The organism is Symbiopectobacterium sp. RP (assembly GCF_050472005.1).
GTDB lineage: Bacteria > Pseudomonadota > Gammaproteobacteria > Enterobacterales > Enterobacteriaceae > Symbiopectobacterium.
The window spans coordinates 1,023,571-1,075,950 of the sequence record NZ_JBGOGS010000001.1 but is presented as its reverse complement, the minus strand read 5'-3'; the positions used below and the strand labels follow the sequence as shown (position 1 = coordinate 1,075,950).

Annotated in this window: 68 protein-coding genes, 1 other RNA gene and 10 pseudogenes (1 of these 79 only partly in view); 39 read left to right on the top strand and 40 right to left on the bottom strand. The window is 50.8% G+C overall.

Translation table 11 applies throughout. The annotated features are described in order from the left end of the window. Positions 1–58: 58 nt before the first annotated feature. Positions 59–202 (bottom strand): annotated as a pseudogene (locus ACD630_RS07035) (IS481 family transposase); the annotation flags it as partial. Positions 203–207: 5 nt separating this feature from the next. Between ACD630_RS07035 and ACD630_RS07030 the strand changes: the two are divergent. After that, positions 208–455, top strand: a pseudogene (locus tag ACD630_RS07030) (aromatic amino acid transporter AroP); the annotation flags it as partial. Positions 456–498: 43 nt separating this feature from the next. Here ACD630_RS07030 and alr read toward each other — a convergent pair. Then, entirely contained in the window at positions 499–1,578 is a 1,080-nt protein-coding gene (gene alr / locus ACD630_RS07025) for an alanine racemase (RefSeq protein ID WP_430358577.1), read from the bottom strand. A 38-nt stretch (positions 1,579–1,616) separates the two neighbouring features. Further along, positions 1,617–3,023, bottom strand: coding sequence for a replicative DNA helicase (dnaB, locus tag ACD630_RS07020; RefSeq protein ID WP_430358576.1), 1,407 nt, complete (start codon positions 3,021–3,023; stop codon positions 1,617–1,619). 116 nt (positions 3,024–3,139) lie between these two features. On the opposite strand from dnaB, the gene ACD630_RS07015 reads away from it, so the two are divergent. After that, positions 3,140–4,129, top strand: coding sequence for a quinone oxidoreductase (locus ACD630_RS07015; protein ID WP_430358575.1), 990 nt, complete (start codon positions 3,140–3,142; stop codon positions 4,127–4,129). Positions 4,130–4,146: 17 nt separating this feature from the next. Here ACD630_RS07015 and ACD630_RS07010 read toward each other — a convergent pair whose 3' ends face one another. Then, positions 4,147–4,638, bottom strand: a complete 492-nt coding sequence (locus tag ACD630_RS07010; protein WP_430358574.1) for a hypothetical protein — start codon at positions 4,636–4,638, stop codon at positions 4,147–4,149. A 138-nt stretch (positions 4,639–4,776) separates the two neighbouring features. Next, positions 4,777–5,475 (bottom strand): hypothetical protein, encoded by a 699-nt coding sequence (locus ACD630_RS07005; protein WP_430358573.1) that lies wholly within the window; start codon positions 5,473–5,475, stop codon positions 4,777–4,779. A gap of 126 nt (positions 5,476–5,601) precedes the next feature. On the opposite strand from ACD630_RS07005, the gene ACD630_RS07000 reads away from it, so the two are divergent. Continuing rightward, a complete protein-coding gene (locus ACD630_RS07000; RefSeq protein WP_430358572.1) occupies positions 5,602–5,790 on the top strand; it encodes a hypothetical protein in 189 nt (62 codons plus the stop codon). A 188-nt stretch (positions 5,791–5,978) separates the two neighbouring features. Here the strand turns inward: ACD630_RS07000 and ACD630_RS06995 are convergent, their stop codons facing one another. From ACD630_RS06995 to ACD630_RS06965, 7 genes and pseudogenes are all read right to left on the bottom strand, one after another. Then, a complete protein-coding gene (locus ACD630_RS06995; RefSeq protein WP_430358571.1) occupies positions 5,979–6,362 on the bottom strand; it encodes a DUF3757 domain-containing protein in 384 nt (127 codons plus the stop codon). A gap of 325 nt (positions 6,363–6,687) precedes the next feature. Continuing rightward, positions 6,688–7,440: pseudogene (locus tag ACD630_RS06990) on the bottom strand (IS110 family transposase); the annotation flags it as partial. A gap of 23 nt (positions 7,441–7,463) precedes the next feature. Continuing rightward, positions 7,464–7,895, bottom strand: coding sequence for a transposase (locus ACD630_RS06985; RefSeq protein WP_430359937.1), 432 nt, complete (start codon positions 7,893–7,895; stop codon positions 7,464–7,466). A gap of 54 nt (positions 7,896–7,949) precedes the next feature. Further along, positions 7,950–8,285, bottom strand: coding sequence for an IS630 transposase-related protein (locus ACD630_RS06980; protein ID WP_430358570.1), 336 nt, complete (start codon positions 8,283–8,285; stop codon positions 7,950–7,952). 15 nt (positions 8,286–8,300) lie between these two features. After that, positions 8,301–8,573 (bottom strand): annotated as a pseudogene (locus ACD630_RS06975) (IS110 family transposase); the annotation flags it as partial. A gap of 56 nt (positions 8,574–8,629) precedes the next feature. Further along, the gene (locus ACD630_RS06970; protein WP_430359936.1) at positions 8,630–9,061 is read right to left on the bottom strand and encodes a transposase; all 432 of its coding nucleotides are present in this window, start codon (positions 9,059–9,061) and stop codon (positions 8,630–8,632) included. A gap of 24 nt (positions 9,062–9,085) precedes the next feature. Continuing rightward, positions 9,086–9,451 (bottom strand): IS630 transposase-related protein, encoded by a 366-nt coding sequence (locus ACD630_RS06965; RefSeq protein ID WP_430358569.1) that lies wholly within the window; start codon positions 9,449–9,451, stop codon positions 9,086–9,088. Between the two features lie 276 nt (positions 9,452–9,727). Here ACD630_RS06965 and ACD630_RS06960 point away from each other — a divergent pair, with 276 nt between their 5' ends. Further along, positions 9,728–10,456 (top strand): hypothetical protein, encoded by a 729-nt coding sequence (locus ACD630_RS06960; RefSeq protein ID WP_430358568.1) that lies wholly within the window; start codon positions 9,728–9,730, stop codon positions 10,454–10,456. A 140-nt stretch (positions 10,457–10,596) separates the two neighbouring features. Here the strand turns inward: ACD630_RS06960 and ACD630_RS06955 are convergent, their stop codons facing one another. Continuing rightward, a complete protein-coding gene (locus ACD630_RS06955; protein ID WP_430358567.1) occupies positions 10,597–11,637 on the bottom strand; it encodes an IS481 family transposase in 1,041 nt (346 codons plus the stop codon). A 75-nt stretch (positions 11,638–11,712) separates the two neighbouring features. On the opposite strand from ACD630_RS06955, the gene ACD630_RS06950 reads away from it, so the two are divergent. The 4 genes from ACD630_RS06950 (at position 11,713) to ACD630_RS06935 (ending at position 13,133) form a co-directional block, all read left to right on the top strand. Then, complete coding sequence (locus tag ACD630_RS06950; RefSeq protein ID WP_430358566.1) at positions 11,713–11,910, top strand: hypothetical protein; 198 nt, start codon at positions 11,713–11,715, stop codon at positions 11,908–11,910. 28 nt (positions 11,911–11,938) lie between these two features. After that, a complete protein-coding gene (locus ACD630_RS06945; RefSeq protein ID WP_430358565.1) occupies positions 11,939–12,406 on the top strand; it encodes an IS630 transposase-related protein in 468 nt (155 codons plus the stop codon). Continuing rightward, a complete protein-coding gene (locus ACD630_RS06940; RefSeq protein ID WP_430359935.1) occupies positions 12,289–12,825 on the top strand; it encodes an IS630 family transposase in 537 nt (178 codons plus the stop codon). The genes ACD630_RS06945 and ACD630_RS06940 overlap by 118 nt, the downstream gene beginning before the upstream one ends. Before the next feature lie 77 nt (positions 12,826–12,902). Continuing rightward, a complete protein-coding gene (locus ACD630_RS06935) occupies positions 12,903–13,133 on the top strand; it encodes a hypothetical protein (protein ID WP_430358564.1) in 231 nt (76 codons plus the stop codon). Between the two features lie 83 nt (positions 13,134–13,216). On the opposite strand, the gene sspB is transcribed toward ACD630_RS06935, so the two are convergent. The 5 genes from sspB to zapE all read right to left on the bottom strand — a co-directional run bounded on the left by sspB (position 13,217) and on the right by zapE (position 16,955). Continuing rightward, positions 13,217–13,714, bottom strand: coding sequence for a ClpXP protease specificity-enhancing factor (gene sspB, locus ACD630_RS06930; RefSeq protein ID WP_430358563.1), 498 nt, complete (start codon positions 13,712–13,714; stop codon positions 13,217–13,219). 6 nt (positions 13,715–13,720) lie between these two features. Continuing rightward, complete coding sequence (gene sspA, locus ACD630_RS06925) at positions 13,721–14,362, bottom strand: stringent starvation protein SspA (RefSeq protein WP_430358562.1); 642 nt, start codon at positions 14,360–14,362, stop codon at positions 13,721–13,723. A gap of 353 nt (positions 14,363–14,715) precedes the next feature. Next, entirely contained in the window at positions 14,716–15,108 is a 393-nt protein-coding gene (gene rpsI, locus ACD630_RS06920; protein ID WP_430358561.1) for a 30S ribosomal protein S9, read from the bottom strand. Between the two features lie 15 nt (positions 15,109–15,123). Further along, positions 15,124–15,552 (bottom strand): 50S ribosomal protein L13, encoded by a 429-nt coding sequence (gene rplM, locus ACD630_RS06915; RefSeq protein ID WP_430358560.1) that lies wholly within the window; start codon positions 15,550–15,552, stop codon positions 15,124–15,126. A 251-nt stretch (positions 15,553–15,803) separates the two neighbouring features. Then, a complete protein-coding gene (zapE, locus tag ACD630_RS06910; RefSeq protein WP_430359934.1) occupies positions 15,804–16,955 on the bottom strand; it encodes a cell division protein ZapE in 1,152 nt (383 codons plus the stop codon). 243 nt (positions 16,956–17,198) lie between these two features. On the opposite strand from zapE, the gene zapG reads away from it, so the two are divergent. From zapG to degS, 3 genes are all read left to right on the top strand, one after another. Further along, on the top strand, positions 17,199–17,603 hold the full coding sequence (gene zapG, locus ACD630_RS06905) for a Z-ring associated protein ZapG (RefSeq protein WP_264625236.1): 405 nt from the start codon (positions 17,199–17,201) through the stop codon (positions 17,601–17,603). A 230-nt stretch (positions 17,604–17,833) separates the two neighbouring features. After that, positions 17,834–19,204 carry a serine endoprotease DegQ gene (gene degQ, locus ACD630_RS06900; protein WP_430358559.1) on the top strand — a complete coding sequence of 457 codons (1,371 nt, stop codon included), beginning with the start codon at positions 17,834–17,836 and terminating at the stop codon, positions 19,202–19,204. Positions 19,205–19,307: 103 nt separating this feature from the next. Further along, positions 19,308–20,402: an outer membrane-stress sensor serine endopeptidase DegS gene (gene degS / locus ACD630_RS06895; RefSeq protein ID WP_430358558.1), complete on the top strand. Its 1,095-nt coding sequence runs from the start codon at positions 19,308–19,310 to the stop codon at positions 20,400–20,402. A gap of 46 nt (positions 20,403–20,448) precedes the next feature. On the opposite strand, the gene murA is transcribed toward degS, so the two are convergent. Both murA and ibaG read right to left on the bottom strand, forming a co-directional pair. Beyond that, positions 20,449–21,714, bottom strand: coding sequence for a UDP-N-acetylglucosamine 1-carboxyvinyltransferase (gene murA, locus ACD630_RS06890; RefSeq protein WP_430358557.1), 1,266 nt, complete (start codon positions 21,712–21,714; stop codon positions 20,449–20,451). A gap of 51 nt (positions 21,715–21,765) precedes the next feature. Continuing rightward, entirely contained in the window at positions 21,766–22,020 is a 255-nt protein-coding gene (gene ibaG, locus ACD630_RS06885) for a BolA family iron metabolism protein IbaG (protein ID WP_430358556.1), read from the bottom strand. A 170-nt stretch (positions 22,021–22,190) separates the two neighbouring features. Between ibaG and ACD630_RS06880 the strand changes: the two genes are divergently transcribed. Genes ACD630_RS06880 through ACD630_RS06870 form a run of 3 tightly spaced genes read left to right on the top strand, consistent with a single transcriptional unit; the run spans position 22,191 to position 23,115 of the window. Beyond that, positions 22,191–22,556, top strand: a complete 366-nt coding sequence (locus tag ACD630_RS06880) for an IS630 transposase-related protein (protein WP_430358555.1) — start codon at positions 22,191–22,193, stop codon at positions 22,554–22,556. Next, the gene (locus ACD630_RS06875; protein WP_430358554.1) at positions 22,553–22,882 is read left to right on the top strand and encodes an IS630 family transposase; all 330 of its coding nucleotides are present in this window, start codon (positions 22,553–22,555) and stop codon (positions 22,880–22,882) included. The genes ACD630_RS06880 and ACD630_RS06875 overlap by 4 nt, the downstream gene beginning before the upstream one ends. Before the next feature lie 41 nt (positions 22,883–22,923). After that, positions 22,924–23,115 (top strand): hypothetical protein, encoded by a 192-nt coding sequence (locus ACD630_RS06870; RefSeq protein WP_430358553.1) that lies wholly within the window; start codon positions 22,924–22,926, stop codon positions 23,113–23,115. Positions 23,116–23,139: 24 nt separating this feature from the next. Here the strand turns inward: ACD630_RS06870 and mlaB are convergent, their stop codons facing one another. From mlaB to mlaF, 5 genes are read right to left on the bottom strand one after another with little or no spacing between them, the layout of a single operon-like run. Beyond that, on the bottom strand, positions 23,140–23,433 hold the full coding sequence (gene mlaB / locus ACD630_RS06865; protein ID WP_430358552.1) for a lipid asymmetry maintenance protein MlaB: 294 nt from the start codon (positions 23,431–23,433) through the stop codon (positions 23,140–23,142). Next, positions 23,426–24,058 (bottom strand): phospholipid-binding protein MlaC, encoded by a 633-nt coding sequence (gene mlaC, locus ACD630_RS06860; RefSeq protein WP_430358551.1) that lies wholly within the window; start codon positions 24,056–24,058, stop codon positions 23,426–23,428. Before mlaC ends, mlaB begins: the two co-directional genes overlap by 8 nt. Positions 24,059–24,074: 16 nt before the next feature. Beyond that, positions 24,075–24,641, bottom strand: coding sequence for an outer membrane lipid asymmetry maintenance protein MlaD (gene mlaD / locus ACD630_RS06855; RefSeq protein ID WP_430358550.1), 567 nt, complete (start codon positions 24,639–24,641; stop codon positions 24,075–24,077). Between the two features lie 4 nt (positions 24,642–24,645). Beyond that, positions 24,646–25,428, bottom strand: a complete 783-nt coding sequence (gene mlaE, locus ACD630_RS06850) for a lipid asymmetry maintenance ABC transporter permease subunit MlaE (RefSeq protein ID WP_430358549.1) — start codon at positions 25,426–25,428, stop codon at positions 24,646–24,648. A 7-nt stretch (positions 25,429–25,435) separates the two neighbouring features. Beyond that, on the bottom strand, positions 25,436–26,248 hold the full coding sequence (mlaF, locus tag ACD630_RS06845) for a phospholipid ABC transporter ATP-binding protein MlaF (protein WP_430358548.1): 813 nt from the start codon (positions 26,246–26,248) through the stop codon (positions 25,436–25,438). A 308-nt stretch (positions 26,249–26,556) separates the two neighbouring features. On the opposite strand from mlaF, the pseudogene ACD630_RS06840 reads away from it, so the two are divergent. From ACD630_RS06840 to ACD630_RS06790, 11 genes and pseudogenes are all read left to right on the top strand, one after another. Next, positions 26,557–27,538: pseudogene (locus tag ACD630_RS06840) on the top strand (calcium/sodium antiporter). 51 nt (positions 27,539–27,589) lie between these two features. After that, positions 27,590–28,576, top strand: a complete 987-nt coding sequence (gene kdsD / locus ACD630_RS06835; RefSeq protein ID WP_430358547.1) for an arabinose-5-phosphate isomerase KdsD — start codon at positions 27,590–27,592, stop codon at positions 28,574–28,576. 66 nt (positions 28,577–28,642) lie between these two features. Further along, positions 28,643–29,209, top strand: coding sequence for a 3-deoxy-manno-octulosonate-8-phosphatase KdsC (gene kdsC, locus ACD630_RS06830; protein WP_430359933.1), 567 nt, complete (start codon positions 28,643–28,645; stop codon positions 29,207–29,209). Positions 29,210–29,371: 162 nt separating this feature from the next. Then, positions 29,372–29,938, top strand: coding sequence for an LPS export ABC transporter periplasmic protein LptC (lptC, locus tag ACD630_RS06825; protein ID WP_430358546.1), 567 nt, complete (start codon positions 29,372–29,374; stop codon positions 29,936–29,938). Continuing rightward, a complete protein-coding gene (lptA, locus tag ACD630_RS06820; protein WP_430358545.1) occupies positions 29,919–30,497 on the top strand; it encodes a lipopolysaccharide ABC transporter substrate-binding protein LptA in 579 nt (192 codons plus the stop codon). The genes lptC and lptA overlap by 20 nt, the downstream gene beginning before the upstream one ends. Positions 30,498–30,500: 3 nt before the next feature. Continuing rightward, the gene (gene lptB, locus ACD630_RS06815) at positions 30,501–31,226 is read left to right on the top strand and encodes an LPS export ABC transporter ATP-binding protein (RefSeq protein ID WP_430358544.1); all 726 of its coding nucleotides are present in this window, start codon (positions 30,501–30,503) and stop codon (positions 31,224–31,226) included. 52 nt (positions 31,227–31,278) lie between these two features. Beyond that, positions 31,279–32,712 carry an RNA polymerase factor sigma-54 gene (gene rpoN, locus ACD630_RS06810; RefSeq protein ID WP_430358543.1) on the top strand — a complete coding sequence of 478 codons (1,434 nt, stop codon included), beginning with the start codon at positions 31,279–31,281 and terminating at the stop codon, positions 32,710–32,712. A gap of 23 nt (positions 32,713–32,735) precedes the next feature. Further along, positions 32,736–33,023, top strand: a complete 288-nt coding sequence (gene hpf, locus ACD630_RS06805; protein WP_430358542.1) for a ribosome hibernation promoting factor — start codon at positions 32,736–32,738, stop codon at positions 33,021–33,023. Positions 33,024–33,113: 90 nt separating this feature from the next. After that, positions 33,114–33,587, top strand: coding sequence for a PTS IIA-like nitrogen regulatory protein PtsN (gene ptsN / locus ACD630_RS06800; RefSeq protein WP_430358541.1), 474 nt, complete (start codon positions 33,114–33,116; stop codon positions 33,585–33,587). 115 nt (positions 33,588–33,702) lie between these two features. Beyond that, positions 33,703–34,554: an RNase adapter RapZ gene (rapZ, locus tag ACD630_RS06795; RefSeq protein ID WP_430358540.1), complete on the top strand. Its 852-nt coding sequence runs from the start codon at positions 33,703–33,705 to the stop codon at positions 34,552–34,554. A gap of 22 nt (positions 34,555–34,576) precedes the next feature. Further along, a complete protein-coding gene (locus ACD630_RS06790) occupies positions 34,577–34,765 on the top strand; it encodes an HPr family phosphocarrier protein (RefSeq protein WP_430359932.1) in 189 nt (62 codons plus the stop codon). Positions 34,766–34,959: 194 nt separating this feature from the next. Here ACD630_RS06790 and ACD630_RS06785 read toward each other — a convergent pair whose 3' ends face one another. Together ACD630_RS06785 and ACD630_RS06780 are read right to left on the bottom strand one after the other, a co-directional pair. Next, the gene (locus tag ACD630_RS06785; protein WP_430359931.1) at positions 34,960–35,481 is read right to left on the bottom strand and encodes an IS630 family transposase; all 522 of its coding nucleotides are present in this window, start codon (positions 35,479–35,481) and stop codon (positions 34,960–34,962) included. Next, entirely contained in the window at positions 35,405–35,770 is a 366-nt protein-coding gene (locus ACD630_RS06780; RefSeq protein WP_430358539.1) for an IS630 transposase-related protein, read from the bottom strand. The genes ACD630_RS06785 and ACD630_RS06780 overlap by 77 nt, the downstream gene beginning before the upstream one ends. 30 nt (positions 35,771–35,800) lie before the next feature. Here ACD630_RS06780 and ACD630_RS06775 point away from each other — a divergent pair. The 3 genes and pseudogenes from ACD630_RS06775 to ACD630_RS06765 form a co-directional block, all read left to right on the top strand. Next, a pseudogene (locus tag ACD630_RS06775) lies at positions 35,801–36,544 on the top strand (integrase core domain-containing protein); the annotation flags it as partial. Positions 36,545–36,602: 58 nt separating this feature from the next. Further along, the gene (locus tag ACD630_RS06770; RefSeq protein WP_430359930.1) at positions 36,603–36,851 is read left to right on the top strand and encodes an IS630 transposase-related protein; all 249 of its coding nucleotides are present in this window, start codon (positions 36,603–36,605) and stop codon (positions 36,849–36,851) included. Then, positions 36,775–37,308, top strand: a complete 534-nt coding sequence (locus tag ACD630_RS06765) for an IS630 family transposase (RefSeq protein WP_430359929.1) — start codon at positions 36,775–36,777, stop codon at positions 37,306–37,308. Before ACD630_RS06770 ends, ACD630_RS06765 begins: the two co-directional genes overlap by 77 nt. Positions 37,309–37,362: 54 nt before the next feature. Here the strand turns inward: ACD630_RS06765 and mtnN are convergent, their stop codons facing one another. After that, positions 37,363–38,064, bottom strand: coding sequence for a 5'-methylthioadenosine/S-adenosylhomocysteine nucleosidase (gene mtnN / locus ACD630_RS06760; RefSeq protein WP_430358538.1), 702 nt, complete (start codon positions 38,062–38,064; stop codon positions 37,363–37,365). Between the two features lie 117 nt (positions 38,065–38,181). Here mtnN and dgt point away from each other — a divergent pair, with 117 nt between their 5' ends. Both dgt and ACD630_RS06750 read left to right on the top strand, forming a co-directional pair. Then, complete coding sequence (gene dgt, locus ACD630_RS06755; protein WP_430358537.1) at positions 38,182–39,699, top strand: dGTPase; 1,518 nt, start codon at positions 38,182–38,184, stop codon at positions 39,697–39,699. Between the two features lie 28 nt (positions 39,700–39,727). Continuing rightward, entirely contained in the window at positions 39,728–40,255 is a 528-nt protein-coding gene (locus ACD630_RS06750) for an IS630 transposase-related protein (protein ID WP_430358536.1), read from the top strand. A 22-nt stretch (positions 40,256–40,277) separates the two neighbouring features. Here ACD630_RS06750 and ACD630_RS06745 read toward each other — a convergent pair. Continuing rightward, a pseudogene (locus ACD630_RS06745) lies at positions 40,278–40,574 on the bottom strand (transposase); the annotation flags it as partial. On the opposite strand from ACD630_RS06745, the pseudogene ACD630_RS06740 reads away from it, so the two are divergent. Further along, a pseudogene (locus ACD630_RS06740) lies at positions 40,567–41,303 on the top strand (integrase core domain-containing protein); the annotation flags it as partial. The pseudogenes ACD630_RS06745 and ACD630_RS06740 overlap by 8 nt on opposite strands. Here the strand turns inward: ACD630_RS06740 and ACD630_RS06735 are convergent. After that, positions 41,253–41,903, bottom strand: a complete 651-nt coding sequence (locus tag ACD630_RS06735; protein ID WP_430358535.1) for an IS630 transposase-related protein — start codon at positions 41,901–41,903, stop codon at positions 41,253–41,255. The pseudogene ACD630_RS06740 and the gene ACD630_RS06735 overlap by 51 nt on opposite strands. A 133-nt stretch (positions 41,904–42,036) precedes the next feature. Here ACD630_RS06735 and ACD630_RS06730 point away from each other — a divergent pair, with 133 nt between their 5' ends. Then, positions 42,037–42,219: a hypothetical protein gene (locus tag ACD630_RS06730; RefSeq protein ID WP_430358534.1), complete on the top strand. Its 183-nt coding sequence runs from the start codon at positions 42,037–42,039 to the stop codon at positions 42,217–42,219. 133 nt (positions 42,220–42,352) lie between these two features. On the opposite strand, the gene ssrA is transcribed toward ACD630_RS06730, so the two are convergent. Together ssrA and smpB are read right to left on the bottom strand one after the other, a co-directional pair. Continuing rightward, positions 42,353–42,715, bottom strand: a transfer-messenger RNA (tmRNA) gene (gene ssrA / locus ACD630_RS06725). A 45-nt stretch (positions 42,716–42,760) separates the two neighbouring features. After that, complete coding sequence (gene smpB / locus ACD630_RS06720; protein WP_430358533.1) at positions 42,761–43,243, bottom strand: SsrA-binding protein SmpB; 483 nt, start codon at positions 43,241–43,243, stop codon at positions 42,761–42,763. A 155-nt stretch (positions 43,244–43,398) separates the two neighbouring features. On the opposite strand from smpB, the gene ACD630_RS06715 reads away from it, so the two are divergent. Both ACD630_RS06715 and ACD630_RS06710 read left to right on the top strand, forming a co-directional pair. Next, positions 43,399–43,833: a type II toxin-antitoxin system RatA family toxin gene (locus ACD630_RS06715; RefSeq protein ID WP_430358532.1), complete on the top strand. Its 435-nt coding sequence runs from the start codon at positions 43,399–43,401 to the stop codon at positions 43,831–43,833. After that, complete coding sequence (locus tag ACD630_RS06710) at positions 43,826–44,110, top strand: RnfH family protein (RefSeq protein ID WP_430358531.1); 285 nt, start codon at positions 43,826–43,828, stop codon at positions 44,108–44,110. The genes ACD630_RS06715 and ACD630_RS06710 overlap by 8 nt, the downstream gene beginning before the upstream one ends. 47 nt (positions 44,111–44,157) lie before the next feature. Here the strand turns inward: ACD630_RS06710 and bamE are convergent, their stop codons facing one another. The 3 genes from bamE to nadK form a co-directional block, all read right to left on the bottom strand. Beyond that, positions 44,158–44,493: an outer membrane protein assembly factor BamE gene (gene bamE / locus ACD630_RS06705; protein ID WP_430358530.1), complete on the bottom strand. Its 336-nt coding sequence runs from the start codon at positions 44,491–44,493 to the stop codon at positions 44,158–44,160. A 184-nt stretch (positions 44,494–44,677) separates the two neighbouring features. Beyond that, entirely contained in the window at positions 44,678–46,339 is a 1,662-nt protein-coding gene (recN, locus tag ACD630_RS06700; protein ID WP_430358529.1) for a DNA repair protein RecN, read from the bottom strand. Positions 46,340–46,426: 87 nt separating this feature from the next. Beyond that, positions 46,427–47,305, bottom strand: a complete 879-nt coding sequence (gene nadK, locus ACD630_RS06695; protein WP_430358528.1) for an NAD(+) kinase — start codon at positions 47,303–47,305, stop codon at positions 46,427–46,429. A gap of 130 nt (positions 47,306–47,435) precedes the next feature. On the opposite strand from nadK, the gene grpE reads away from it, so the two are divergent. After that, the gene (gene grpE, locus ACD630_RS06690; protein WP_430359928.1) at positions 47,436–48,023 is read left to right on the top strand and encodes a nucleotide exchange factor GrpE; all 588 of its coding nucleotides are present in this window, start codon (positions 47,436–47,438) and stop codon (positions 48,021–48,023) included. Positions 48,024–48,264: 241 nt separating this feature from the next. Further along, entirely contained in the window at positions 48,265–48,792 is a 528-nt protein-coding gene (locus ACD630_RS06685) for an IS630 transposase-related protein (RefSeq protein WP_430358527.1), read from the top strand. A 22-nt stretch (positions 48,793–48,814) separates the two neighbouring features. Here the strand turns inward: ACD630_RS06685 and ACD630_RS06680 are convergent. The 3 genes and pseudogenes from ACD630_RS06680 to ACD630_RS06670 form a co-directional block, all read right to left on the bottom strand. Continuing rightward, positions 48,815–49,453: pseudogene (locus ACD630_RS06680) on the bottom strand (IS256 family transposase); the annotation flags it as partial. Positions 49,454–49,476: 23 nt separating this feature from the next. Further along, complete coding sequence (locus tag ACD630_RS06675) at positions 49,477–50,172, bottom strand: IS630 family transposase (protein WP_430359927.1); 696 nt, start codon at positions 50,170–50,172, stop codon at positions 49,477–49,479. Between the two features lie 95 nt (positions 50,173–50,267). Continuing rightward, a complete protein-coding gene (locus ACD630_RS06670) occupies positions 50,268–50,399 on the bottom strand; it encodes an IS630 transposase-related protein (RefSeq protein WP_430358526.1) in 132 nt (43 codons plus the stop codon). Positions 50,400–50,780: 381 nt separating this feature from the next. Here ACD630_RS06670 and ACD630_RS06665 point away from each other — a divergent pair, with 381 nt between their 5' ends. Further along, entirely contained in the window at positions 50,781–51,383 is a 603-nt protein-coding gene (locus ACD630_RS06665) for a hypothetical protein (protein ID WP_430358525.1), read from the top strand. Here the strand turns inward: ACD630_RS06665 and ACD630_RS06660 are convergent. After that, the gene (locus ACD630_RS06660; protein WP_430358524.1) at positions 51,332–51,454 is read right to left on the bottom strand and encodes a hypothetical protein; all 123 of its coding nucleotides are present in this window, start codon (positions 51,452–51,454) and stop codon (positions 51,332–51,334) included. The two genes, ACD630_RS06665 and ACD630_RS06660, sit on opposite strands and share 52 nt — an antisense overlap. A gap of 167 nt (positions 51,455–51,621) precedes the next feature. On the opposite strand from ACD630_RS06660, the gene ACD630_RS06655 reads away from it, so the two are divergent. Further along, positions 51,622–51,876: a hypothetical protein gene (locus ACD630_RS06655; RefSeq protein ID WP_430358523.1), complete on the top strand. Its 255-nt coding sequence runs from the start codon at positions 51,622–51,624 to the stop codon at positions 51,874–51,876. A gap of 63 nt (positions 51,877–51,939) precedes the next feature. Further along, positions 51,940–52,170: a hypothetical protein gene (locus ACD630_RS06650; RefSeq protein WP_430358522.1), complete on the top strand. Its 231-nt coding sequence runs from the start codon at positions 51,940–51,942 to the stop codon at positions 52,168–52,170. A 127-nt stretch (positions 52,171–52,297) separates the two neighbouring features. Here the strand turns inward: ACD630_RS06650 and ACD630_RS06645 are convergent. Continuing rightward, positions 52,298–52,380: pseudogene (locus ACD630_RS06645) on the bottom strand (PstS family phosphate ABC transporter substrate-binding protein); it runs 845 nt beyond the window's last position.

Below are 52,380 nucleotides of genomic sequence, written 5' to 3'. Positions count from 1 at the left end.
TGTACTAGCTCAGACCTGATCTGACAGTTACCGATTATTTATACAGGTGTCTGTCAGATTACATCTGGTTCAGATTCTTTTCTGCCCAGATCCGTTTTCCATCGAGTAAAGTGGCCATCGGCGTACGCCCGCAGCACATTTTTCCCTGATGAGTTCGCTCATTATTGTAATGCCACAACCAGTTGTCCAGATCTACCTGCAGGCTATACACACCTCAAGTTCCGCCATGCGATGCAAGCGACCGCCAAGAAACGCGTTTTAAAAGCTGGGTCTATCCGCTGACCAACGTGATTTGCCTGCTGTTTCTGGCGGGTATTCTGGTGATCATGGCGATGACGCCCGGTATCCAGATCTCGGTATGGCTGATTCCCGTGTGGCTGGTGGCAATGGTTGTGGCTTATCGGGTGAAGAACCGTAACCGCACCCCGACAGATATCGCGGTCAGTGATGTGTAATTGATTAGGAAAGGTGTACCCTGTTGTACGCCTTTCTTACGCATTAATCGTCGAGGTACTCCAGCGCCAGGCGCTGTGTCACACGGGTAATTAGTTCGTAAGCGCTGATCTTGGTGTGTGCAGCGATCCGCTCGACGGGCAGCGCCTCTCCCCACAATATCACTTCATCGCCCACCTGCTCCTGTGCATCGGGTCCCAAATCGACCGTCAACATATCCATCGATACGCGTCCCACCAACGGCACCTCGCGGCCATTGACCAGTACTGGTGTACCCAACGGCGCTGAGCGCGGATAGCCATCGCCATAGCCCATTGCTACCACGCCGAGCAGGGTATCGCGCTCGCTGGTCCAGATACAGCCGTAACCCTCGGCTTCACCCGCTTTGTGCTCACGCACCGCGATCAGGTGCGAAGTGAGCGTCATGGCGGGTTGCAGTCCAAAATGCGTGGCGGTTTCAGTGGCCAGTGGTGATACGCCGTAGAGAATAATCCCCGGCCGTACCTGATTACGGTGTGCCTGTGGCCACAGCAGAATGCCGCCGGAAGCAGCGATAGATTGCGCGCCGGGCTTCCCTTCGACAAAAGCATCAAAGCAGGCAATCTGTTTCAGGGTGGTATTGAACTCTGGCTCATCGGCGCGGCAAAAATGGCTCATGATATTCACCGGTTGCACCACATTGCGGCACTGGGTCAGCCGTTGATAAAACGCTTCCGCTTTATCGGGACGCACACCCAAACGGTGCATGCCCGTATCCAGCTTCATCCACACGGTAAGAGGGGGCGACAAATCGGCCTGCTCCAAGGCTTCCAGCTGCTCGACGCTGTGCACCGCGGTTTCCAATTGATGCTGTGCCAGTAAGGGAAGGTCGTCGGCAGAGAAAAACCCTTCCAGCAGCAGGATGGGTTTGGTGATGCCCGCTTGGCGCAGTGCCAACGCCTCCGAGAGTCGGGCGACGCCGAAGCAGTCGGCATCCTGAAGGGTGGTGGCGCATTCCACGGCACCGTGGCCGTATGCATTGGCCTTGACGACGGCGAGCAGCCGACTGTTAGGCGCTAACTGGCGCACGTGCTGCATATTGTGACGCAATGCGCGGCAACTGATGACGGCGGTTGCCGTTTTCATTTCTACTGTCCTTAGCGCTGCCCGCTCAGGTGCGCTATTTATTCATCATCGTATTGTGGACCGGCGTAATTATCAAAACGCGACCACTGCCCGTTGAAGGTCAACCGAACGGTACCGATAGGGCCGTTACGCTGTTTCCCTAAGATAATCTCAGCGATGCCTTTCAAATCGCTGTTTTCATGATAAACCTCATCACGATAGATAAACATAATCAGGTCAGCATCCTGCTCGATAGATCCGGATTCACGCAGGTCGGAGTTGACCGGGCGTTTGTCCGCTCGCTGCTCCAGACTACGGTTAAGCTGAGAGAGTGCGACCACAGGCACTTGCAATTCTTTTGCCAATGCCTTGAGAGAACGGGAAATTTCGGCGATCTCAAGGGTTCGGTTATCCGAAAGGGCGGGCACCCGCATCAGTTGCAGGTAGTCGATCATGATCAGGCTGAGGCCATCATGCTCGCGGAAAACGCGGCGCGCACGGGCGCGCACTTCCGTGGGCGTCAGGCCGGAAGAGTCATCGATATACATGTTCTTCTTCTCCAGCAGGATGCCCATGGTGCTGGAGATGCGCGCCCAGTCCTCGTCATCCAACTGCCCGGTACGGATACGGGTTTGATCCACGCGCGACAACGAGGCCAGCATACGCATCATGATCTGTTCGCCGGGCATTTCCAGGCTGAAGATCAGCACCGGCTTTTCTTGCATCATGGCGGCGTTTTCGCACAGGTTCATGGCGAACGTGGTTTTCCCCATTGAGGGGCGCGCCGCAACGATGATCAAATCCGATTTTTGCAGTCCGGCGGTTTTTTTATCCAGATCCTGATAGCCGCTGGAAACGCCGGTTACCCCGTCGTGCGGACGTTGATACAACTGCTCGATGCGTGAGACGGTATCTTCCAGAATGCGATCGATACTTTTTGGGCCTTCATCCTTGCTGGCACGGCTTTCCGCGATCTGAAACACGCGTGACTCCGCCAGATCCAGCAGATCTTCACTGCTGCGGCCCTGTGGATCGTAGCCTGCATCAGCGATTTCATGGGCTACAGCGATCATCTCACGCACCACCGCCCGTTCGCGCACGATATCGGCATAGGCACTGATGTTGGCGGCGCTGGGGGTGTTCTTCGCCAGTTCTGCCAGATAAGCAAAACCGCCGACCATGTCCAGTTCGCCTTTTTGCTCCAGCGACTCGGACAGGGTGATGAGATCGATGGGCTTGTTCAATTCCAACAGGCGCTGCATTTCGCTGAAAATCAGACGGTGGGCGCGGTTGTAGAAATCGTTAGCGACGACGCGTTCTGCGACGTTATCCCAGCGCTCGTTGTCGAGCATCAAGCCGCCCAGAACCGACTGTTCCGCTTCCAGCGAGTGGGGCGGAAGCTTTAACCCTTCCACCTGTCGGTCGCGGGGCTGTTTCGATGGGGGAGCGGTGCGCTTTTCTGCCATGGGATTACGTTCTTTATTGGTTGATTTGTCATTCCATAAGGAGGCATTGTATACGAAACTGACGTGATAAAAACGCGCCCGTGTGTTTATCGCACCGTACTGCATCAGGAGAAAACATGGCGAAACGCATTCAATTCAGCACCCACGGCGGCCCTGAGGTGCTGGAGTACGTTGATTTTACCCCGCGTGAACCGGCTGCGGGTGAAGTACAAATTGAAAACCGTGTTGTTGGGATCAACTTTATCGATACCTACGTGCGCAGTGGGCTTTATCCGGTACAGACCTTCCCGTCTGGGCTGGGCACTGAAGCGGCGGGAGTGGTGGCGAAAGTCGGCGCGGGCGTAAGTGGTTTTCAGGTCGGCGATCGCGTGGTGTACGCGCAAGCGGGGCTGGGCGCTTACAGTGTGGTGCACAACGTGGTGGCGGATCGCGTAGCGCATCTGCCAGAGGCCATCAGCTTTGAGCAGGGTGCGGCATCGTTCCTGAAAGGGCTGACGGTATACTACCTGCTGCGTGAAACCTATGAGATCAAATCCGGTGAGACATTCCTGTTCTACGCGGCCGCCGGTGGCGTTGGCCTGATCGCCTGCCAGTGGGCCAAGGCGCTGGGTGCGAAACTTATTGGTACGGTCGGGTCAGATGACAAGGCGGCGCTGGCGCGCCAGGCAGGTGCTTGGGCGACCATCAACTATCGCAGTGAGAACATCGCGCAGCGGGTATTGGAATTAACCGATGGGCAGAAGGTGACCGTGGTGTACGACTCGGTGGGTAAAGACACCTGGGAAGCCTCGCTCGACAGCCTGCAACGTCGCGGTTTGATGGTGAGCTTCGGTAACACTTCCGGCACGGTGACCGGCGTGAACCTAGGCATTCTGAATCAGAAAGGGTCGCTTTACGTGACGCGTCCGTCGCTGTTTGGCTATGTGACCAACCGGGCCGAACTGGATAAAGCGAGCAGCGAGCTGTTTTCGCTGATTGCCAGCGGCGCTATCAAGGTAGATGTTTCTGCCAATCAGATCTTCGGGCTGTCGGAAGCGCAAAAGGCGCATTGTGCACTGGAGAGCCGTCAGACGCATGGTTCCTGCCTGCTGATCCCTGGACGATAAGCATAGGTATCTACACATCATAAAGGGTTAAAAACCACCATAGCTAAGTGGGCAAGTTCTTCCGGGGTATAGTCTGCTAATAACGTCAAGGTATTTAGCAGGATGGATAGTCCGGCAAGCAGCGCTGGGGCGCTTTCTTTACGCCCTCGTTTTTGTTGTCGTCCGGATAATCGGCAAATTAACTGACGGGCTGCCGCATTGTCGTCTCCTTCAGCGCGTTGCAGCCGCCATACCAGCACACATGCCATGCTAGCTATCAATAACCTGCGTAGCAGGGCACCAGCACTGCGCTGAAGGCATTTTTCTACATCATGACCGACACCTTTCAGCAGCTTAAAAAAGGATTCAATACCCCAGCGCCAGTAATACCAGCGAGCGACTTCCGCGCTGGTGAGCTCGTTGCTAACGTTTGTGAGCAGCGTCCAGCGTCCGATAAATTTACCGTGAGTATCGGTAAGGCGAACCACAACTAATCTGAGTGTCAGAGCTACGTCTGGCTGAACTTTCACTCGCCGTCCGGTGTTCTTGTCTTTCCGCTTCGCTTTTGCTGTTCACGTTATAGCCAAGCGACATTATTTTGATAACAATTAGCTGTATTTTTTGCCACATATCAGGGCATTGGCTGTAATCATTTTTAAGTCGTTTGGCTATATGATCACGGATGTTTCCCCGATCTCCATATTGGCTTTTTTCCCTTTCCAGCCAACCTGTCCGTTTGCGATAAATGGCAGATCGTCTGCAATTTCACCAATTTTACGGGTGTCACCGCCCCACTCGGCCCGATGCCCTTCCTTTCCCCGGATAAGCCAACATATTTCCAGGGAGCTTAATGTGCGCATATGCCCGATAGAGTCACCTTCACGGTCAATGAGATGAACTAACTTCTTCCCGGTATCAAGAGACTCAACGCGGGCGATATCAGCCGTCAAAGCATCCATATGAGTCAGACTCTCAGACAAGCCCTCGGTTAGCGTTGAACGACAACCCGCCCTATCGGTTAGAGTTTGAGACAGGGGCGCTATTGGTAAACCATTTGCAGCATCAAGCAGTAGGCGGGTTTGTAGTTCATAACCGACGTCGCCACCATGCGTCATTTTCAAACGTTCTTCTTTCCCATTGTGGGTACGAAACTGTAAATGAGACCAGTCGTGAACGACGGGAGCGTATGGATGCGGGCTAAGTGCAACCTGCCGGAGAGCCAGCGAAATAATCGGTTCATTGAGCTGACTGAAGCTAATACGTTCATTATTAAAAAAACGCCAAACGGCCTGAGTAGTGGCGAATGTTGTTTTCTGCGCGCAGGCAAGGTCTTTAACGGCTGACGCCAATGGTGCTGGGGGAGTCATGTGTTGCTTAACCAGACGCTGATAACGCCGGTTAAGGCGGGCATCAATCCCGCTAAGTTGAGATCATGCAGCAACGTAATAGCAGATATTGCAAAAGATGTGTAGATATAGCCAACCGACATTATTTTGATAATAGCCAGCTATGCTTTTTTGCCGCATATCAGGGTATCTGTTGTAATCATTTTTAAGTCGGTTGGCTATACCTATGCCCCGCTAAGTGGGCGCTGTGTGTTATTGAAAGGGAAAATTAAAAAGGCCACGCCGGAGCGTAGCCTTGCCGTGCATCTTGATGTTTATTGTGGTTTTGTTGAATAAACAGATTTTATGCTGCCTCTCCAGCGCAACTGTTGATCATAGTAACGTAAAATCATGTGGTTAGGCCACGTAATAAAACAGTACACTTAGGGTGTACAAGCATTTTTCGCCAAAATGAGTATGGAAAAAAAGCACAATTCTCTATTATTAAACAAAGCACCTCGGAAGAGGTGGCTGCAGAATAAAAATTAGCGATCTATTTTTATTGGATAAAATCGGCATTGACTCAGAGTAGTGCATTCATAAAACTGTGCGCCTATTGCCCCAGCCTCAGGTTGCCAACCGCTCATGCCATCGATAGACACAACGAAGTTCATCTCATCGAGGCTGGTATTACTTTTGGCATACCACCGAAAATCAATATCGTCTCCATTATCAAGACGATAGGTCAAACTTACCAGCTCTCCTTCTTTCAAGCCATGACGAGGATGAAAAAGCCCATTGACAAACGATTTAACTTGAGAGCAAGACCGATTTCCTGCAACCCAATAGCCTTCCCAACCATTAAGTTGGGTTTCTGCCTGATAGCGATTATTAGCAAAACGAATTTCAGTAATGGTTGGTGCAGCCATAATGATAGATGAGGTGCTCATATAGTTCTCCTTTCCCATTTATTACGTACACAAAAATCTATGGTCACCCCGTTTTTGCAACACAGATTTTGATTTATGATGGGCTTGCGTAAATCTATTCGGCGTCTGGTGGGCATTAATGCCCGCGCCACGATGAGTTCCGCACCTGCAGAACCTTAAGAAGCCCTCGGCTTCATAGAGCCATTTTTTATGTCAGGTTCATCAGCAGGCCGATATGCCGTTCATGTCATCAATTATCTGTCGTCGCAAAACCAGAAAGTAATCTGTTAACTCACTGAGCCAGCGATTTTTTTCGGTGGCTCTTTTATTTGCTGAACGCCGCCTGATGGACTGTCACCGCCCAGGCTATCCACGCAAGTTTGTTCGCCAGCGCACACGCCACCACATTCGAGTGATGGCTGACAAGCTGCTTTGTAACCCACTCTGCCAGACGCCCTGGGTTGTGTTCCAGCCGCTGCATAAACACCCGCGCACATTGCACCAGCCGCCGTCGCAGATTCTTGTCACCCCGCTTGCTGATGCCCATCAGTGTCGTCTTCCCACCCGTGCTGTACTGGCGGGGAACCAGCCCTGTCGAAGCCGCAAAATCACGGCTGCTGGCATGGTTTTTACCATCCCCCAGGGGTGTGGCTAACAGGCTCGCTGTTATCGGCCCGACGCCGGGAATGGTCAGCAGACGTTGGGCAGTTTCATCCTCCGCAAGGTGGGTTTTCAGTTCCTTATCGATTTCATCAATTTCCCCGTTGAGGTAAATATACTGGCTGTGAAGTCTGCTCAGAACCCTTGCCAGATAAGGTGGGAAGACATTTTCTTCCAGCACCGCGGCCAGAGGCCGTATCACGGCAATACCGCGAGGCAGACTGACACCGAACTCCAGTAAAAAAGCGTGCATCTGGTTGGTGGTTTTAACGCGTTGCCGTATCAGCGAGCCACGGACCCGATGTAGGGCAGCCATTGCCTGCTGGTCTTCCGTGCGGGGTTTTACAAAGCGCATGGAGGGCCGGGAAGCTGCTTCGCAGATAGCTTCTGCATCAACAAAATCGTTCTTGTTACTCTTATAGCCAAGCGACTTAATTTTGATTACACCATATGGACTGAGAACAAAATCTCTGTATCGCAACCACTCTCTCTTTTTTTGCTTTTTGCTTGTGCCCATTTATGCTCAATGGGGTTAAGATCTGGCGAATATGTAGGCAAATACTCCACCATATACCCTGCATCGATGATGACTTGTTGAATATTATGTTTTTTGTGAAAAGTTGCATTGTCCATCACGATTACCCTGTTTTTAGGGAGTACTGGGATAAGGACTTGTGTGACCCAGGAATAGAAAACATCGCTGTTAATATTGATATCAAATAATCCGATAGCAAACAGCGTTGTGCCTAATAACGCGCCGATAACATTTGTTCTTCCCTTGGCTCCCCCGTTCTTCAGGCCAAAACACCGTTGACCTTTTGGGGAATAGCCGTGAGTCTGTGGGGTATCGTGTGGAAAAGCACTTTCATCAATAAAAACAATGGGTTTACCTTCTTTTTCATACTGTTGTATTTTTTGTTGAAATGCTTACCGGGCGCTTCCGTCGGCTTTCGGATGACGTAGCGTTTTTTTATAGGTCAATCCCAGCTTTTTAAGAGCTTGCCAAATGGCCTTCTGACAAACGCCAAAACGCTCTGCACGTTCTTTTTGGTAAGCATCTGGATATGGTTCAACATCTTTTATCCACTCGGATTTATCGCTCTTTCGCTGACGCGTGGTCGATGCTTTTGACGCTATTTGATTAATCCAACGCGATACAGAGGCAGGGCCAATCCGAAATTGCTTCGCTGTTTCTCGGATACTCAACCCTTCTTCTTCCCGTGTAGATATCACTTTACCTCTAAAATCAATTGAATAGCTCATTTAAATAATGCAATCAAAATTAAGTCGTTTAGCTATAACAAAAGGGCGAACGAACTGTGGGAAAATCAACTTTGCCTCACGGCCTAAATCAGCGACTCGGCGAGTCATGAAGTGTGCACCACCGCAGGACTCCATCACCACGCTCGCCGACTTGCAGGATGCAAAAAAATGAATCAGCTGAGTGCGGGAAAACTTTTTACGCAGCAGCGCATGACCTTTTTCGTTCTGACAGTGAACGTGGAAGGAATGTTTACCGAGATCGATACCAATAAGTGTAACGTTTTGCATGATGATCCCCTTCAGAAAGAAAAACACCCTGTTATAGCCAAGCGACTTAATTTTGATTACACCATATGGACTGAGAACAAAATCTCTGTATCGCAACCACTCTCTCTTTTTTTGCTTTTTGCTTGTGCCCATTTATGCTCAATGGGGTTAAGATCTGGCGAATATGTAGGCAAATACTCCTCCATATACCCTGCATCGATGATGACTTGTTGAATATTATGTTTTTTGTGAAAAGTTGCATTCTCCATCACGATTACCCTGTTTTTAGGGAGTACTGGGATAAGGACTTGTGTGACCCAGGAATAGAAAACATCGCTGTTAATATTGATATCAAATAATCCGATAGCAAACAGCGTTGTGCCTAATAACGCGCCGATAACATTTGTTCTTCCCTTGGCTCCCCCGTTCTTCAGCCCAAAACACCGTTGACCTTTTGGGGAATAGCCGTGAGTTCGTGGGGTATCGTGTGGAAAACCACTTTCATCAATAAAAACAATAGGTTTACCTTTTTTTCATACTGTTGTATTTTTTGTTGAAATGCTTGCCGGGCGCTTTCGTCGGCTTTCGGATGGTGTAGAGTTTTTTTTATAGGTCAATCCCAGCTTTTTAAGAGCTTGCCAAATGGCCTTCTGACAAACGCCAAAACGCTCTGCACGTTCTTTTTGGTAAGCATCTGGATATGGTTCAACATCTTTTATCCACTCGGATTTATCGCTCTTTCGCTGACGCGTGGTCGATGCTTTTGACGCTATTTGATTAATCCAACGCGATACAGAGGCAGGGCCAATCCGAAATTGCTTCGCTGTTTCTCGGATACTCAACCCTTCTTCTTCCCGTGTAGATATCACTTTACCTCTAAAATCAATTGAATAGCTCATTTAAATAATGCAATCAAAATTAAGTCGTTTAGCTATAGCGTACCGCTCACAGGGCATAGGTATCTACACATCTTTGGCTTTGTTGAATAAACATATTTTACGCTGCACCCCCGGTGAAACGACAGATCCTCGCAACGCAAAATCATGCAGTTAGGCCTCATAAGAAAACTGTAAACCTGAGGTGACAAGCATTTTCTACCAAAACTGGCTTGGCAAAACAGCATGACTCACTATTATTCAACAAAGCCCACATCTTTTGCAATATCTGCTATTACGTTGCTGCATGATCTCAACTTATCCATCGGCGGGATTGATGCCCGCCTTAACCGGCGTTATCAGCGTCTGGTTAAGCAACACATGACTCCCCCAGCACCATTGGCGTCAGCCGTTAAAGACCTTGCCTGCGCGCAGAAAACAACATTCGCCACTACTCAGGCCGGTTGGCGTTTTTTTAATAATGAACGTATTAGCTTCAGTCAGCTCAATGAACCGATTATTTCGCTGGCTCTCCGGCAGGTTGCACTTAGCCCGCATCCATACGCTCCCGTCGTTCACGACTGGTCTCATTTACAGTTTCGTACCCACAATGGGAAAGAAGAACGTTTGAAAATGACGCATGGTGGCGACGTCGGTTATGAACTACAAACCCGCCTACTGCTTGATGCTGCAAATGGTTTACCAATAGCGCCCCTGTCTCAAACTTTAACCGATAGGGCGGGTCGTCGTTCAACGCTAACCGAGGGCTTGTCTGAGAGTCTGAATCATATGGATGCTTTGACGGCTGATATCGCCCGCGTTGAGTCTCTTGATACCGGGAAGAAGTTAGTTCATCTCATTGACCGTGAAGGTGACTCTATCGGGCATATGCGCACATTAAGCTCCCAGGGAATATGTTGGCTTATCCGGGGAAAGGAAGGGCATCGAGCCGAGTGGGGCGGTGACACCCGTAAAATTGGTGAAATTGCAGACGATCTGCCATTTATCGCAAACGGACAGGTTGGCTGAAAAGGGAAAAAAGCCAATATGGAGATCGGGGAAACATCCGTGATCATAACGCGAACAGCAAAACCGAAGCGGAAAGATAAGATGTACTAGCTCAGACCTGATCTGACAGTTACCGATTATTTATACAGGTGTCTGTCAGATTACATCTGGTTCAGATTCTTTTCTGCCCAGATCCGTTTTCCATCGAGTAAAGTGGCCATCGGCGTACGCCCGCAGCACATTTTTCCCTGATGAGTTCGCTCATTATTGTAATGCCACAACCAGTTGTCCAGATCTACCTGCAGGCTTTCCAGGTCTCCATATAACTTCTTGCCGAACGTAACCTGATAAAAATCCTGCAAAATGGTTTTATGGAAGCGCTCGCAGATGCCGTTCGTCTGCGGAGACGTCGCCTTCGTTTTCGTATGCTCGATATCGTTGATAGCCAGATAAAGCTGATAATCATGCTGCTCCACTTTACCACAGTACTCCGTACCCCTGTCGGTCAGTATTCTCAGCACCGGCAGTCCCTGAGCCTCGTAGAACGGGAGTACGCGATCATTGAGCAGGTCGGCGGCGGTGAGCGGTGTTTTATTCGTATACAGCTTGCAGTGCGCCATTTTCGAGTACGTATCCACGAACGTCTGCTGGTAGATACGGCCCACCCCCTTCAGATTGCCCACGTAGAAGGTGTCCTGCGAGCCCAGATACCCGGGATGTGCCGTCTCGATTTCACCGCAGGCCTCATCATCGTGCGCCTTCTTCTCCAGGGCTGCGATTTGAGCATCGGTAAGGACAATGCCTTCTCTGGCGACCTTTTCCTCAAGCGCCTTCAGGCGTTTACGGAAGTTCTCCAGGTCGTGTCGTTGCCAGATGGAGCGCACGCCGCTGCCGGAGATAAACACGCCTTTTTTACGCAGCTCATTACAGGTCCGGTGCTGCCCATGGGGCGGGAACTCAATAGCATAATCAACAAGCGCGTGTTCAGTGGCTTCGTCGGCGCGGTTCTTCAGGTTCGGAACCCGGCGGTTCTGGTTAACCAGCGCATCAATGGCGCCTTCAGCAGCCAGTTCCTGATAACGGTAAAATGTATCGCGTGACACGCCCATGCTCTTGCAGGCTTTTGATACGTTACCGAGTTCTTCGGCGAGATTGAGCAGGCCGGCTTTGTGTTTGATAATGGGATTGTTAGTATGAAGCATGAGAGTTACCTCGCGTTTTGTTTAAGGATTAGACACCCATATCAAAACCGGTAACTCTCAACCTTTCAAGGTCCAGTGTCAGATCTAGTCGCGACTAATACAGATAAGAACACCGGACGGAGAGTGAAAGTTCAGCCAGGCGTAGCTCTGACACTCAGATTAGTTGTGGTTCGCCTTACCGATACTCACGGTAAATTTATCGGAGGCTGGACGCTACTCACAAACGTTAGCAACGAGATCACCAGCGCAGAAGTCGATCGCTGGTATAGATAAACGACTTAATTTTGATTACATTATTTAAATGAGCTATTCAATTGATTTTAGACGTAAAGTGATATCTACACGGGAAGAAGAAGGGTTGAGTATCCGAGAAACAGCGAAGCAATTTCGGATTGGCCCTGCCTCTGTATCGCGTTGGATCAATCAAATAGCGTCAAAAGCATCAACCACGCGTCAGCGAAAGATCGATAAATCCGAGTGGATAAAAGATGTTGAACCATATCCAGATGCTTACCAAAAAGAACGTGCAGAGCGTTTTGGCGTTTGTCAGAAGGCCATTTGGCAAGCTCTTAAAAAGCTGGGATTGACCTATAAAAAACTCTACGTCATCCGAAAGCCGACGAAAGCGCCCGGCAAGCATTTCAACAAAAAATACAACAGTATGAAAAAGAAGGCAAAACTATTGTTTTTATTGATGAAAGTGATTTTCCACACGATACCCCACGGACTCACGGCTATTCCCCAAAAGGTCAACGGTGTTTTGGCCTGAAGAACTGGGGAGCCAAAGGAAGAACAAATGTTATCGGCACGTTATTAGGCACAACGCTGTTTGCTATCGGATTATTTGATATCAATATTAACAGCGATGTTTTCTATTCCTGGGTCACACAAGTCCTTATCCCAGTACTCCCTAAAAACAGGGTAATCGTGATGGACAATGCAACTTTTCACAAAAAACATAATATTCAACAAGTCATCATCGATGCAGGGTATATGGTGGAGTATTTGCCTACATATTCGCCAGATCTTAACCCCATTGAGCATAAATGGGCACAAGCAAAAAGCAAAAAAAAGAGAGAGTGGTTGCGATACAGAGATTTTGTTCTCAGTCCATATGGTGTAATCAAAATTAAGTCGCTTGGCTATATTACTGGCGCTGGGGTATTGAATCCTTTTTTAAGCTGCTGAAAGGTGCCGGTCATGATGTAGAAAAATGGCTTCAGCGCAGTGCTGGTGCACTGCTACGCAGGTTATTGATAGCTAGCATGGCATGTGTGCTGGTATGGCGGCTGCAACGCGCTGAAGGAGACGACAATGCGGCAGCCCGTCAGTTAATTTGCCGATTATCCGGACGACAACAAAAACGAGGGCGTAAAGAAAGCGCCCCAGCGCTGCTTGCCGGACTATCCATCCTGCTAAATACCTTGATGTTATTAGCAGACTATACCCCGGAAGAACTTGCCCACTTAGCTATGGTGGTTTTTAACCCTTTATGATGTGTAGATACCTATGCTCACAGGGTGGTGGTGACCATCTCATTAAGGGCATACAGACGGTTGCCCCTTTTCTGTGAATGTGATTATTTCACCACACGTAACGATGGTCGCCCACCGCGCGGCGCCGGTGGTGGATCATCATCAGGCGGGTTAGTTTCCGTCACGTTGTCTTGTTGCTCGTTATCCACAACCGACATCACCACACCCGGCGTCAATGCCTCACCCTGCACATCCGTAAGGTTATCCAGCTCATAGGCGGGCTCAGGCTCAAACATGGTGCCAGCGCCGTTTTCACGGGCGTAAATAGCCAGCACAGCGGCCATCGGGACATAAACCTGACGCGGTACGCCCCCAAAGCGGGCGTTAAAACGCACGCTGTCATCAGCCAACTCTAGGCCACCTACCGCACGCGGTGCGATATTCAGTACTATCTTCCCATCACGGGCGAATTCCATTGGCACCATTACGCCCGGCAGCGATACATCAACCACCAGATGCGGCGTTAATTGATTATCAAGCAGCCAATCATAAAAAGCCCGCAACAGATACGGACGGCGCGGAGACAGTTGAGACAACGCCATACAGGTTTAACCTCGGGTGTGCAAACGGATTTCACGCTCTGCTTCGGTCAGGGATGCCAAGAAAACATCACGCTCGAAGACGCGCGTCATATAACCTTTCAGCTCTTTCGCCCCTGCGCCCGTCAATTCGATGCCCAGCAACGACAAACGCCACAGCAGCGGTGCCAGATAGCAATCGAGCAAGCTGAACTCTTCACTCATGAAATAAGACGCTTCATTGAACACAGGTGCAACGGCCAACAACTCTTCACGCAGTTGTTTACGCGCCGCATCCGCTTCTTGTGCATTCCCCTGCATGATTTTTTTCAAGAGAGAATACCAATCGGATTCAATGCGGTGCATCATCAGGCGGCTGGTACCGCGCGCCACCGGGTAAACAGGCATCAACGGAGGATGAGGGAAACGCTCATCTAGGTACTCCATGATGATACGAGATTCATACAGCGTCAGTTCGCGATCGACCAACGTCGGCACGGAGCCATAGGGATTGAGGTCAATAAGATCCTGTGGCAGGTTATCCATATCCACCAGCTCAATCTCGACACTCACGCCCTTTTCCGCCAAGACAATGCGAACCTGATGGCTAAAAATGTCGGACTGACCAGAAAACAGCGTCATCACCGAACGTTTGTTGGCAGCGACAGCCATGAAAACCTCCAAGTTTATCGAGAAATACGACTAAATAACTAAACGGCGCTATCCTGCATAGCCAAGAATCACTGTACGTGATTGTCCACAAGAAAAACGTCTGGCGGCATCAACATTCGGGAAAATTGCCGGCTGGCATACAGGCACAAAATCGGCAAGTAGTTTACCAGATTTTGTGCGTTCTGTGGTGAAAGAAGTGCAATTTCATTACTAACCCTCAGAAAAGCAGGATTATTTTTTATCTGAAGAGATGAAATGCGGGCAGAATTAGCCCGATGAGACGAATGCAAGACAAAAAAACCGATGCAAGCACCGGGTTTTTTGCGTTGATTTGCAGCGATAAACGCCAGAAATTAACGTTTGGAGTACTGAGGACGGCGACGTGCTTTACGCAGACCGACTTTCTTACGTTCAACTTCACGTGCGTCACGGGTAACGAAGCCCGCTTCACGCAGTTCAGAACGCAGAGACTCATCGTACTCCATTAGCGCACGGGTGATACCATGACGAATGGCACCAGCTTGACTGGAAATACCACCACCTTTAACGGTGATGTACAGATCCAGTTTGCCAACCATGTCGACCAGTTCCAGCGGTTGACGAACTACCATGCGGGCAGTTTCGCGACCGAAGTACTGTTCCGGGCTGCGCTGGTTGATAACGATATTGCCGTTGCCCGGTTTGATGAACACGCGAGCCGCGGAGCTTTTGCGGCGACCAGTGCCGTAGTATTGATTTTCAGCCATTGCCTATAATCCCGATTAAATGTCCAGAACTTGCGGTTGCTGTGCCGCGTGGTTGTGCTCGTTACCTGCGTAAACTTTCAGTTTACGGTACATAGCACGACCCAGCGGGCCCTTCGGCAGCATGCCTTTAACCGCGATTTCAATCACACGCTCAGGACGGCGGGCAATCATCTCTTCAAAGGTCGCTTGCTTGATACCACCGATGTGGCCGGTGTGGTGATAGTAAATCTTGTCGTTACGCTTGTTGCCGGTTACAGCAACTTTGTCAGCGTTCAGAACGATGATGTAATCACCAGTATCGACGTACGGGGTGTATTCCGCTTTATGCTTACCGCGCAGACGTCGAGCCAGTTCAGTAGCTAGGCGGCCCAGAGTTTTACCTGTCGCGTCAACAACATACCAGTCGCGTTTGACGGTTTCTGGTTTAGCTGTAAAAGTTTTCATTAAAAGCTTACCCAATTTAAGTTACACGTTGGTGAACACCCAACCGCTTCAATAAATTCAGAAATAAAGTGTCGAGGTTCACACGGCATCTAGTCCAGCAAACCTACCCCTTCGAATAGCCATGCCGGCGCGATTAACGTTTCGGGAAAAAACGTTGTTGTAACGTGGGGGGGGTCGCAAGATTATAGAGAAGTCGATAACAAAGATCGACCTCTTTTCCACCAAAGCACAATAAATTCCCCGTTGTCCGCTCAGGCAAGGTGCGGCTGACTCAAATATTCTTCACTTTGCATCTCTTGCAACCGCGACAGGCTGCGATGGTATTCGAATTTCAGGTGCTCGCCTTGATACAGCGCGAACATCGAGGTTTGTGCCGCGATCGCCAGTTTGACCCGCCGCTCATAAAACTCATCCACCAATGCCAGAAAGCGGCGCGCCGCATTCTCCTCTTTGCTCCCCATCACCGTCACATTGTGCAGCAGTACCGTGTGGTAGAGGCGCGATAGCGCAATATAGTCATTCTGGCTGCGCGCATCGAGACACAGAGTGGCAAAATCGATGGCCAGTACCCCATCGCCCGCACTGAGCGTCGGCATCAGTCGATGGTTGATCTCCAGCACTGGTCCTGGCGTAGAGAATGCCCGGCCAGACAAGCGCGAGAACATCTGACGCATCTCAGCATCGGTTTCCTGCGACAGCGGCGTTAGATAGAGATGCGCCTGCGTTAGCGTGCGCAGGCGATAATCGATACCGGCATCAACATTGCGCACCTCGCAATACTGCTTGATCAGATCGATAGCTGGCAAAAAACGACTGCGTTGCAGGCCGTTGCGATAGAGGTTATCCGGAGGAATGTTGGATGTGGCCACCAATGTGACGCCACGGGCGAACAACGCACGTAACAGTTTCGCCAGCAGCATGGCATCGGTGATATCCGTAACGAAAAACTCATCAAAACAGAGTACATCAGCCTGCGCCTTGAACCCATCGGCCACCTGCTCTAGCGGGTTCGGTTGCCCCTGTAGCTGGTTCAGTTCTTCGTGCACGCGCAGCATAAAGCGATGGAAATGCAACTGCAGCTTACGCCCTGTGGGTAGGCTCTGGAAAAACAGATCCATCAGCCAAGTTTTGCCGCGCCCAACCCCGCCCCACATATAAAGTCCCTGCACCGGTACCACCGACGGTTTATCCACCAGCCCCAGCCAGTGCCGCCAGCGGGTAAAACGGCCATCGGATGCGGGAGTCGTCTGCGATGTTTCGCGCGCTTGCAAGGCCTGATAAATGTCATGCAGCGCGGTTACCGTTTGCAGTTGTACCTCATCAGGCTGATACTTGCCCGTCGCCACTGCCTGCTGATAGTGCGCCAGTGGCCCAGCAAGCGGCAGCGTTGTCGGTTGTATCATCTCGGGTTCTCCCTTCATCCGTCATTTTCCGAAAAAAAAGTTAGTCGTGTTTTATCGCCCGTTAACGGCGATTCGCTCCGCGATCGTCGCATTTTTTCATGATATCACCTGAAATAGATCCCAATTACCTTACAGCGTCGCGTTTCGGGACTCCACTCGGGCGGCGTTAGCGGTTATAGTGGCTATTATGAAGTGAAAAAAACCTACGGGACAACGATGTCGAAAGTCGAAAGAGGTGTCTTTATGACTTGGGAGTATGCGCTAATAGGATTAGTTGTCGGCATCATCATCGGTGCTGTCGCCATGCGCTTTGGCAACTCTAAACTGCGGCAACAACAAGCGCTGCAAAGCGAGTTGGAAAAGAGCAAAACCGAACTGGAGACCTACCGTCAGGAGTTGGTGGGCCATTTTGCACACAGCGCCGAGTTGTTGGACAACATGGCAAAAGATTACCGTCAGCTGTACCAGCATATGGCAAAAAGCTCTAGCAACCTGCTGCCAGATTTGCCGATGCAGGATAACCCGTTTCGCTACCGCTTAACCGAGGCGGAAGCAGACAACGATCAGGCACCGGTGGGCATGCCGCCGCGCGATTATTCAGACGGCGCGTCCGGACTGCTGCGCGGTGAGCGCCCGCTGCGCAAATAGGCATTTTGCGCCCTACTGCGTGAAGGACAAGATCCTTCACGCAGCCTACATCACCACGCTCCCTTCCCTGCACAATTTGACGATAGTTACATTCCCTTGACGAAAGAACAGTGAACTTTACACGTTATTCGCTGGTCGACTCTTCACCAGCCGTTTAAGTTTATATATCATCATTTTATTCATAATCGACATTCTGTCGATGGTTCGCAGGTTGTGAGAGATAACGTCAAATGAAGAAAAAATCATTATTATTCAGCGCACTGGTAGTAAGCATGAGCCTGGCATTGTCATCGCTTCCTGCCGCACAAGCCGCCCTGCCCGCCGTGGTGGAAGGTCAACAGTTACCCAGTCTGGCACCGATGTTGGAAAAGGTGTTGCCTGCGGTGGTCAGCGTGCATGTGGAAGGCACACAAACGCAGCGCCAACGCGTACCGGAAGAGTTTAAATTTTTCTTTGGCCCGAATGCCCCCTCAGGCAAGCAGAACAGCCGCCCGTTTGAAGGACTCGGTTCAGGCGTGATTATCGATGCGGCCAAAGGGTATGTACTCACCAATAACCATGTTATCAACAACGCCGATAAAATTCGCGTGCAGTTGAATGATGGTCGGGAATATGATGCCAAACTGCTGGGTCGCGATGAGCAAAGCGATATCGCTCTGCTGCAACTGAATGATGCCAAGAATTTGCAAGAAGTTAAAATGGCGGACTCTGACCAACTGCGCGTCGGAGATTTCGCCGTCGCCGTGGGTAACCCGTTCGGTCTGGGCCAAACGGCCACCTCGGGTATTATCTCCGCGCTGGGTCGCAGCGGCCTGAATCTGGAAGGGTTAGAAAACTTTATCCAGACCGATGCCTCTATTAACCGTGGTAACTCCGGCGGCGCGCTGGTTAACCTCAACGGTAAGCTGATTGGGATCAACACCGCGATCCTGGCACCGGGCGGCGGTAACATCGGTATCGGGTTTGCCATTCCCAGCAACATGGCGCAAAACCTGGCGCAGCAACTTATCGAGTTCGGTGAAGTGAAACGCGGCCTGTTAGGCATCAAAGGAAGCGAAATGACCGCCGACATGGCGAAAGCCTTCAAGGTGGAAGCGCAACGTGGTGCCTTCGTCAGCGAGGTATTGCCAAAATCCGCGGCCGCCAAGGCGGGTATCAAGGCCGGTGATGTGCTGACATCACTGGACGGCAAACCGATCAACAGCTTTGCTGAACTGCGTGCCAAAATCGGCACCACCGCGCCCGGTAAAACGGTGAAAATTGGCCTGCTGCGTGAAGGAAAACCGCTGGAACTCTCCGTGGTTCTCGATAATAACACCTCTGCCGCCACCAGCGCCGAGAACCTGTCTCCGGCCTTGCAGGGCGCATCGCTTGCCAATGGCCAAGCGAAGGATGGCAGCAAAGGGGTACAAATCGAAGACGTCACCAAAGACACACCGGCAGCACTGGTGGGCTTGCAGAAAGGCGATATCATTGTCGGCGTTAACCGTGAACGGGTAGAAAACATCACCCAACTGCGCAAAATTCTGGAAAGCAAACCCAGCGTGCTGGCGCTGAACGTGGTGCGTGGCGAAGAAACGATTTACCTGCTGCTACGCTAATACAATATATTGTATCAATACTATAAAATCGAACACGGTACATGCCGTGTCCGGATAAACTCATGTTATCCTCCGCTTACCTATCCACTTCTTTGTACGTTTTATGCTCGCAAAACTCTTTCGCTCCGCCATTATTGGCGCGATCGTAGCGGGAATTCTGCTCGCGATCATGCCGTTGCTACGGTCAAATACCACACTGTTTTCCCGCTCACCCAGTATCCAGAGTGAGGATGTGCCGCTTAGCTACAATCAGGCCGTTCGCCGCGCAGCGCCTGCGGTGGTTAACGTCTATAGCCGAGAATCAAGCAGCGAGAACAACGGGGAACTGAATATTCGCCTGCTCGGATCTGGCGTGATCATGAGTGAAAAGGGCTACGTGCTGACCAATAATCACGTGATAAACAATATCGCGCAGTTGGTTATCTCGTTACAGGATGGCCGCGTCTATGAGGCCAGCGTGATTGGCACCGACAAGCTGACCGATCTGGCGGTGGTGAAAGTGGAAGCCGCCAACCTACCCGTTATCACCATCAACGAAAAACGCACGGCGCACATCGGTAATGTGGTGCTGGCTATCGGCAACCCTTACAACCTGGGGCAAACCGTTACCCAGGGCATTATCAGCGCCACCGGCCGCGTGGGGTTGAGTTTGATGGACGGCTCCGGTTCCAGCTTTGGCGGGCGTCAAAATTTCTTACAAACCGATGCCTCCATCAACCACGGTAACTCTGGCGGTGCGTTGGTCAACACGCTGGGCGAACTGGTCGGCATCAATACACTGACCTTTGATAAAGGCAGCGACGGAGAAACGCCGGAGGGCATTGGCTTCGCCATTCCGGTAGCGCTGGCGACCAAGGTGATGGGAAAACTGATTCGTGATGGTCGTGTGATTCGCGGCTATATCGGCATTAACGGCGCGCAGGCGGAAGGGTTGTCACCCAATAGCACGCTGAACGGCAATAAACGGTTGCAAGGCGTGATCGTGATGAATGTCGAACCCGGTGGTCCGGCGGATAAAGGCGGCATGAAAAAAGGTGACGTGTTGCTAACCATGAACGGCAAGCCCGCCGTCTCAGTTATCGAAACCATGGATCAGGTGGCTGAAATTCGCCCCGCTACCGCCGTTCCAGTAGCCATTCGCCGTGGCAACCAGGAAATGACGCTGTCGGTGACGATTCAGGAGTTTCCTGAGAGCTAACGTTACCAGTATGAGCAGCACTGCGGCTGCTCATACTGAAACGGGATTACGCGTCGTTGCCACTCACACGTTCGATGTTCGCACCCAGCCCACGCAGTTTATCTTCAATGCGTTCGTAGCCGCGATCGATGTGATAGATACGATCAACGAGGGTTGTACCTTCCGCGATACACCCCGCCAGCACCAGACTGGCTGATGCACGCAGATCGGTCGCCATCACCTGAGCGCCAGAAAGCGTATCAACGCCGTGGCAGATCACGGTGTTACTCTCAATCTCTGCCTGCGCGCCCATACGAATCAGTTCCGGTACGTGCATAAAGCGGTTTTCAAAGATGGTTTCGGTGATAACACCGCTGCCTTCTGCCAGCAGATTCAGCAGGCTAAACTGCGCTTGCATATCGGTCGGGAAGCCGGGATGCGGAGAGGTACGCACGGTAACCGCTTTCGGGCGTTTGCCATGCATATCTAGGCTGATCCAGTCCTCACCCACTTCTATATCTGCGCCTGCATCACGCAATTTTGCCAGCACGGCATCCAGCGTATCCGGACGCGTGTTGCGGCACACAATGCTGCCACGAGAGACCGCAGCGGCCACTAGGAACGTACCGGTTTCGATACGATCCGGCAGCACGCGGTAAACTCCGCCACCCAGACGCTCGACGCCTTCGATAACGATCTTGTCGCTGCCGGCGTCAGTGATTTTGGCACCCATTGCGTTCAGGAAGCCCGCCGTATCAACAATTTCCGGCTCACGCGCGGCGTTTTCGATAATGGTGGTGCCTTCCGCCAGCGTTGCCGCCGTCATGATGGTGACAGTTGCACCAACGCTGACTTTATCCATGACGAGATGCGCGCCCTGTAAACGCCCGTCAACCGTGGCTTTGACATATCCCTCTTCCAGCACGATCTTGGCACCCAACTGCCCCAATCCGGTAATGTGCAGATCGACCGGACGTGCGCCAATCGCGCAGCCGCCAGGCAGTGAAACTTGCCCCTGACCGAAACGCGCGACCAGCGGCCCCAACGCCCAGATAGAAGCGCGCATGGTTTTCACCAGATCGTAAGGCGCGCAAAATACGTTAACGTCGCGGGCATCCACATGCACCGAACCGTTGCGCGTCACGTGAGCACCTAACTGGCTAAGCAGCTTCATTGTGGTATCGATATCACGCAGCTTGGGAACATTTTGGATTTCTACTGGCGCTTCCGCCAACAGGGCCGCGAACAGGATAGGCAGGGCGGCATTTTTCGCCCCGGAGATAGTGACTTCACCAGTGAGCCGGGTAGGACCCTGCACACGAAATTTGTCCATAGTTAAAGGTTCTCAGCTTGCTAAAAGTATTCCAGGGCGCACTGCTCTCGCTTAAAAGCCGCTCAGCTTGCGATCGCGCTGCCATTCTTCCGGTGTATAGGCCTTGATGGAAAGCGCATGAATGCGGTTATCCGCAATGTACTCCATTAAGGGCGCGTATACGGTCTGCTGCTGTTTGACACGACGCATACCAGCAAAAATATCCCCCACGGCGACAACCTGAAAGTGGCTGCCATCGCCCGTTACGTGGACTTCTTGCAGTGCGAGTGCCTTCATCAGCACCTCTTCGATCTCGTTATTTTCCATCGCTCTCAATTCTGTATTCAGGGGGAGGATTATCAGCCGTGTATCTTAGATGAATACGCCGTTTTCTTAAACAAAGAAATCCCTCTTGGCGTAAGCTAAGAGGGCTGTTTTCATCTATTATACGCGGGAAAGGTATAGCTAAACGACTTAATTTTGATTACATCATTTAAATGAGCTATTCAATTGATTTTAGACGTAAAGTGATATCTACACGGGAAGAAGAAGGGTTGAGTATACAAGAAACAGCGAAGCAATTTCGGATTGGCCCTGCCTCTGTATCGCGTTGGATTAATCAAATAGCGTCAAAAGCATCGACCACGCGTCAGCGAAAGATCGATAAATCCGAGTTAATAAAAGATGTTGAACCATATCCAGATGCTTACCAAAAAGAACGTGCAGAGCGTTTTGGCGTTTGTCAGAAGGCCATTTGGCAAGCTCTTAAAAAGCTGGGATTGACCTATAAAAAAAACTCTATGTCATCCGAAAGCCGACGAAAGCGCCCGGCAAGCATTTCAACAAAAAATACAACAGTATGAAAAAAGGAAAACCTATTGTTTTTATTGATGAAAGTGGTTTTCCACACGATACCCCACGGACTCACGGCTATTCCCCAAAAGGTCAACGGTGTTTTGGCCTGAAGAACGGGGGAGCCAAGGGAAGAACAAATGTTATCGGCGCGTTATTAGGCACAACGCTGTTTGCTATCGGATTATTTGATATCAATATTAACAGCGATGTTTTCTATTCCTGGGTCACACAAGTCCTTATCCCAGTACTCCCTAAAAACAGGGTAATCGTGATGGACAATGCAACTTTTCACAAAAAACATAATATTCAACAAGTCATCATCGATGCAGGGTAGATGCTGGAGTATTTGCCTACATATAGCCAAGCGACATTATTTTGATAACAATTAGCTGTATTTTTTTGCCACATATCAGGGCATTGGCTGTAATCATTTTTAAGTCGGTTGGCTATATTCGCCAGATCTTAACCCAATTGAGCATAAATGGGCACAAGCAAAAAGCAAAAAAAGAGAGAGTGGTTGTGATACAGAGATTTTGTTCTCAGTCCATATGGTGTAATCAAAATTAAGTCGCTTATCTATAAAGAAAAAAATCAAACGACAGGGATAATATCGTTGAGGTTATACAGCGCAATCAGCGTTTTTACCCGCTCACTGGCACCAGAAATCATGAAGGATGGCGTTGAACGGGTCTGCTGTTGATAGAGATGCACCAACAGCGCCAACCCGGCGGAATCCACTCGCTCCAGCGCGGCGATATCCAGCGCCTGCTTGCCCTTCAATAAGGTCTCACGCTGCTGCCAAAGCGGCAGCAGGGAATCGCGATCCAAATCGCTGGACAACGCCAGCGTCGAGTCTTGCGACGTCCAGCGCAGTGCCTCAGCCATTCTTCTGCTCCAGCGTAATCGGCTGACGAGCGGAAGCTTCCAGCTGCTTGGTTAACCCATCAACACCCTGTTGACGCAAAATAGCTGCCCATTCGTTTTGCTTGGTGGTGATCATGCTCACCCCTTCAGCAATCATGTCGTAAGCCTGCCAGTTACCGGTCTGGCTGTTTTTACGCCATTGAAAATCCAAACGCACCGGTGGGCGTCCACCGTTATCGATAATGGTCACACGGATAGGAATGATATCAGCGCTGCCCAGCGGCTGTTCCGGCGCAATCTGGTAGTTCTGTCCATGATACAGCGCCAGCGCCTGACCGTAGGCTTGCGCTAAATAGGCTTCGAACGCCTTGAAATAGGCATCACGCTGCGCCGGCGTCGCTTCTTTGTAGTAGCGGCCCAGCACCAGCGCCCCTGCATAGCGAATCTGAACATACGGCAGCAGCTCTTCTTGCACGATTTGACGCAAGTAGTTCGGATCCTGCTTGATGCGTGGTTGTTCCGTTTTCAGACGCGTAAAGGTCTTCTCCACCGCATCGTTCATCAAACGATAAGGATTGGTTTGATCCGCCGCGCTGGCGAGAGGTGCCACGACCAGCAGTGCCACCATCAGTAAACGTTTTAACATGCAGATGTCCTCTTGATTATTGTGCTGCACCCGGCGCAGGAGCAGACGGCACTGGCGTCAATGCCGGTTCGTTTTGCGGCACAGATTCCGTTTTTCCCGTATTGTCGGCGCTATCTCCCCCGCTCTTATAGAGGAATTGTCCGATTAAGTCTTCCAGCACCATGGCAGATTTGGTGTCCTGAATCACACCGCCATCGGCGAGGATCTTGGTGCCCATTTCTTCATCTTCGAAGCCGATATTCAGCGCCAGATACTGTTCGCCCAACAGCCCGGAGGTGCGGATCGCCAGCGAACTGGTGTCAGGAATATGGTCGTACCGGCGTTGGATATCCATGGCAACGCGCGGCAAATAGGTTTTGGTATCCAACAAAATATCAGAAACGCGACCAATCACCACGCCACCGATTTTTATCGGAGAACGCGCTTTCAGGCCGCCGATATTGTCAAACGTGGCATACAACCGGTAGGTTTGTTCGCTGCCGATAGACTTCACGTCGGCGACTTTCAAACAGAGAAAAATAATGGCGCCCAAGGCGATCAACAGGAATACGCCAACCCAGATTTCACTTCGCTTTGTTTGCATCGACTCAGTTCCCAAACATCAGTGCTGTCAGCACAAAATCCAATCCCAATACCGCCAATGACGAATGCACTACCGTGCGCGTCGTCGCCCGGCTGATCCCCTCAGAGGTCGGGATCGCATCATAGCCGTTGAACAACGCAATCCAGGTCACGGTAATCGCAAATACCACACTTTTGATCACACAGTTCAGCAGATCCTTGCGCCACTCGACGGCGCCCTGCATCGCTGACCAAAAGAAGCCATCATCGATGCCCTTCCAACTCACCCCAACCAACGCGCCGCCCCAGATGCCGACCGCCACGAAGATGATCGTCAACATCGGCATGCTGATAAGTCCCGCCCAGAAACGGGGGGCCACCACGCGCCGCAGCGGGTCTACCGCCATCATCTCCATACTGGAGAGCTGTTCAGTGGCTTTCATCAGGCCAATTTCCGCCGTCAGGGCCGAGCCAGCGCGGCCAGCAAACAACAGCGCGGTGACCACCGGCCCCAGTTCGCGCAGCAAAGAGAGCGCCACCATCATGCCCAAACTGGCCTCGGCGCTGTAGGTGGTCAGCACGATATACCCTTGCAGCCCCAACACCATACCGATAAAGAGGCCAGACACTAGGATGATCAACAGTGACTGAACCCCAACGCTGTGCAGTTGCTTGAGCAACAGCGGGCCTTGCTTGCGCAGTTCGGGACGGCCCACCAGCGCATTAAACAACATGAACCCGGCACGACCAAAGGTAGCACAGGACCGGATTCCCTGACGTCCCAACGACGCCAATGCTTCTCGTAGCATGAATTGATTAACTCCCTGAGCCTAACAGGCTGGTTTTGTAGTCACCAGCAGGAAAGCAAAACGGCACGGGACCATCGGCAATGCCGTCAATAAATTGCCGTACCCGAGGATCGGTATTCGCACGCAGCGCCTCCACCGAGCCGTGCGCAACGATATGCTGATCCGCCACGATGTAGGCATAATCCGCGATGCTCAGCACTTCCGGCACGTCATGGGAGACCACAACGCAGGTGATACCCAGCGCATGGTTCAGTTCATCGATAAGCTTAACCAACACGCCCATGGTGATCGGATCCTGACCGACAAAGGGTTCGTCGAACATGATCATCTGTGGATCAAGCGCGATGGCACGGGCCAGTGCGGCACGGCGAGCCATCCCTCCAGAAAGCTCTGAAGGCATCAGATTAGCCGCACCGCGTAACCCGACAGCTTCCAGTTTCATCAGCACCATGCTGCGTAACAGCGTTTCGGGCAGTTGGGAGTGTTCCCTCAGTGGCCAGGCCACGTTCTCAAACACCGTAAGATCGGTGAACAACGCGCCAGATTGGAACAACATACTCATCTTCTTACGCACGTCATACAATCGGGAACGGGAGAGCGTTGGAATATTCTCTCCGTCAAACCAGATCTCGCCGCTGTCCGGTTGAAGCTGACCGCCAATCAGGCGCAACAATGTGGTTTTACCGATACCGGAGGGCCCCATGATAGCGGTGACTTTCCCTTTGGGTACGGTTAACGAAACATCGGTGAAAATGGGCCTCTCGCCACGCGAAAAATTGAGCCCACGAATTTCAACCAGATGAGTAGCATCTTGGTTCATGCGATCTTTTCCTTCACTCACTCCCCTTGACGATCGTCGCTGTTATACGTCCATGACGTGCAACAACCGTTGCATTTCCTATCAAGCTTAACGGCAGGTTTCAGGCAAGGCCCGAGTTTTACAAAATATTACCGACAATTCTTACCGAAAAGGGCGGGTTCTGGCTGCCATAGGTTTTACTTTTTCTGCCCAGACAGTCAAAATTACCCCATCTACGATGCAACGCAATTTTTGCTCGACATTCGTTCGCGCACCGCTTCATTGCCTTATGAGCCGGTGATTATACCCGAATAAAGAAAGGACGCTGCATGCTTTTTGCGATAGTTCTGCTGGTTATTGGCCTGTTTCTCTTGGTTTATGGTGCTGACCGTTTGGTTTATGGCGCAGCCGTTCTTGCCCGTGTGTGGGGCGTTTCTCCTTTGATTATCGGCGTGATGATTGTTGGCATCGGCACGTCACTGCCAGAATTGGCGGTGTCGGTAACAGCGGGTCTGAACCAGCAAATGGACATGGCGGTCGGTAACGTGTTGGGTTCGAATATCGCCAATATCATGCTAATCCTCGGCAGTGCTGCCCTGATTCGCCCCTTAACCTTTCGCTCCGATCTGCTGCGGCGTGAGCTGCTCCCCATGCTGTTGATCACGCTTGATCACGCTGTTCAGCGGCGGTGTGCTTTACAATGGCTATCTCAGTCGGCTTGATGGCGTCATGCTGCTCGCGGCGGCGGGTGCCTGGATCGTGCTAATGCTGCGCATGGTGCGTCAGGCGCAACAGAACGGCAGTGACAGCCTGACACGCGAACAATTGGCGGAGCTGCCGCAGGCACAGGCTGACGGTAACCAGACGGTTGCCGTCCTCTGGTTGCTGCTGGGATTGATTATTCTGCCGATGGCGGCGCGTATCGTGATTGACAATGCAACGGTGATTGCACGTCATTTCGCCTTTGATGAGTTGACCATCGGGCTGACACTGCTGGCGATTGGCACCACCCTGCCGGAACTGGCTACCGCCATCGTCGGCACGCTGAAAAAAGAGGATGATATCGCGCTGGGTAACCTGATTGGGTCGAACGTCTTCAATCTGGTTATCGTGCTTGGTGTTCCGGCACTGCTGTCACCCGGCGCGGTGAACCCACTGGCATTTCAACGCGATTACGGCGTGATGCTGGGAGCGAGCCTGCTGCTGACGCTGCTCTGTCTGCGCAAAAAGCGCTCTATCGGACAAGGTGCTGGCGCGCTGTTACTGTGTATGTTTATTGCTTACCTTGCGACGCTGTTTTTGCTGTATTAGCGGCGCACGACCCGTTTTCTTGGAAAACTCAAATAGTCAGGATTAACCGTTATGTCCAACGTTGAACAACAGCCCGATTTCGATTTTCAACAGGCAGGCCGACATGTGCTCGCCATCGAACGCGACGGGTTGGCCCATCTGGACCAGTATATCGATGACAACTTCACCCGCGCTTGTCGCACCATGTTCCATTGCCAGGGCAAAGTGGTGGTAATGGGAATGGGGAAATCCGGGCACATCGGGTGCAAGATGGCGGCGACCTTTGCCAGCACCGGCACCCCCTCGTTTTTTGTCCATCCCGGCGAGGCCAGCCACGGTGACCTCGGCATGATCACCGCACAAGATATCGTGATCGCCATATCCAACTCGGGTGAGTCCAATGAAATTCTGGCACTGATCCCGATGCTCAAACGTCTGGGCGTATTTCTGATTTGCATCACCAGCAACCCGGAAAGCACCATGGGTAAAGCCGCTGATATTCATCTCTGTGTCCATGTGCCACAGGAAGCCTGTCCGTTGGGGCTCGCTCCCACTTCTAGCACCACGGCCACACTGGTGATGGGCGATGCGCTTGCCGTTGCCTTGTTACAGGCGCGGGGTTTCACCGCAGAAGATTTTGCCCTTTCTCACCCTGGCGGCGCACTGGGCCGCAAACTTTTGCTGCGTGTTGCGGATATCATGCATACCGGAGACGAGATCCCCCACGTTACCCGAGACGCGTCGTTGCGTGATGCGCTGGTGGAGATCACCCGCAAGAGTTTCGGTATGACCGTGATTTGCACGCCGGACATGATGATCGAAGGCATCTTCACCGACGGTGACCTGCGCCGCATCTTCGATATGCAGATCAACCTCAATGATGCGCATATCGCCGATCTGATGACCGCAGGCGGCATTCGGGTCACCCCCAATACGTTGGCGGTGGATGCGCTGAATCTGATGCAGTCACGCCATATTACGTCGCTGCTGGTGGCACAATCCAATCGACTGGTCGGTATCGTCCATATGCATGATATGCTGCGCGCTGGCGTGGTGTGATAGTCAACGGGATCGTCTTTCTGGCGCTCCCTAAAGAAAGAAGGGTGACATCAAGGATATGTGTTTATGAATAACCCCCAAGCGCAAACCGCCACCTGCTACGGCCCCGTCGCGGATCGAGTATTGGAAAAGGCGCAAGCCATAAAATTGCTGATTTGCGATGTTGACGGCGTGCTCTCCGACGGCCTTATCTACATGGGCAATCAAGGGGAAGAACTGAAGGCGTTTAACGTACGCGATGGTTATGGTATTCGCTGTCTGCTAACGTCCGGCATTGAGGTCGCCATCATCACCGGGCGCTCTGCGCCACTGGTGGAAGACCGCTGCCGCACGCTGGGTATCACCCATCTTTATCTGGGACAGTCAGATAAGGTTTTGGCCTTCCGTGAACTGTTAGATACACTGTCGCTTAACGCCGATCAGGTTGCCTATATTGGTGACGATTTGATTGACTGGCCGGTGATGGCACAGATAGGCTTTAGCGTCGCCGTGGCAGATGCACACCCTTTGCTGCTGCCCAAGGCAGACTACGTGACCAAAATTGCTGGTGGGCGCGGTGCGGTACGCGAACTGTGCGACCTTATCCTGCTGGCACAGGGTAAGCTGGACGACGCCAAAGGGCTATCGATATGAAGATATCGTCACGGCAAGGGGGCTATCGATATGAAGATATCGTCACGGCAAGGGGGCTATCGCCGCCCGCTTGTCGGGGTACAAGTTTGTTACGACATGAGTTTGTTACGACATGAGTTTGCCACGGCATAAGTTTGCGATGACCATGAGTACGTTTTTATTATGAATAAGACGAAGCGTTGGCTAACCGCGCTATTGGCGCTAATTGTATTGATTCTGATTGGCTGGAACCTGACGGATCAGGACAGCGCGCCACAAACGAAAACCCAGGATAATGCGGTGCCGACCTACACCAGCGATGAAACCACCACACGCGTGTTTAACCCGCAGGGTGGCCTGAACTATCGACTCGCGGCGCAGAGAGTAGAGTATTTTAACGCGGAACAGCTCACTTGGTTTACCGCGCCTGTCGCTACGCTGTTTAACGAACAGGGTATCGCCACCTGCTCGGTGCAAGCTGACCACGCCAAGCTGACCAAAGATAAAATGTTGTTCTTATACGGGCATGTGGAAGTCAACAGTCTGACCAATGACTCACAATTACGGCAGATAAAAACCGATAATGCGCAAGTTAACCTAATGACACAGGACATCGCCTCCGATGATGAGGTGACACTGTACGGAGCCAGTTTTCTCTCGAATGGGATGAAAATGCGCGGTAATTTGCGTAACAAAACTGCCGAATTGATTGAAAAGGTAAAAACCTCTTATGAAATTCAACACCAATAATGCCTGGCGTCATGCGGCCATTGCCAGCGCCCTGTTAGCAGCAAGCCTGCCTACCCTTGCTGTGACAGGAGACACCAGTCAGCCGATTCACATTGATTCCGCGCAGCAGTCATTGGACATGCAGGGCAATACCGTCACGTTTACCGGCAATGTTACGGTCAAACAAGGCACCATTGATGTGAAGGCCGATAAAGTCGTGGTCACGCGCCCACAAGGATCACAGGGCCAGGAAGTGATTGAAGCCTTTGGTAATCCGGTCACCTTCTACCAGATGCAAGACAATGGCAAGCAGGTGAAAGGCCGCGCACAGAAAGTGCGCTATGAACTGGCGCAGGATAAGATCACGCTGACGGGTAACGCGTATCTGGAACAACTGGATAGCAACGTGAAAGGCGATTGCATCACCTATCTAGTGAAACAGCAACAGATGGAGGCGGTGGGTGATAAAGGCGGGCGAGTAACCACTGTGCTGGTGCCCTCGCAGCTACAGGAAAAGAACGGCAAGGCCGCCGCTCCCTCGTCTCAAAAAGACAAGCAGCAACCACAGGCAACTGAATAACCTATGGCAACATTAATCGCAGAAAACCTGGCGAAGGCCTACAAGGGACGTCGCGTGGTCGAAAACGTAAGTTTAACGGTCAACTCCGGTGAAATCGTCGGGTTGCTCGGGCCGAATGGTGCAGGAAAAACCACGACATTTTATATGGTTGTCGGCATTGTCCAGCGCGATTCAGGGCAGATAGTGATTGATGATGAAGAGATAAGCTTGTTGCCTTTGCACGAACGCGCGCGCCGCGGCATCGGCTATTTGCCGCAGGAAGCCTCGATCTTTCGCCGTTTGAGCGTCTATGACAACCTGATGGCAGTCTTGCAGATTCGCAAAGACCTGACGCCGGAGCAGCAGAACGATCGCGCCAATGAGTTAATGGAAGAATTCCATATTATTCATTTACGCGATAGTCTGGGACAATCCTTGTCTGGCGGCGAACGTCGTCGCGTAGAGATCGCTCGCGCACTGGCGGCCAATCCCAAATTTATTTTGCTGGATGAACCCTTTGCCGGTGTCGATCCGATTTCAGTGCTCGACATAAAAAAAATCATTGAGCACCTGCGCGACAGCGGCTTGGGCGTGCTGATTACCGATCACAACGTGCGTGAAACGTTGGATGTGTGCGAACGCGCCTATATCGTCAGTCAGGGGCAGCTTATTTCCCACGGTTCACCCAGCGAAATCCTGGAGGATGAGCAGGTGAAACGCGTCTATCTGGGCGAAGGCTTCCGACTTTGATACTGTAACGTTTGCAATGGGCGTTCCATATTAAGGGAAAGTGACACGAGTTATGAAGCAAGGTTTGCAACTCAGGCTAAGTCAACAACTGGCCATGACGCCACAACTTCAGCAGGCGATCCATCTGCTTCAGTTGTCTACGCTTGAACTCCAGCAAGAGATCCAGCAAGCGCTGGAAAGCAACCCGTTGCTTGAACAAACCGATAGCCACGATGAAATCGATGCTCAGGAAACGAGCGACAGCGAATCACTGGATACGCGCGACGCCCTTGAGCAAAAAGATATGCCGGAAGAGCTGCCGCTGGACGCCACTTGGGATGAAATCTACTCTGCAGGCACGCCTTCGGGCACCGGCACCGATTACCGCGACGAAGAGCTGCCTGTCTATCAGGGTGAAACTACGCAAACCTTGCAGGATTACCTGATGTGGCAGGTAGAGTTGACGCCGTTTTCCGACATCGATGCGGCTATTGCTACGTCGATTGTCGATGCGGTGGACACCACCGGCTATCTGACCGTTCCGTTGGAAGACATTCTCGAGAGCATCGGCGACGATGACGTGACGATTGAGGAAGTAGAAGCGGTGTTAAAACGTGTGCAACGTTTTGACCCGGTCGGCGTGGCAGCGCGTGATTTGCGCGATTGCCTGCAAATCCAGCTGTCTCAGTTTGCCCCCGAAACCCCGTGGCTGGCGGAAGCCAAGCTTATCGTCAATGAATACCTCGATTTGCTGGCCAACCATGATTTTCGCACGCTGATCCGCGCCAGCCGTATTAAAGAGGATGCGCTGAAAGAGGCGCTGGCACTGATTCAGTCACTCGACCCGCGTCCGGGCCAATCGATCAATACCGGCGAGTCGGAGTATGTGATCCCCGACGTGCTGGTGCGCAAGCATCAAGACCGCTGGGTGGTGGAACTCAACACCGACAGCGTGCCGCGCCTGCAAGTCAACCAGCAGTATGCCGCACTTGGCCACAGCGCGCGTAACGACAGTGACAGCCAGTTTATCCGCAGCCACCTGCAAGAGGCGCGCTGGCTGATAAAAAGTCTGGAGAGCCGCAACGACACGCTGCTTAAGGTCACGCGCTGCATTGTGGAACAACAGCAGGATTTCTTTGAGAAAGGTGAAGAGTTTATGAAACCCATGGTGCTGGCGGATATCGCTCAGGCTGTGGATATGCATGAATCCACCATCTCACGCGTCACAACACAGAAATTTCTTCACAGCCCACGTGGCATTTTCGAACTAAAATATTTCTTCTCCAGCCATGTAAATACCGACAGCGGCGGTGAGACATCATCCACCGCTATTCGGGCGCTGGTGAAGAAATTGATCGCGGCGGAAAACCCCGCCAAGCCCTTGAGCGATAGCAAGCTGACAACGCTGCTCTCCGATCAGGGGATCATTGTCGCGCGGCGTACCGTCGCAAAGTACCGAGAGTCTTTATCCATCCCGCCGTCAAACCAGCGTAAGCAGTTGGTTTGATTTCCACAGAGAAGGAAGACGCTATGCAGCTGAATATCACCGGACACCACATCGAGATCACACCCGCATTACGCGAGTTCGTTAACACAAAATTTGCCAAGCTGGAGCAATACTTTGATCGCATCAACCAGATCAACGTGGTGCTCAAGGTGGAGAAAGTGGAGCAAATTGCCGATGCTACTCTGTTCGTTAATGGCGGTGAGCTGCATGCCACATCCGAATCTGAAGACATGTATGCCACCATCGATCTGTTGATCGACAAACTGGCGCGTCAGTTAAATAAACACAAGGAAAAACTCAAACAGCACTGATCGTCATCTCCGCCTCAGGGCGCAGGGAATACGCATCTGGCACAACGTCAGGGGCGTAAAGAGATGAGCGGGCCGTTAAGTGAACACACCATGAATAACGATCCCATTTTGCAACTCAGCGCGGTATTACGCCAAGAGTGTACCCGCAGCACCGTTCATTGCCAAAGCAAGAAACGGGCGTTGGAAATCATCAGCGAGTTGGCAGCCAGACAGCTAAACCTTCCGACTCCGCTGATCTTCGAGGCATTGCTGACGCGCGAGAGAATGGGCAGTACCGGTATTGGCGGCGGTATCGCAATCCCCCACGGAAAACTCGATGATGATAACGCCTTGGGCGCCACCGGGGTCTTTATCCAGCTTGAACAGCCAATATCTTTTGATGCTATTGATAATCAAGGCGTAGACTTGCTTTTTGCCTTGCTGGTTCCCGCAGAACAATGTAAAACCCATCTACATACGCTGTCGCTTGTCGCCAAACTTCTGGCTGACAAAAGTGTGTGTCGGCGTTTACGGGCAGCACAGAGTGACGAAGGGCTTTACCAAATTATGATTGAAGGGGATTAATCCCCGGTAGAAAGCGAGCGACATTCAGACATTCGCGCTACGATGTGCGCCATACAGATGAATCACTCGGTCAGGGTGTAACAAAAGAAGGCTATAGCCGGAGGGGAGTCGTCGGATGGTGCTGATGATTGTCAGTGGTCGCTCAGGTTCAGGAAAATCTGTGGCCCTGCGCGCCCTAGAGGATATGGGCTTTTATTGCGTGGACAACCTGCCCGTGGTGTTGCTGCCGGAACTGGCAAACACGCTGGCACAACGTGATATCTCGGCAGCGGTCAGTATAGACGTGCGCAACATGCCAGAATCGCCGGAAATCTTCGAGCACGCCATGGATCAGCTGCCGCCCAGTTTTGCGCCGCAGCTGCTGTTTCTGGATGCCGATCGTAATACGCTGATTCGCCGTTACAGCGACACGCGTCGTTTGCACCCCCTTTCCAGCAAAAATCTTTCGCTGGAAAGCTCCATCGATGAAGAGAACGACCTGCTGGAGCCGTTGCGTTCTCGTGCCGATCTGATCATCGATACCTCTGAAATGTCAGTGCATGAACTGGCGGAAATGCTGCGTACTCGGCTGTTGGGCAAACGCGAGCGTGAGCTGACCATGGTGTTCGAATCCTTTGGTTACAAGCACGGCATTCCCATCGATGCGGATTACGTGTTTGATGTGCGCTTCCTGCCTAACCCCCACTGGGACCCGAAATTGCGTCCGATGACCGGGCTGGACAAGCCGGTTGCCGCGTTCCTCGACCGCCATACGGAAGTGCACAATTTTATTTACCAGACGCGCAGCTATCTGGAACTGTGGCTGCCAATGCTGGAAACCAACAACCGCAGCTACCTGACGGTAGCCATTGGCTGTACCGGCGGCAAACACCGTTCCGTCTATGTGGCTGAGCAACTGGCAGACTATTTTCGCTCGCGCGGAAAAAACGTACAGTCCCGCCACCGCACGCTGGAAAAACGTAAATAATGACCGTCACACACACACCGTCATCGTCAAGAATAAGCTAGGCATGCACGCTCGTCCGGCGATGAAACTGTTTGAACTGGTGCAAAGCTTTGATGCCGAAGTGATGCTGCGTAACGAAAGCTGCGTTGAGGCGGAAGCCAGCGGCGCAGATGAGGCCGCCGCACTGGCTGCGGTGGTTGAGTTATTCGAAGCCGGGTTTGATGAAGAATAACACGCGACAATAATCCCAAAAATCGACAATGCCATAGGTAATAACGCTACCTTATGGTATAACTTCGTAACAAGTTATCTCTCATTTTTATCAACCCCCCTGCGTCGCTGGCGCGGGGGGGTTGCTTTATAAATGCGCTAGACTTTTTCTCTTGATATTGTTTTTTCATATATAGCCAAGCGACTTAATTTTGATTATACCATATGGACTGAGAACAAAATCTCTGTATCGCAACCACTCTCTCTTTTTTTGCTTTTTGCTTGTGCCCATTTATGCTCAATGGGGTTAAGATCTGGCGAATATGTAGGCAAATACCCTGCATCGATGATGACTTGTTGAATATTATGTTTTTTGTGAAAAGTTGCATTGTCCATCACGATTACCCTGTTTTTAGGGAGTACTGGAATAAGGACTTGTGTGACCCAGGAATAGAAAACATCGCTGTTAATATTGATATCAAATAATCCGATAGCAAACAGCGTTGTGCCTAATAACGCGCCGATAACATTTGTTCTTCCCTTGGCTCCCCCGTTCTTCAGCCCAAAACACCGTTGACCTTTTGGGGAATAGCCGTGAGTCCGTGGGGTATCGTGTGGAAAACCACTTTCATCAATAAAAACAATAGGTTTGCCTTCTTTTTCATACTGTTGTATTTTTTGTTGAAATGCTTGCCGGGCGCTTTCGTCGGCTTTCGGATGAGGTAGAGTTTTTTTTATAGGTCAATCCCAGCTTTTTAAGAGCTTGCCAAATGGCCTTCTGACAAACGCCAAAACGCTCTGCACGTTCTTTTTGGTAAGCATCTGGATATGGTTCAACATCTTTCATCAACTCGGATTTATCGCTCTTTCGCTGACGCGTGGTCGATGCTTTTGACGCTATTTGATTAATCCAACGCGATACAGAGGCAGGGCCAATCCGAAATTGCTTCGCTGTTTCCCGGATACTCAACCCTTCTTCTTCCCGTGTAGATATCACTTTACGTCTAAAATCAATTGAATAGCTCATTTAAATAATGTAATCAAAATTAAGTTGTTTATCTATATCTCCGGCAGCGGCGTGCGCTCCATCTGGCAACGACACGACCTGGAGAACTTCCGTAAACGCCTGAAGGCGCTTGAGGAAAAGGTCGCCAGAGAAGGCATTGTCCTTACCGACGCTCAAATCGCAGCCCTGGAGAAGAAGGCGCACGATGATGAGGCCTGCGGTGAAATCGAGACGGCACATCCCGGGTATCTGGGCTCGCAGGACACCTTCTACGTGGGCAATCTGAAGGGGGTGGGCCGTATCTACCAGCAGACGTTCGTGGATACGTACTCGAAAGTGGCACACTGCAAGCTGTATACGAATAAAACACCGCTCACCGCCGCCGACCTGCTCAATGATCGCGTACTCCCGTTCTACGAGGCTCAGGGACTGCCGGTGCTGAGAATACTGACCGACAGGGGTACGGAGTACTGTGGTAAAGTGGAGCAGCATGATTATCAGCTTTATCTGGCTATCAACGATATCGAGCATACGAAAACGAAGGCGATGTCTCCGCAGACGAACGGCACCTGCGAGCGCTTCCATAAAACCATTTTGCAGGATTTTTATCAGGTTACGTTCGGCAAGAAGTTATATGGAGACCTGGAAAGCCTGCAGGTAGATCTGGACAACTGGTTGTGGCATTACAATAATGAGCGAACTCATCAGGGAAAAATGTGCTGCGGGCGTACGCCGATGGCCACTTTACTCGATGGAAAACGGAGCTGGGCAGAAAAGAATCTGAACCAGATGTAATCTGACAGACACCTGTATAAATAATCGGTAACTGTCAGCTCAGGTCTGAGCTAGTACAATTAATCAAATAGCGTCAAAAGCATCGACCACGCGTCAGCGAAAGAGCGATAAATCCGAGTTGATGAAAGATGTTGAACCATATCCAGATGCTTACCAAAAAGAACGTGCAGAGCGTTTTGGCGTTTGTCAGAAGGCCATTTGGCAAGCTCTTAAAAAGCTGGGATTGACCTATAAAAAAAACTCTACCTCATCCGAAAGCCGACGAAAGCGCCCGGCAAGCATTTCAACAAAAAATACAACAGTATGAAAAAGAAGGCAAACCTATTGTTTTTATTGATGAAAGTGGTTTTCCACACGATACCCCACGGACTCACGGCTATTCCCCAAAAGGTCAACGGTGTTTTGGCCTGAAGAACGGGGGAGCCAAGGGAAGAACAAATGTTATCGGCGCGTTATTAGGCACAACGCTGTTTGCTATCGGATTATTTGATATCAATATTAACAGCGATGTTTTCTATTCCTGGGTCACACAAGTCCTTATCCCAGTACTCCCTAAAAACAGGGTAATCGTGATGGACAATGCAACTTTTCACAAAAAACATAATATTCAACAAGTCATCATCGATGCAGGGTATATGGTGGAGTATTTGCCTACATATTCGCCAGATCTTAACCCCATTGAGCATAAATGGGCACAAGCAAAAAGCAAAAAAAGAGAGAGTGGTTGCGATACAGAGATTTTGTTCTCAGTCCATATGGTGTAATCAAAATTAAGTCGCTTTGCTATATTGCTAGAAGAGAGAGCCCGCGAACACGCATCAGGCTTTTCCGGCGAGATCTTGCAACATGGCGCTCACCATGCGTGATGATTGCTGGGCCGCCACGGCCAGAAACTCGTCAAAACTCAGGTGAGAGGCTTTGTCTGCCACATCGGAAATGGCGCGTACTGCAACGAAAGGCACACCGAACTGATGGCAAACGTGAGCGATTGCCGTGGCTTCCATTTCGACCGCGACGGCCTGTGGGAAGGTGCGACAGATGCGAGCCAGCGGTTCGGCACCGTTGATAAACACATCACCACTGACAATCAGCCCCTGAAGCGCATTCAATTGCAGAGACACAATGGCGCGCTCGGCCAGTGCAATAAGGGATGTATCGGCGGGAAACGCCGCCGGGCAACCTGCCATCTGGCCCGCTTCATAACCGAAGGCGGTGACATCGGCATCGTGATAGCGCGCTTCACTGGATACCACTATATCGCCGACGTTCACGGTCGGTGCCAGACCGCCCGCAGAACCGGTGTTGATGACGATGTCAGAACGAGCATGTTCCAACAGCAGCGTGGTGCCCATCGCCGCGGAAACCTTGCCAATACCGGATTTTAACAGCGCCACTTCGACACCGTTCAGCCACCCGCTGTAGATTTCGCATCCGGCGCGTGTGAAGGTACTGAGGTTTTCGATGCGATCGCGCAGGATCGTCACTTCTTGTTCCATGGCCCCGATGATGCCGACTTTCATAAGATTCCCCACAAAATTTCGAATAGTTAGCCATAGTCTGTGTTGTGTAGTCTATCATGGCTAACGGGGTGAAATGGAACCTAGGCGTGATTTTGGCGGCGGTAAAGGGGGAAGGGGATGTCCGATATCGATTTTTCAAAGAAATTCAGCGTTCAGCGGCCTCTGAGCAAACCTATCACCGCGGAGAGCGAATATGACATCGTCCGCCTGTTCGAAAGTGATAGGGGGCGTATCATCAACTCTGCCGCGATCCGCCGTTTACAACAGAAGACGCAGGTATTTCCGCTGGAGCGTAACGCCGCCGTGCGTTCGCGGCTGACGCACTCTATGGAAGTGCAGCAGATCGGTCGCTACATCGCCAAAGATATTCTGGTGCGAATAAAAGGCGAAAACCAACTGGACGCCCTTGGCCTGTCCCTGTGGCAGACGCCCTTTGAAAGCATGGTAGAAATGGCCTGCTTGATGCATGACATCGGCAACCCGCCCTTTGGCCATTTTGGTGAATCCGCTATCAACAACTGGTTTAGAAAACGGTTGGATGCCGCTTATATTCAGGATGATGCATTGTCGCGTGATGATGCTTGTCAGGTTGAAGCCCTGCGGCTGAAAGGCGATGCGCATGATGCATTGCGGCGTCAGGTGCGACAGGATCTCAGCCATTTCGAAGGCAATGCACAAGCGATTCGTTTGGTGCATACGCTGCTTAAACTGAATCTCACCTACAGCCAGGTCGGCTGTATTCTCAAATATACCCGGCCAGCGTATTGGGTCGGCGAGGTGCCCGATACCTACCGCTATCTGATGAAAAAGCCGGGCTATTACCTTTCTGAACAGGATTTTGTTACCGATTTGCGCCAGGAATTGTCGCTGGAAGAATACCATCGCTTTCCGCTCACCTACATCATGGAAGCCGCGGACGACATCTCTTACTGCGTCGCCGATCTGGAGGATGCGGTAGAAAAAGAGATCCTTACCTCCGAACAGCTTTATCTGTACCTACGCCAAACCTGGGGCACGGTCGATCCCTCGGATCTGTTTGCCAAAACCGTAGAGCAGGCTTATGAAAATCGAAAACGGCACCGCTGGCGCAGCACCGACGATCAATTTTTTATGCAGTTGCGCGTCAATACGGTGTCTAAGCTGGTGCCTTACGCGACGCATCGTTTTATCAAAAATTTGCCTGCGATTTACGCTGGCGCTTTTGATGAGGCGCTGCTGGAAGACAAGGGCGCACAGGCTAAACTGTTGAGGGTGTTCAAAGAGGTTGCGCGCAACTATGTGTTTAATAACGCAGAAGTCGAAAAGCTGGAACTGCAAGGCTATCGCGTGATCGGGGGGCTATTGGACATCTATCATCCGCTGCTGGAAATGTCTTATGACGCGTTCAGCCAAATGGTGAATGACGATACGCATCCGCACTATCCCATAGAAACCCGGCTCTACCACAAGCTTTCCAGCAAACATTGTCTGGCCTATCGTGAAGCCACGCTCCAACTCTCGGCACTGTCTTGTGAGGAACAGGAGATTTGGGAATACTATTATAGGGCGCGATTGATTCAAGATTATATCAGTGGAATGACAGATCTTTACGCTTACGACGAGTACCGGCGGCTGATGGCGGCGGAATATAGCTAAACGACTTAATTTTGATCACATTATTTAAATGAGCTATTCAATTGATTTTAGACGTAAAGTGATATCTACACGGGAAGAAGAAGGGTTGAGTATCCGGGAAACAGCGAAGCAATTTCGGATTGGCCCTGCCTCTGTATCGCGTTGGATTAATCAAATAGCGTCAAAAGCATCGACCACGCGTCAGCGAAAGAGCGATAAATCCGAGTTGATAAAAGATGTTGAACCATATCCAGATGATTACCAAAAAGAACGTGCAGAGCGTTTTGGCGTTTGTCAGAAGGCCATTTGGCAAGCTCTTAAAAAGCTGGGATTGACCTATAAAAAAACTCTACGTCATCCGAAAGCCGACGAAAGCGCCCGGCAAGCATTTCAACAAAAAATACAACAGTATGAAAAAGAAGGCAAACCTATTGTTTTTATTGATGAAAGTGGTTTTCCACACGATACCCCACGGACTCACGGCTATTCCCCAAAAGGTCAACGGTGTTTTGGCCTGAAGAACGGGGGAGCCAAGGGAAGAACAAATGTTATCAGCGCTTTATTAGAGCCTGTTTAAGATTTTGTGTAAATGCCTTTCCTCAGAAGTGACCGTCAAGACGGTCACCGAACTCGATAATAAAGCGACTCATTGCCATACGCCAGTCCTGTAAGGGCATCGTCCATTTCTGTGATGCCGCCTGGATTGCCAGCCATACGACCTTCTTCACCGAGTCATCAGTCGGGAACACCTTGCGTTTCTTGATTGCATGCCGGAGCACGCTGTTCAGTGATTCTATAGCGTTCGTCGTGTAGATTACCTTGCGAAGTTCCTGCGGGTACGAGAAGAATGTCGACAGGTTGGCACAGTTTGACTGCCAGCTCCGGCTTATCTCCGGCAGCGGCGTGCGCTCCATCTGGCAACGACACGACCTGGAGAACTTCCGTAAACGCCTGAAGGCGCTTGAGGAAAAGGTCGCCAGAGAAGGCATTGTCCTTACCGACGCTCAAATCGCAGCCCTGGAGAAGAAGGCGCACGATGATGAGACCTGCGGTGAAATCGAGACGGCACATCCCGGGTATCTGGGCTCGCAGGACACCTTCTACGTGGGCAATCTGAAGGGGATGGGCCGTATCTACCAGCAGACGTTCGTGGATACGTACTCGAAAGTGGCGCACTGCAAGCTGTATACGAATAAAACACCCCTCACCGCCGCCGACCTGCTCAATGATCGCGTACTCCCGTTCTACGAGGCTCAGGGACTGCCGGTGCTGAGAATACTGACCGACAGGGGTACGGAGTACTGTGGTAAAGTGGAGCAGCATGATTATCAGCTTTATCTGGCTATCAACGATATCGAGCATACGAAAACGAAGGCGATGTCTCCGCAGACGAACGGCATCTGCGAGCGCTTCCATAAAACCATTTTGCAGGATTTTTATCAGGTTACGTTCGGCAAGAAGTTATATGGAGACCTGGAAAGCCTGCAGGTAGATCTGGACAACTGGTTGTGGCATTACAATAATGAGCGAACTCATCAGGGAAAAATGGCTGCGGGCGTACGCCGATGGCCACTTTACTCGATGGAAAACGGATCTGGGCAGAAAAGAATCTGAATCAGATGTAATCTGACAGACACCTGTATAAATAATCGGTAACTGTCAGATCTGGTCTGAGCTAGTACAAATAATCCGATAGCAAACGGCGTTGTGCCTAATAACGCGCCGATAACATTTGTTCTTCCCTTGGCTCCCCCGTTCTTCAGGCCAAAACACCGTTGACCTTTTGGGGAATAGCCGTGAGTCCGTGGGGTATCGTGTGGAAAACCACTTTCATCAATAAAAACAATAGGTTTGCCTTCTTTTTCATACTGTTGTATTTTTTGTTGAAATGCTTGCCGGGCGCTTTCGTCGGCTTTCGGATGACGTAGAGTTTTTTTATAGGTCAATCCCAGCTTTTTAAGAGCTTGCCAAATGGCCTTCTGACAAACGCCAAAACGCTCTGCACGTTCTTTTTGGTAAGCATCTGGATATGGTTCAACATCTATCAACTCGGATTTATCGCTCTTTCGCTGACGCGTGGTCGATGCTTTTGACGCTATTTGATTAATCCAACGCGATACAGAGGCAGGGCCAATCCGAAATTGCTTCGCTGTTTCCCGGATACTCAACCCTTCTTCTTCCCGTGTAGATATCACTTTACGTCTAAAATCAATTGAATAGATCATTTAAATAATGTGATCAAAATTAAATCGTTTAGCTATAAAGGAACCGTATAGCCAAGATGCCAGATTTTTTTGCCGCTTGGTTTGATACGCAGGAACAAGCCGTCTCCATCCCATATAGCCAACCGACTTAAAAATGATTACAGCCAATGCCCTGATATGTGGCAAAAAAATACAGCTAATTGTTATCAAAATAATGTCGCTTGGCTATAGCGTGAACTCTTTCTCTGTGGGTTTGGCTTTTTTGATCTCTGTGTCAGTGAGTTTTGTTGCTACCTTTTGCATTTTTGCTCCCTCGTTTTTACTCCCTCATCGATGAGGGATAATAGGAGGGTGCCATAAGGAGTGGTTTCTAGCAATTCTCAGTAGACTTCACTGGACATGAAAAAGGCCGCAACCCCTTGTGGAATGCGGCCTTGATAGACTTGAGTAGACGTCATTTTACTAAAAAGTGGTGGAGCTGGCGGGAGTTGAACCCGCGTCCGAAATTACTACACCGTCGGCACTACATGCTTAGTCTAGTCTTTACATTCGCCGGTTAGCTGCGAACAGACACGCCACTAACAAACTAGCCTGATTGGATTTAACGCTTCAACCCCAGGCAGGGCATCCACGCGATCTCTTTTGGGTTTGACCTCTCTTGATCCCCGTCCTAAGAGCGGAGGCTAGGGAGAGAGGGCTCAGAGCAGGTTATTAAGCTGCTAAAGCGTAGTTTTCGTCGTTTGCGACTATTTTTTTGCGGCTTTTTACGAGGCAAACCGCCCCTCGGCATGCTCCTAAGGCTACACAATCCCGTCGAATCCAGAATCAGCCCCAAGTACTTCAGTAGTATAACAGAACCGTGACGCCCTAATCCACTGTTAGCGGTTGGCGTTTTTCATGATGCGTGCTTTGTCTGTTTGCCACTCGCGCTCTTTGATATCCGAACGCTTATCGTGCTCTTTCTTACCTTTGGCAACACCAATCTTCACTTTTGACCAGGTGTTCTTCCAATACAGCGAAAGCGCGACCACGGTGTAACCTTCACGATTAACCCGTCCATAAAGTGAATCCAACTCACGCTTGTTCAGTAACAGTTTACGGGTGCGTGTTGGGTCACAAAGCACGTGGCTTGACGAGGCCAGTAGTGGTTGAAAGGTAGCAGCAAACAGAAAAGCCTCACCGCTGTGCAACAGTACATAGCTGTCGCTGATGTTGGCCTTACCTGCACGTAGTGATTTTACTTCCCATCCTTGCAACGCCAATCCCGCTTCGAACTCTTCTTCAATGAAGTATTCGTGGCGAGCACGCTTGTTTTGCGCAATGGTGGCGGAGCCGGGTTTATAAGTTTTTTTCTTTGTCATAGTGTCGTCATTATACCGGATGTTAAAGGGAAAGACATCACTGCCGCATCAGTGAACGCACGTTGAGGAAGGGATGCGATCGTCGCCTCAGAATTTTTACCATCCGGGCCATCGGTGCTATTATTCCGCGCGTTTGAAGTAATACGGAAAAAGCCATGCCCAAGATTAGTCGCTCTGCACTGGTGCCCTACAGCGCACAGCAAATGTACCAGCTGGTGAATGATGTTGCCTCCTATCCCCAGTTTCTGCCTGGCTGTACCGGGATCCGCATTATTGCTGCCAACGCTGAAGAGATGACGGCCTCTGTCGATGTTTCTAAAGCCGGGATCAGCAAAACCTTTACCACGCGCAATACGCTCACCGAGAGCCAATGCATCAGTATGCAGTTGGTTGATGGTCCGTTCCGCCAATTAAGTGGCGATTGGCGCTTTATTCCTTTAAGCGCCGATGCTTGCAAAGTGGAACTGCATCTTGATTTTGAGTTCACCAATGCGTTGATCGAACTGGCCTTTGGCAAGGTGTTTAAAGAATTGGCAAGTAATATGGTGCAGGCCTTCACCTTACGCGCCAAAGAGGTATACCGTGCCTGAAATCCGTGTCGATGTGGTTTATGCGCTGCCAGAACGTCAGTATATGCGGTCCGTGACGGTGGAAGAGGGCGCAACGGTGGAGCAGGCTATTGTTGCCTCCGGGTTGCTGACATTGCGTACCGATATCGATTTACAGGTTAACAAAGTCGGGATCTTTAGCCGGTCGGCCCGTTTGACGGACGCAGTAACCGAGGGCGATCGCGTAGAGATCTACCGTCCGTTGATTGCCGATCCTAAAGAATCGCGCCGTCAGCGCACGGTGCGTTCCAAAAAATAAGGCACATTCTGTGCCTTATTATGCGTGCTCTGATCACCGCTTCACTATCAATTCAGCGTCGGTTGATTTTTCACGTTGGTCAAAATGCCATCCTGGCTGAAGGTCAGTGTCAGCGTTTGCTGTTTTACCGCTCCATGCCCGGGTTGCTGGCGGAAAACGTAAAACCAAGTGTCACTGCCAAAGGGGTCTTGCATCATCGGCGTACCCAATGTAAAGGCAACCTGTTGCTTGGTCATACCGGTGTGGATTTTTGCCACATCAGCCGGTGCCAGATAGTTCCCTTGGTTGATATCTGGACGATAGACCAGTCTTTCCAGCGTAGAACAACCGGCGGTCAGCATAACAACCATCGCGGCGATGACGGTCAGCGTTTTACAGCGCATAGTAAATACATTCCTTAAGGGCATAGGTTGCCGATGATAATAGACCTTGCCTGTCTTGAAAACCGGCAAGGCGCTTGTATGACCACCGGAATGCAAAAAAGTTGATTATTTTTGTCTGAACGCTAACGGTAACAACGATAAAACGCACTCAATTAGCCATGGCTCGCGATGCCTGATGCTGTTTTTACGCAGCCAGTAACTCTTTAGCGTTCGCCAATGTGTTTTTGGTGACTGCGCTGCCACCCAACAAACGTGCCAGCTCTTGCAACCTTGCGCGTTTGTCCAACGGTTGCATCAGCGTTTCAGTAGCAGCACCATCGGTATGTTTGCTGACAAAGAAATGTTGATGACCGCAGCCAGCAACTTGCGGTAAGTGGGTGACACACATCACCTGCGTGGATGTGCCGAGTTGACGTAGCATTTTGCCAACAATCGCGGCGGTTGGGCCGCTGATACCGACATCGACTTCGTCGAAAATTAGCGCTGGAGTATCCATTTTACGCGCAGTGATCACCTGAATGATCAGTGCGATACGGGAGAGTTCACCGCCGGAGGCGATCTTCACCAGAGCCTGATGCGGTTGACCCGGGTTAGTCGTGACCAGAAACGCGATGCTGTCTGCGCCATAGGCTGTCAGGCGCTCCGGCGAAAACTCTACTTCAATGGAGAAATGGCCGTGCGGCATGGCGAGTTCATGCATCTGTGCCGTAATCAACTGAGACAATTCATGCGCATGGTGTTGACGGCGGGCATGTAACTGTTCCGCTGCGTGCAGTGCCTGTTGGTGATACTCGCTAACGGCAAGGCTCAGCGTGGCGTGGTTGCTCTCTTGTTCTGCCAACTGCTGCTGTTCATCCAGTAGTTGCTGGTAGAATGCCGGCAGGTTTTCCGGGGGGACGTGATGTTTGCGCGCCAGCGCCATTTGGCGTGATAAACGCTGCTCCAGCTCGTAGAGTCGGGTCGGGTCGAGATCCGTTTGTTCGCTGTAGTGGCGCAACTCATCACTGGCTTCACTGATCTGAATGCTGGCTTCTTCCAGCATATTCAGCACGCTGCCCAGCTTTTCATCCATAGTGACGAGTTCGCCGAGTTGGTGCTTTGCGCTGTGGAGCATGCTCATGATGTTCTGATCGTCGTTTTCGCTGAGCAACTGCAATGTCTGCTGGCTGAGTGACAGCAGTTGACCGCTGTTAGCCAGCAGTTTGTATTCGACGTCAATTTGTTCGTATTCGCCGGGCTGTGGGGCAAACTCTTTCAACTCCTTGAGCTGGTATTGCAACAGTTCACGGCGTGCCTCACGTTCGATATTCGCTTGTTGCAGCTGTGCCAGATCGCGACAACTTTGGTGCCACTGCTGCCAGATTTGTTGCATGGCAGCAAGCAGCTGCGGTTCGTCGGCATAGGCATCCAGCAGATGACGTTGGTGTTCAGGTTTGAGCAACAACTGGTGAGCGTGCTGGCCGTGCAGTTGGATCAGGTGTTGGCCGAGCTCACGCAGCTGCGATAATGGCACGGCGGTGCCATTGATAAAACCGCGTGAACGCCCGTCTGCACTGATCACCCGGCGTAGCAGGCACTCGTTGCTGTCATCCAGTTGGTTTTGCTCCAGCCATGCTTTTGCCGCAGGAGTATCGCTGAGGGCGAAACGGGCACAGATGTCGGCACGCTGCGCGCCGGGACGCACCATGCTGGCGTCAGAGCGGTTGCCTAGGCACAGGCCCAATGCGTCAATCGCGATAGATTTGCCCGCGCCGGTTTCGCCGGTGATAACGCTCATACCTGATTGAAAATCAATTTCTAACTCACGCACAATAGCGAAATGGCTGATAGTGAGTTGCGCCAGCATGAATCACCTTCCTGTATGTAACAGCGGACTGTAATTGCATACAGTATAATGCCGTTTTTTAACCAGTAAAGTGGCCAGCGCGAAATTTTAAAATAATTTTTTCGACCACCCCAGCTTTGTGCTTAGTGTATTGAAATAGCTGTAATTTTCTGGGTGTATCAAATTTAGTGAGTATTGGCTGCGAGTAATCAGTACCTCTTCCCCTTCCTGTACCGGCAGGGTTATCTGGCTGTCACAGCTCAACTCCAGATCGTGTGTGATATGAGAAAACTTCAGGCGGATGGTGCTGCTGCTGTTTATCACCAGTGGGCGCGCTGAAAGCGTATGGGGAAACATTGGCACCAGCGCGATGGCATCCAGTGTCGGTGTCAGGATGGGGCCGCCACCGGAAAGCGAGTAAGCGGTGGAACCGGTAGGCGTTGAGATAATCAGGCCGTCCGAGCGTTGTGAGAAGGCGAAACGATCGTCAATATAGACTTCAAATTCAATCATATGGGCGACTTTTCCGGGGTGCAGTACCACTTCATTGATCGCCGTGCTGGTGCTGTCAGGCTGATCGCGACGGCAAACGTGCGCTTCCAGCATAAAGCGCCGTTCGCTCAGGTAGCGCCCTTCCAACACCTCGGTAAGCTGTTGCTGTGCCTGATCGGGATCGAGATCGGTCAGGAAGCCGAGATTTCCTCGGTTGACGCCAATCACATCAATGTCATAGCGAGAGAGCACGCGAGCGGCACCTAGCATATTGCCATCGCCGCCAACCACCACGGCCAAATCGGCTTGCATGCCGATTTCCGCCAAGCTGTCGGTCAACGCATCGGGCAGGTTTAGCTCGTGGGCAATATGCTGCTCCAGCATGACTTGGTAGCCCTTGCTGTGCAGCCAGTGATACAACATCTCATGCGTCGCCAGTGCCGTGGGGTGGCGCGGGTGGCCCACAATGCCAATGCAATTGAACTGTTTCGTCATCGTTATGCTTTTCCTTACCCTGAGCCGCCCGTTATCACGAAATCTGTCGGTATATGTGACTACTTCTCTTGAATCCCCGGTTTTCATCCCCATAATAAGCGAGATGAATGCTAAAACCGCGGAGAATTTCATGAGTAGTAAAGAACAGAAGTCGCCTGACGAGCAAGTCGTAGATCAAATGGAAGCGGCACAGGGGCAACATGCGGAAGTGGAACCTGCAACGACAGACGTCGCCGATCCGCGTGATGAACGTATTGCCGAATTGGAAGCGCAACTGAACGAACTACAGCAGCGTGAGCGCGATACCGTGCTGCGTGCGCGTGCTGAAACGGACAATATCCGCCGTCGCGCTGAAATGGACGTGGAAAAAGCGCATAAATTTGCGCTGGAAAAATTTGCGGGTGAAATGTTGTCAGTGATTGATAACCTCGAGCGTTCGCTCGATGCAGCCGATCGCAGCAATGAGTCCCTCGCCTCGTTGATTGAGGGGGTGGAACTGACGCTGAAATCGCTGCTGGATGCTGTGCACAAGTTTGGTATTGAGGTGGTGGGTGACGTGAACGTGCCGTTTAATCCGGAAGTGCACCAGGCCATGACCATGCTGGAATCGGCCGACCATGCGCCAAATTCCGTCATGATGGTGATGCAAAAAGGTTACACTCTGAACGGTCGTTTGCTGCGTCCCGCCATGGTTGCCGTTTCCAAAGTGAAGAGCTGATTTCCCTGAGCGACCCGAGTCTGCCTTGAAGACGGGCGTAACAAATTGAAATCAATAAAAACCCCAAGTGACTTTACCTTGGTTTTTTGTTTATATTTTGTTAATAATCTGGCGTAGATCACATTTTTAGCGATGCGTGCGTGTCGAGGGCCGTGCTGGCAAAGAGGTAGTCGTGAACCTATCAGGCTAAACGGATGTCCCTGCTATAGCTAAACGACTTAATTTTGATTACATTATTTAAATGAGCTATTCAATTGATTTTAGACGTAAAGTGATATCTACATGGGAAGAAGAAGGGTTGAGTATCCGGGAAACAGCGAAGCAATTTCGGATTGGCCCTGCCTCTGTATCGCGTTGGATTAATCAAATAGCGTCAAAAGCATCGACCACGCGTCAGCGAAAGATCGATAAATCCGAGTTGATAAAAGATGTTGAACCATATCCAGATGATTACCAAAAAGAACGTGCAGAGCGTTTTGGCGTTTGTCAGAAGGCCATTTGGCAAGCTCTTAAAAAGCTGGGATTGACCTATAAAAAAACTCTACGTCATCCGAAAGCCGACGAAAGCGCCCGGCAAGCATTTCAACAAAAAATACAACAGTATGAAAAAGAAGGCAAACCTATTGTTTTTATTGATGAAAGTGGTTTTCCACACGATACCCCACGGACTCACGGCTATTCCCCAAAAGGTCAACGGTGTTTTGGCCTGAAGAACTGGGGAGCCAAGGGAAGAACAAATGTTATCAGCGCTTTATTAGAGCCTGTTTAAGATTTTGTGTAAATGCCTTTCCTCAGAAGTGACCGTCAAGACGGTCACCGAACTCGATAATAAAGCGACTCATTGCCATACGCCAGTCCTGTAAGGGCATCGTCCATTTCTGTGATGCCGCCTGGATTGCCAGCCATACGACCTTCTTCACCGAGTCATCAGTCGGGAACACCTTGCGTTTCTTGATTGCATGCCGGAGCACGCTGTTCAGTGATTCTATAGCGTTCGTCGTGTAGATTACCTTGCGAAGTTCCTGCGGGTACGAGAAGAATGTCGACAGGTTGGCCCAGTTTGACTGCCAGCTCCGGCTTATCTGCGGATAGCGGTGATCCCATGTCCCACCGAACGTCTCCAGCGCCTGAAGCGCGGCCTCTTCGGTTAGAGCCTGATACACTGCTTTGAGGTCGCGTGTTACCGCCTTATAGTCCTTCCAGGCAATGAAGCGCAGACTGTTGCGCACCATGTGCACGATGCACAACTGGATGCGTGCTTCCGGGTAGACCGTGTTGATGGCATCCGGGAACCCTTTCAGGCCGTCCACACAGGCAATGAGGATGCCGGTCAGGCCACGGTTTTTCAGTTCTGTCAGCACGTTCAGCCAGAACTTTGCACCTTCATTTTCGGCCAGCCACATCCCCAGTAGCTCTTTCTGGCCTTCGATATAGCAAAGCGACTTAATTTTGATTACACCATATGGACTGAGAACAAAATCTCTGTATCGCAACCACTCTCTCTTTTTTTGCTTTTTGCTTGTGCCCATTTATGCTCAATGGGGTTAAGGTCTGGCGAATATGTAGGCAAATACTCCACAATATACCCTGCATCGATGATGACTTGTTGAATATTATGTTTTTTGTGAAAAGTTGCATTGTCCATCACGATTACCCTGTTTTTAGGGGGTACTGGGATAAGGACTTGTGTGACCCAGGAATAGAAAACATCGCTGTTAATATTGATATCAAATAATCCGATAGCAAACAGCGTTGTGCCTAATAAAGCGCCGATAACATTTGTTCTTCCCTTGGCTCCCCAGTTCTTCAGGCCAAAACACCGTTGACCTTTTGGGGAATAGCCGTGAGTCCGTGGGGTATCGTGTGGAAAGCCACTTTCATCAATAAAAACAATAGGTTTGCCTTCTTTTTCATACTGTTGTATTTTTTGTTGAAATGCTTGCCGGGCGCTTTCGTCGGCTTTCGGATGACGTAGCGTTTTTTTATAGGTCAATCCCAGCTTTTTAAGAGCTTGCCAAATGGCCTTCTGACAAACGCCAAAACGCTCTGCACGTTCTTTTTGGTAATCATCTGGATATGGTTCAACATCTTTTATCAACTCGGATTTATCGATCTTTCGCTGACGCGTGGTCGATGCTTTTGACGCTATAGCAAAGCGACATTATTTTGATAACAATTAACTGTTAGCTGTATTTTTTTGGCACATATCAGGGCATTGGCTGTAATCATTTTTAAGTCGGTTGGCTATATTTGATTAATCCAACGCGATACAGAGGCAGGGCCAATCCGAAATTGCTTCGCTGTTTCTCGGATACTCAACCCTTCTTCTTCCCGTGTAGATATCACTTTACGTCTAAAATCAATTGAATAGCTCATTTAAATAATGCAATCAAAATTAAGTTGTTTAGCTGTACTTTAGCCATGATAACCTCCTGATCTTTCGCAACAACGCCTTCACGTCACGGCGTGAGGCAAGCGGCATTGCAAAATAGTTTCAAAATAAATAGTCACTCCGTACAGTAATCACGCCTTATACTTATTTAGACATCTGGACGGCTAGAAAGTAAGTGAATCCTGTCATGGCAACAGGTTGAGGGCAATAGAATAATTTTCATTTTCCGCGACTAACATGAATAAAATTCACGTCAGACTGATGACAAAGTCACTTTCCCCTCATTACTCCCCGGCTTTCTCCCCTCGTTATCCTCGGCGAAAGGCATAGGTATCTACACATCTTTTGCAATATCTGCTATTACGTTGCTGCATGATCTCAACTTATCCATCGGCGGGATTGATGCCCGCCTTAACCGGCGTTATCAGCGTCTGGTTAAGCAACACATGACTCCCCCAGCACCATTGGCGTCAGCCGTTAAAGACCTTGCCTGCGCGCAGAAAACAACATTCGCCACTACTCAGGCCGTTTGGCGTTTTTTTAATAATGAACGTATTAGCTTCAGTCAGCTCAATGAACCGATTATTTCGCTGGCTCTCCGGCAGGTTGCACTTAGCCCGCATCCATACGCTCCCGTCGTTCACGACTGGTCTCATTTACAGTTTCGTACCCACAATGGGAAAGAAGAACGTTTGAAAATGACGCATGGTGGCGACGTCGGTTATGAACTACAAACCAGCCTACTGGTTGATGCTGCAAATGGTTTACCAATAGCGCCCCTGTCTCAAACTCTAACCGATAGGGCGGGTTGTCGTTCAACGCTAACCAAGGGCTTGTCTGAGAGTCTGACTCATATGGATGCTTTGACGGCTGATATCGCCCGCGTTGAGTCTCTTGATACCGGGAAGAAGTTAGTTCATCTCATTGACCATGAAGGTGACTCTATCGGGCATATGTGCACATTATAGCCAAGCGACATTATTTTGATAACAATTAGCTGTATTTTTTTGCCACATATCAGGGCATTGGCTGTAATCATTTTTAAGTCGGTTGGCTATAAGCTCCTAGGGAATATGTTGGCTTATCCGGGGAAAAGAAGGGCATCGGGCCGAGTGGGGCGGTGACACCCGTAAAATTGGTGAAATTGCAGAAGATCTGCCATTTATCGCAAACGGACAGGTTGGCTGGAAAGGGAAAAAAGCCAATATGGAGATCGGGGAAACATCCGTGATCATAACGCGAACAGCAAAACTGAAGCGGAAAGACAAGAACACCGGACGGCGGGTGAAAGTTCAGCCAGGCGTAGCTCTGACACTCAGATTAGTTGTGGTTCACCTTACCGATACTCACGCTAAATTTATTGGACGCTGCTCACAAACGTTAGCAACGAGATCACCAGCGCGGAAGTCGCTCGCTGGTATTACTGGCGCTGGGGTATTGAATCCTTTTTTAAGCTGCTGAAAGGTGCCGGTCATGATGTAGAAAAATGGCTTCAGCGCAGTGCTGGTGCCCTGCTACGCTAGCATGGCATGTGTGCTGGTATGGCGGCTGCAACGCGCTGAAGGAGACGACAATGCGGCAGCCCGTCAGTTAATTTGCCGATTATCCGGACGACAACAAAAACGAGGGCGTAAAGAAAGCGCCCCAGCGCTGCTTGCCGGACTATCCATCCTGCTAAATACCTTGACGTTATTAGCAGACTATACCCCGGAAGAACTTGCCCACTTCGCTATGGTGGTTTTTAACCCTTTATGATGTGTAGATACCTATGGGGCGAAAGGCGGGGATCTCTGACAGAATGAACGCGTTTCACCTGCACGAGATTCCCGCCTTCGTGGGAATGACGGTGATGGGCGAGAATAATGGCGTGTTACAGGCCGAGCTACTGGCGTGCGTTAACCCGCACGTGCTCAGGCAAGGGAAGATAGCCATCCTGACTCACCAGACTTTGCACAGCGGTAGACA

What these genes read in the sequence shown, in the direction of transcription:
- alr (WP_430358577.1), bottom strand. Translation starts at nt 1,578, where the DNA reads ATGAAAACGGCAACCGCCGTCATCAGTTGCCGCGCATTGCGTCACAAT.
- dnaB (WP_430358576.1), bottom strand. Translation starts at nt 3,023, where the DNA reads ATGGCAGAAAAGCGCACCGCTCCCCCATCGAAACAGCCCCGCGACCGA.
- ACD630_RS07015 (WP_430358575.1), top strand. Translation starts at nt 3,140, where the DNA reads ATGGCGAAACGCATTCAATTCAGCACCCACGGCGGCCCTGAGGTGCTG.
- ACD630_RS07005 (WP_430358573.1), bottom strand. Translation starts at nt 5,475, where the DNA reads ATGACTCCCCCAGCACCATTGGCGTCAGCCGTTAAAGACCTTGCCTGC.
- ACD630_RS06995 (WP_430358571.1), bottom strand. Translation starts at nt 6,362, where the DNA reads ATGGCTGCACCAACCATTACTGAAATTCGTTTTGCTAATAATCGCTAT.
- ACD630_RS06980 (WP_430358570.1), bottom strand. Translation starts at nt 8,285, where the DNA reads ATGAGCTATTCAATTGATTTTAGAGGTAAAGTGATATCTACACGGGAA.
- ACD630_RS06965 (WP_430358569.1), bottom strand. Translation starts at nt 9,451, where the DNA reads ATGAGCTATTCAATTGATTTTAGAGGTAAAGTGATATCTACACGGGAA.
- ACD630_RS06955 (WP_430358567.1), bottom strand. Translation starts at nt 11,637, where the DNA reads ATGCTTCATACTAACAATCCCATTATCAAACACAAAGCCGGCCTGCTC.
- ACD630_RS06945 (WP_430358565.1), top strand. Translation starts at nt 11,939, where the DNA reads ATGAGCTATTCAATTGATTTTAGACGTAAAGTGATATCTACACGGGAA.
- ACD630_RS06935 (WP_430358564.1), top strand. Translation starts at nt 12,903, where the DNA reads ATGGCATGTGTGCTGGTATGGCGGCTGCAACGCGCTGAAGGAGACGAC.
- sspB (WP_430358563.1), bottom strand. Translation starts at nt 13,714, where the DNA reads ATGGCGTTGTCTCAACTGTCTCCGCGCCGTCCGTATCTGTTGCGGGCT.
- sspA (WP_430358562.1), bottom strand. Translation starts at nt 14,362, where the DNA reads ATGGCTGTCGCTGCCAACAAACGTTCGGTGATGACGCTGTTTTCTGGT.
- rpsI (WP_430358561.1), bottom strand. Translation starts at nt 15,108, where the DNA reads ATGGCTGAAAATCAATACTACGGCACTGGTCGCCGCAAAAGCTCCGCG.
- rplM (WP_430358560.1), bottom strand. Translation starts at nt 15,552, where the DNA reads ATGAAAACTTTTACAGCTAAACCAGAAACCGTCAAACGCGACTGGTAT.
- zapE (WP_430359934.1), bottom strand. Translation starts at nt 16,955, where the DNA reads ATGATACAACCGACAACGCTGCCGCTTGCTGGGCCACTGGCGCACTAT.
- zapG (WP_264625236.1), top strand. Translation starts at nt 17,199, where the DNA reads ATGACTTGGGAGTATGCGCTAATAGGATTAGTTGTCGGCATCATCATC.
- degQ (WP_430358559.1), top strand. Translation starts at nt 17,834, where the DNA reads ATGAAGAAAAAATCATTATTATTCAGCGCACTGGTAGTAAGCATGAGC.
- degS (WP_430358558.1), top strand. Translation starts at nt 19,308, where the DNA reads ATGCTCGCAAAACTCTTTCGCTCCGCCATTATTGGCGCGATCGTAGCG.
- murA (WP_430358557.1), bottom strand. Translation starts at nt 21,714, where the DNA reads ATGGACAAATTTCGTGTGCAGGGTCCTACCCGGCTCACTGGTGAAGTC.
- ibaG (WP_430358556.1), bottom strand. Translation starts at nt 22,020, where the DNA reads ATGGAAAATAACGAGATCGAAGAGGTGCTGATGAAGGCACTCGCACTG.
- ACD630_RS06880 (WP_430358555.1), top strand. Translation starts at nt 22,191, where the DNA reads ATGAGCTATTCAATTGATTTTAGACGTAAAGTGATATCTACACGGGAA.
- ACD630_RS06875 (WP_430358554.1), top strand. Translation starts at nt 22,553, where the DNA reads ATGAAAAAAGGAAAACCTATTGTTTTTATTGATGAAAGTGGTTTTCCA.
- mlaB (WP_430358552.1), bottom strand. Translation starts at nt 23,433, where the DNA reads ATGGCTGAGGCACTGCGCTGGACGTCGCAAGACTCGACGCTGGCGTTG.
- mlaC (WP_430358551.1), bottom strand. Translation starts at nt 24,058, where the DNA reads ATGTTAAAACGTTTACTGATGGTGGCACTGCTGGTCGTGGCACCTCTC.
- mlaD (WP_430358550.1), bottom strand. Translation starts at nt 24,641, where the DNA reads ATGCAAACAAAGCGAAGTGAAATCTGGGTTGGCGTATTCCTGTTGATC.
- mlaE (WP_430358549.1), bottom strand. Translation starts at nt 25,428, where the DNA reads ATGCTACGAGAAGCATTGGCGTCGTTGGGACGTCAGGGAATCCGGTCC.
- mlaF (WP_430358548.1), bottom strand. Translation starts at nt 26,248, where the DNA reads ATGAACCAAGATGCTACTCATCTGGTTGAAATTCGTGGGCTCAATTTT.
- kdsD (WP_430358547.1), top strand. Translation starts at nt 27,590, where the DNA reads ATGTCCAACGTTGAACAACAGCCCGATTTCGATTTTCAACAGGCAGGC.
- kdsC (WP_430359933.1), top strand. Translation starts at nt 28,643, where the DNA reads ATGAATAACCCCCAAGCGCAAACCGCCACCTGCTACGGCCCCGTCGCG.
- lptC (WP_430358546.1), top strand. Translation starts at nt 29,372, where the DNA reads ATGAATAAGACGAAGCGTTGGCTAACCGCGCTATTGGCGCTAATTGTA.
- lptA (WP_430358545.1), top strand. Translation starts at nt 29,919, where the DNA reads ATGAAATTCAACACCAATAATGCCTGGCGTCATGCGGCCATTGCCAGC.
- lptB (WP_430358544.1), top strand. Translation starts at nt 30,501, where the DNA reads ATGGCAACATTAATCGCAGAAAACCTGGCGAAGGCCTACAAGGGACGT.
- rpoN (WP_430358543.1), top strand. Translation starts at nt 31,279, where the DNA reads ATGAAGCAAGGTTTGCAACTCAGGCTAAGTCAACAACTGGCCATGACG.
- hpf (WP_430358542.1), top strand. Translation starts at nt 32,736, where the DNA reads ATGCAGCTGAATATCACCGGACACCACATCGAGATCACACCCGCATTA.
- ptsN (WP_430358541.1), top strand. Translation starts at nt 33,114, where the DNA reads ATGAATAACGATCCCATTTTGCAACTCAGCGCGGTATTACGCCAAGAG.
- rapZ (WP_430358540.1), top strand. Translation starts at nt 33,703, where the DNA reads ATGGTGCTGATGATTGTCAGTGGTCGCTCAGGTTCAGGAAAATCTGTG.
- ACD630_RS06780 (WP_430358539.1), bottom strand. Translation starts at nt 35,770, where the DNA reads ATGAGCTATTCAATTGATTTTAGACGTAAAGTGATATCTACACGGGAA.
- mtnN (WP_430358538.1), bottom strand. Translation starts at nt 38,064, where the DNA reads ATGAAAGTCGGCATCATCGGGGCCATGGAACAAGAAGTGACGATCCTG.
- dgt (WP_430358537.1), top strand. Translation starts at nt 38,182, where the DNA reads ATGTCCGATATCGATTTTTCAAAGAAATTCAGCGTTCAGCGGCCTCTG.
- ACD630_RS06750 (WP_430358536.1), top strand. Translation starts at nt 39,728, where the DNA reads ATGAGCTATTCAATTGATTTTAGACGTAAAGTGATATCTACACGGGAA.
- ACD630_RS06735 (WP_430358535.1), bottom strand. Translation starts at nt 41,903, where the DNA reads ATGATCTATTCAATTGATTTTAGACGTAAAGTGATATCTACACGGGAA.
- ACD630_RS06730 (WP_430358534.1), top strand. Translation starts at nt 42,037, where the DNA reads ATGATTACAGCCAATGCCCTGATATGTGGCAAAAAAATACAGCTAATT.
- smpB (WP_430358533.1), bottom strand. Translation starts at nt 43,243, where the DNA reads ATGACAAAGAAAAAAACTTATAAACCCGGCTCCGCCACCATTGCGCAA.
- ACD630_RS06715 (WP_430358532.1), top strand. Translation starts at nt 43,399, where the DNA reads ATGCCCAAGATTAGTCGCTCTGCACTGGTGCCCTACAGCGCACAGCAA.
- bamE (WP_430358530.1), bottom strand. Translation starts at nt 44,493, where the DNA reads ATGCGCTGTAAAACGCTGACCGTCATCGCCGCGATGGTTGTTATGCTG.
- recN (WP_430358529.1), bottom strand. Translation starts at nt 46,339, where the DNA reads ATGCTGGCGCAACTCACTATCAGCCATTTCGCTATTGTGCGTGAGTTA.
- nadK (WP_430358528.1), bottom strand. Translation starts at nt 47,305, where the DNA reads ATGACGAAACAGTTCAATTGCATTGGCATTGTGGGCCACCCGCGCCAC.
- grpE (WP_430359928.1), top strand. Translation starts at nt 47,436, where the DNA reads ATGAGTAGTAAAGAACAGAAGTCGCCTGACGAGCAAGTCGTAGATCAA.
- ACD630_RS06685 (WP_430358527.1), top strand. Translation starts at nt 48,265, where the DNA reads ATGAGCTATTCAATTGATTTTAGACGTAAAGTGATATCTACATGGGAA.
- ACD630_RS06670 (WP_430358526.1), bottom strand. Translation starts at nt 50,399, where the DNA reads ATGAGCTATTCAATTGATTTTAGACGTAAAGTGATATCTACACGGGAA.
- ACD630_RS06660 (WP_430358524.1), bottom strand. Translation starts at nt 51,454, where the DNA reads ATGATTACAGCCAATGCCCTGATATGTGGCAAAAAAATACAGCTAATT.
- ACD630_RS06655 (WP_430358523.1), top strand. Translation starts at nt 51,622, where the DNA reads ATGGAGATCGGGGAAACATCCGTGATCATAACGCGAACAGCAAAACTG.
- ACD630_RS06650 (WP_430358522.1), top strand. Translation starts at nt 51,940, where the DNA reads ATGGCATGTGTGCTGGTATGGCGGCTGCAACGCGCTGAAGGAGACGAC.